Below are 56,428 nucleotides of genomic sequence, written 5' to 3'. Positions count from 1 at the left end.
CTCCCGTCTTGCAAAGCTCATGTCCGGCTCGAGCGAGCCGTTACCCGAAACCGACTTCTACCGGCATCGGCTCGCGATCTATGAAAGCGAGCTTGGCGAGCCCGAGCACAGCTTCACCGACAGCGCGGAGCGCCGCATCGACATCCACGCCTTTGGCCGCGATTTCGTGCCGGTGTGCGAAGAGGGATCTGACGAAGGTTATGTGCTTCTGACCAACGGCATGAGCGAACAGCGAATGCCGGGGGTGCATGGCGACGCAAAGCCACGTGCCGAGCTGATGTGGTATGTCCGGGAGCCGACAGAGGAGGTTTGCGCCAATCTGCGCTGGCTCGCCAATCTGCCGTTCATCGACACGACCTGGTTCGGTTTTGGTCATCGCGTCGCGCTGCCGTGTCCGCCGGTTGCAGGAACGGACTTCCAGACGTTCCTGTTTCTCACACCGATCATCGGCCCCGATAAGCAGATCGCCGAGGCGCTGGAGATCGCGAGCGATCCCGTGGAGATCCTGACCGTGAACCTGATCTCGCATCAGGAGCTCGGGCTGATCAAGTCCAGGGGGCTCGATCCGTTTCTCGATCTACTCGACGAGAACGACTATCCGCCGATCTTCGATCCAACGCGGAAATCGTATGTCTAGGGTGCGCCAAAAACACCGCTGCCCTTCCCTTCTCCCCTTGTGGGAGAAGGTGGCGCGAAGCGCCGGATGAGGGGTTCTCTCCGCGAAGAAAAAAATCTCGGACGAGAGGCCCGTCTCTGCGGAGACAGACCCCTCACCCGTCTCGCCGCTACGCGGCGAGCCACCCTCTCCCACAAGGGGAGAGGGGAAGATCTGCCGCCTCAATCCACCATATCCGCGACCGCCTTGCCGCAGGCGGTGGTGTCGGCGTTGCCGCCGAGGTCCTTCGTCCGCAGCGTGCGTTCGGCTAGCGTGCGCTCGATCGCATCGACGATCGACTTGCCGGCCTCCTTCTCGCCGAGATGCTCGAGCATCATCGCGCCGGACCAGATCGCGCCGATCGGGTTGGCGATGCCCTGCCCCGCAATATCGGGCGCCGAGCCGTGCACCGGCTCGAACACCGAGGGGAAACCGCCCTCGGGATTGATGTTGCCGGATGGCGCGATGCCGATGGTGCCGGTGCAGGCCGGGCCGAGATCGGAGAGGATGTCGCCGAACAGATTCGAGCCGACCACGACGTCGAACCAGTCGGGATGCAGCACGAAGTTCGCGGTCAGAATGTCGATGTGGTACTTGTCCCACTTCACGCCCGGAAACTTCTTCGCCATCGCCTCCACGCGCTCGTCCCAATAGGGCATGGTGATGGAGATGCCGTTCGACTTGGTCGCCGAGGTCAGGTGCTTCTTCGGCCGCGACTGCGCGAGCTCGAAAGCGAATTTCAGGATGCGGTCGACGCCGATGCGGGTCATCACCGTCTGCTGCGTCACGAACTCGCGGTCGGTGTCCGGGAACATGCGGCCGCCGACGGAGGAATATTCACCTTCGGTGTTCTCTCGCACCACCCAGAAATCGATGTCGCCGGGCTTGCGGTTCGCCAGCGGCGACGGCACGCCGGGCATCAGCCGCACCGGGCGCAAATTCACATACTGGTCGAACTCGCGGCGAAACTTGATCAGCGACCCCCACAGCGAGACGTGATCCGGAATCTTGGCCGGCCAGCCGACGGCGCCGAAATAGATCGCGTCATGCTTGCCGATCTTTTCTTTCCAGTCGTCCGGCATCATCTGGCCGTGCTTCTCGTAATAGTCCCAGGACGAGAAGTCGAAATGGTCGAAATGCAGGGACACCCCGTGCTTCTTCGCCGCTGCCTCCAGAACGCGCAGGCCCTCTGGCATCACTTCCTTGCCGATGCCGTCGCCGGGAATGACTGCAATCCGGTATTGTTTCTTGCTCATCGAGAACGTCCTTGGTTGGTCCGGCAGCCGCCGCCTTTTTGACCGCACTGCAATGGACCAAACTCGGCAGCAGTGCAACGCTGCACTGCAATGTTGACCGTGGCGCGGCCGAGCGCCTACTGGTTTGATCCTGATGTTCCCACCGAGCGAGTACCCTTCATGGATCTGCATCTGCGTGGCAAGCGCGTCCTGATCACGGGCGCGTCCAAAGGCATTGGCGCAGCCGCCGCCGAGGCGTTTGCCGAGGAAGGCGCAAACCTCCTGCTCGCCGCCCGCAGCGGCGACCAGCTCAAGGCGCTGGCGGACCGCCTGCGCTCCGCGCACCAGATCGATGCCGCGACGAGCATCGTGGACCTGCGCAAGGCCGAGGATTTGGCGCGGCTCGCGAGGGAAGCCGCCGACATCGACGTGCTCGTCAATAATGCCGGCGACATTCCCGGCGGCTCGATCGACAAGATCGACGAGGCGACCTGGCGGCACGCCTGGGAATTGAAAGTGTTCGGCTACATCAACCTGACGCGGCAGATCTACGCGCAGATGAAGGCGAAGGGCGGCGGCGTCATCGTCAATGACATCGGCGCGGCCGGCGAAAAATTCGACGCCAATTACATCTGCGGCAGCGCCGGCAACGCCGCATTGATGGCCTTCACCCGCGCGCTCGGCGGCAAGAGCCTCGCCGACAACATCCGCGTGGTCGGCATCAATCCCGGCCCGGTCGGCACCGATCGCCACGTCACCCTGCTCAAGACGCGGGCAAAGCACCAGTTCGGCGACGAGAGCCGCTACAAGGAATTCCAGAAGAGTCTGCCGCTCGGCCGTCCGGCGCATGCGCGCGAGATCGGCGATCTCATGGCGTTCCTGGCGTCTGATCGCGCCGGATATACGTCGGGGGTCATCTATACCGTGGATGGCGGCATCAGCGCGGGCTGGGGTTAGTTTTTCCCGTCATTGCGAGCGCAGCGAAGCAATCCAGGAATGCATCCGCTGTGGCAGTTCGGATTGCTTCGCTGCGCTCGCAATGACGACACAATAAGCACAGGAGTAAAATAGTTGTCTCAAGACCTGATCCGCGAAACCGCACGCGACGTCGTCGACAAGCTGCGATCCGGCGACGTCTCGCCGCTCGWGCTTCTGGATGTGCTGGAGAAGCGCATCGGTGAGGTCGACGGCAAGGTCAACGCGCTGCCGACGCTATGCTTCGAACGCGCGCGGGACAACGCCAAGGCGCTGATGCAGAAGCCGGCCGGAGCCCGCGGGCTGCTTGCCGGCCTGCCGGTACCGATCAAGGACCTGACCGATGTCGCGGGCGTGCTGAACACACAGGGTTCGCCGATCTTCAGGGACAATGTGCCTAAGCAGTCCGATCTCATGGTCGAGAACCTCGAAGGCAATGGCGCGGTCGTCTACGCCAAGTCGAACACACCGGAATTCGGCGCCGGCGCCAACACCTTCAACGAAGTATTCGGCGCGACCCTCAATCCCTGGGATACGACGAAGTCTGCGGCCGGCTCCTCCGGCGGCGCGGCCGTGGCGCTGGCCACCGGCATGGCCTGGCTCGCCCAGGGCTCCGACATGGGCGGCAGCTTGCGCAGCCCCGCGGCGTTCTGCGGCGTCGTCGGCATGCGGCCGAGCATCGGGCGCGTCGCACATACGCCCAAATCGGCGATCGACCGCAATCTCGGCGTGGTGGGGCCGATGGCGCGCAACGTCGAGGATCTTGCGCTGCTGTTGGATGCCATGAGCGGCGACTATGCGGACGACCCGCTGTCGCTGCCGGCGCCTGCGACCTCGTTCCTGTCGGCGGCGCAGTCAGGCAAGAAGCCGAAGCGCATCGCCTATTCGCCCGATCTCGGCATCACGCCGGTCGATCCAGAGGTCAAGGCGATCACGCGCAAGGCCGCGGAACGCTTTGCGGAGGCCGGCGCGATCGTGGAGGAAGCGCATCCGGACTGGCGCGAGGCGCATGAATGCTTCCACGTCCTGCGCGCCTTCGATTTCGCGATCACCAAGGCCAATCTGCTGCGGACCAAGCGCGACCTCCTGAAGCCCGAGGTGATCTGGAACATCGAGGAAGGCCTCAAGCTCACCGTCGAGCAGCTCGCGCGCGCCGAGGCGCAGCGCGTCGGCATGACCGCGCGCGCGATCGAGTTCTTCAAGAACTACGACCTGCTGTTGACGCCAACCACGATCGTGCCGCCCTTCCCGATCGAGCACCGCTATGTCGCCGAATGCGCCGGCAAGAAGTTCGAGAACTATGTCGAATGGCTCGGCATCGTCTACGCCATCACGCTCGCCTGCTGCCCGTCGCTGTCGCTGCCCTGCGGCTTCACGGCGTCGGGCCTCCCGGTCGGTGTGCAGGTCGTCGGCGCCCCGCGCGCGGATGCACAGGTGATCGCCGGCGCGAAGGTTTTGGAGGACATTCTGGGTCTGCGCGGCTCCACGCCGATCGATCCCAAGGTGAAGGCCTGACGCGGGCCGCACGGCGGAGGCTTGGCCGTCCCCGCCGTGCGCCGGTCAGACCTTAGTCGTTCGCTTTCGGCCCGCCGTGATACCGATGCGCATCGTATCCGGCCTCATCCGTTGGAGCGGCGAAGGCGAAGGAGTTCGGATGCGTTTCCGACATCTGGGCGGTGGCCGCCGAAGCCATGTGCGAGTGATTCATTGCCTCGTGGGCAGAGGCGGCGGAGCAAAGCGCGACCAGCATGGCCGACGCTGCGAGAACTGATTTCATCATGATGTGACGTGCCTCTTGTGAGTGCCACCAGCAAATTGCAGATGGATCTCGCCGCGTAGGATTGCCAGTTTGAATCCCGGCACGCGATATAGGCGCGGCATAAGCATTTCGCGCTCCAGTATAGGCTTCCAGCGCTTCTGGCCCGCTCCCGCGGCGGGGAAAGCCCGCTCACCTCGAGGCGGTATTCGCCTCCAGGCCGCGACTGTACCGCGACATCGCAAAGCAAAAGACAAAGTAGATCGCGGCAACGAAGATGTAGACCTCGACCGAGAACTGCTGCCAGGCCGGATCGATGATCGCGGTCTTGGCCGTCGTCAGCAGGTCGAAGATGCCGATGATCAGGACCAGGCTGGTGTCCTTGAAGAACGCGATGAAGGTGTTGACCAGCGGCGGGATGACATGGCGGATCGCCTGCGGCAGGACGATCAGGCGATGCTTGCGCCAGTAGGACAGCCCCAGCGCATCGGCGGCCTCATATTGCCCGCGCGGCACGGCCTGGAGGCCGCCACGGATGACTTCGGCAAGGTAGGCGCCCGCGAACAGGATGATGGCGATCTGCGCACGCAACAGCTTGTCGATGTTGAAGCCGCTCGGCATGAACAGCGGAAACATCACGCTCGCCATGAAGAGCAGGCTCACCAGCGGCACGCCGCGGATCAGCTCGACATAGAGCACCGAGAGCGAGCGGATCGCCGGCAGCTTTGAGCGCCGGCCGAGTGCGACCAGGATGCCGAGCGGAAATCCAAAGGCCAATCCAAACGTCGCCAGGATCAGCGTCACCGGCAATCCGCCCCAACGGTCCTGCGAGACGAACGAGAGGCCGAACACCCCGCCCCACATCAGCACGCTGATCAGTGCCAGCGCGCCGATCCAGATATAGGCCAGTTCGCGTCGCCACAGGGCGCGGCGGGTGGAGAGATAGAACAGCGCGATGAACAGCACGACCGACAGCGCCGGCCGCCACTGCTCGTCGAACGGATAGGTGCCGAACAGGATGAAGCGATATTTTTCGGGGATGATCGCCCAGCAGGCACCGAGGCCGCGCGCGACGCGGCAGGCACTGGAGTCGTTTGCCGGCGTGAGCCAGACCGCGTTCGCGATGCCCCACTGCACGAAGCTGAAGATACCCTTGGCGAGGATCGCCAGCAGCACCACCGAAAGAATGGCGTTGGGAATCGACGAGAACAAGTTGGTGCGCAGCCAGCGCAGCACCGGGTTGCCTATCTGCGGTCGGCGGGCAGCGCGCGGGGCGTCCGGAATGTCGGTGATCGCCGTCATGATCAGCGCTCCACCAGCGCGATGCGCGAATTGTACCAGTTCATGAAGAAGCTGATGCCGAGGCTGATGGTCAGGAACACCGCCATGATCAGCGCGATCGCCTCGATCGCCTGCCCGGTCTGGTTCAACGTGGTGTTGGCGACTGAGACCACGTCCTGGTAGCCGATCGCGACCGCGAGCGAGGAGTTCTTTGTCAGGTTGAGATACTGGCTCGTCATCGGCGGTACGATGACGCGCAACGCCTGCGGCAGGATGATCTGCCGCAGCATGAAGCTGCGGCGCAAGCCGAGCGCATTGGCGGCATCCCATTGTCCGCGCGGCACGGACTGGATGCCGCTGCGCACGATCTCGGCAATGAAGGCCGAGGTGTAGGTCACGAGCGCGATCAGCAGCGCGAAATACTCCGGCGCGAGCGTCAGCCCGCCGACGAAGTTGAAGCCGCGCAGCTCCGGCCATTCGATCTTCCAGGACACACCAAGCGCCACGGACATTGCCGCCGGCAGCGCGACGATGAGGCCAACCGCAAAGGGCCACGCCGGCCGCGGCTTGCCGTCGCGCATCTGCTGCGCGATCAGCCATCGCCTGATGAGATAGAACACGGCAAGCCCGAGCACGGCTGTACCGAGCGCCCAGAGCTGCGGCGAGCCGACCGGAATCGCCGGCAGGATCAGGCCGCGATTGGACAGAAATACGCCCTCGACCGGCCGCCAGGCCGCGCGCGCGGCCGGCAGCGCCTGCATCAACACGTACCAGAACAGGAGCTGAAGCAGCAGCGGGATGTCGCGGAGCGTTTCGACATAGACGGCGGCGAGCCGCGACAACAGCCAGTTGGCGGAGAGACGCGAAATGCCGATCAGCGTGCCCAGGATCGTCGCGAGCACGATGCCGATCACGGCGACGCGCAAGGTGTTGGCGATGCCGACGACGAAGGCCCACAGGTACGTGTCTCTCGGATTATAAGAGAGCAGGCTGTCGGCGATCGGCATGCCGGCTTCGCGGCCGAGGAAAGCGAAGCCGGTGGTGATGCGGCGGGCCGAGAGATTGGTGACGGTGTTGGACCAGAGGAAGGCGACAACCCCAAGCACGATTCCGACGACGAGCACCTGCCAGAACAGGCCTTGCAGCTCTCGGCGGCCAAATCCGCCGAAGAAGCGACGGCGGGGCGGCGGTCTTGGACTGTCTGAAGTCACAGCACAAAAATCCTTCTGGCGAGCAACGATTTCCGGCGGCGCACGTCAACTGTTGCACCAATCTGAAAAGCGTGCAACAAATGTTTCATGGCCGAGCCCGCGAAATCCTCGCCCTTGAACGAACTGCGCATTGCGTTGCCATCGCTCCCCCTGCGCCTGCAGGAGGTCGGCCGCTTCGTTGCCGCCAATGACTACGACGCCACCACCCGTTCGATGCGCGATCTCGCCGCCGAGGCCGGCGCCGACCCGGCCGCATTCACGCGGCTTGCCAAGGCCATCGGCTATTCCGGCTGGGACCAATTGCGCGCGGCACTCACCGAAGCGCGGCGGCCGTCGCAGATCTCACCTTTCTCCGGACGCGCCAAGAGCCGCCGTCACGGCCCGAACGCCGATGTCGCGCTCGTCACCGACAAGCTCGAGGCCGAGGGCGCCGGCCTTCTGCGCATTCCGGCCCAGCCGATTGCGGATGCAGCCCGCGCGCTGCACGACGCCAAGCGTATCTGGATTGCCGGTTACCGAAGCTGCCGGAGCGTCGCGGAGCTCTTGAACTACGAGCTCCGGCTGTTCCGTCCCGAACAGGTGCAACTCGTCGGTGCATCCGGCCCCGACGATCTCGATCTCGGCGCCTTTCGTCCCGGCGAAGCCGTCATCGTCATCGGCTTCCTGCCCTACACGCATGCGAGCGTCCGTGTTGCGCAGGCCGCCCATCGTGCCGGCGCAGCGCTGATCGCGATCGCGGACAGCCTCTCAGCGCCGATGGCAGAAGGCGCCGACCACGTGCTGCTGTTCGAGGCGGCCTCGTCCCCCGGCTTCTTCCCGAGTCTCACGGGCGCCATCGCGATTGCGCAATCGCTCGCGGCGGTAACATTCTCGCTCGGCGGCACGGCCGCGAAGAAGCGCCTGGAAACCACCGAGGCGCGGCTCGCCGCGGCCTCCACATACGTTTCAGAGAAAGGTTGACCCATGGCCGCTCGCACCAGCCGCGTGCTGCACCGTTCGTTGCGCGAAACGCCGCCCAAGGCGATCGGCGGCGAAGGCGTCTATCTTTTCGCCGAGGACGGGCGGCGCGTGATCGACGCCTCCGGCGGCGCAGCCGTCTCCTGCCTCGGCCATCAGCATCCGCGCGTGATCGCGGCGATGGCAAAACAAGCCTCGACGCTGGCCTATGCGCACACCGCCTTCTTCTCCTCCGAGCCGGCCGAGGCGCTGGCCGAGACGCTTGTCGGGCACGAACCCGGCGGTCTCGCCTACGCCTATTTCGTCAGTGGCGGATCGGAGGCGATCGAAGCCAGCATCAAGCTGGCGCGGCAATATTTCATCGAGCGCGGCGAGCCGCAGCGGCAGCACTTCATTGCGCGGCGGCAGAGCTATCACGGCAACACGCTCGGCGCGCTCGCCGCCGGTGGCAATGCCTGGCGGCGCGCGCCCTATGCGCCCCTGCTGTCCGGTGCCTTCAGCCACGTGACGCCGGCCTTTGCCTATCACGAGAAGCACGAGGGCGAATCCGATGCGCAGTTCGTGGCGCGACTGGCCGCGGAGCTCGAAGCCGAGTTTCAGCGGCTTGGACCGGACACCGTCGCGGCGTTCCTCGCAGAGCCTGTTGTCGGCGCCACCGCCGGTGCGGTGACGGCACCGGACGGCTACTTCAAGGCGGTGCGTGGGATCTGTGACCGGCATGGCGCCCTCCTCATCCTCGACGAAGTCATGAGCGGCATGGGCCGCACCGGCACGACGCACGCCTGGGAGCAGGAGGGCGTTGCTCCTGATATCCAGGCGATCGCAAAGGGCCTCGGCGGCGGCTACCAGCCGATCGGCGCGATGCTCGCGAGCGGCAAGATCATCGACACCATCCGCGCGGGCTCCGGCGCGTTCCAGCATGGCCACACCTATCTGGCGCATCCCCTCGCCTGCGCGGCCGCGCTCGCGGTGCAGGATGTGATCCGCGAGGACCGCCTGCTCGACCGCGTCAAGGAGCGCGGCAAACAGCTCGAGCAGCGGCTGACCGAGCGCTTCGGCAATCACCGCCATGTCGGCGATATCAGGGGCCGCGGCCTGTTCTGGGCGATCGAGCTCGTCGCCGACCGCGCCGGCCGCACCTCGTTCGATCCCGCGCTCAAGCTGAACCAGAAGATCAAGGCGGAAGCCTTGGCCAATGGGCTCGGCTGCTATCCCGGCGGCGGTACCGTGGACGGCGTCCGTGGCGACCATGTGCTGCTGGCGCCGCCCTATATCGCTTCGGCTGACGAGATCAATCTGATCGTCGACAAGCTCGGCACCGCCGTCGACAACGTGTTGCGTAGTGTCAATCACTGAGGGGAGAGTCATATGATGAGGAAAGTGGTTATCGTAGCCGGCATGCTCGCGGCATCGACGGTTGCCGCGTCGGCGGCGACGCTCGACACGGTGAAGAGCCGCGGCACGCTGATCTGCGGCGTCAGCGCCGGCTTTGCCGGTTTCTCCGCGCCGGACTCGCAGGGCAATTACAAGGGTCTCGACGTCGATTATTGCCGCGCGCTCGCGGCCGGCGTGCTCGGCGACGCCAGCAAGGTGCGCTACGTCTCGCTGACCGCGCAGAATCGCTTCACCGCGCTGCAATCGGGCGAGATCGACGTACTCTACCGCAACTCGACGCAGACCTATCTGCGCGGCGTGACGCTGGGCCTCCGCCAGGGGCCGGTCAACTTCTATGACGGCCAGGGTTTTGTCGTGAAGAAGGACCTCGGCGTGAAGGAGATCAAGGACCTCAAGGGCGCTACCGTCTGCGTCGCGCAAGGAACCACACACGAAGTCACGCTCGGCGATTACGGCCGCGCCAACGGCATCGACTGGAAGCCGCTGGTGTTCGATCGCGTCGACACCATGTACCAGACCTTCTTCGGCGGCCGTTGCGATGCCATGACCCAGGATGCCTCCGCGCTCGCCGGCGCGGTAACGACCGCGGCGCCAAATCCGGCCGACTACGTCGTGCTGCCGCAGACCATCAGCAAGGAGCCGCTCGGGCCCTTCACCCGCAATGGCGACGAGGTCTGGAGCGACATCATCACCTGGTTGCATTACGGCCTGATCGAGGCCGAGGAACTCGGTGTCACGCAAGGCAATGTCGACGAGATGGCGAAGTCACAGACGCCGGCGGTCCAGCGCCTGCTGGGTGCCTCCGGCGACCTCGGCTCGCGGCTCGGTCTCGACAACAAATGGCTGGTGACGGTGATCAAGGCCACCGGCAATTACGGCGAGATCTACGAGCGCAATGTCGGCAAGGCGAGCCCGCTCAAGCTCGACCGCGGCCTCAACGGCCTCTGGACCAAGGGCGGCTTGATGTACGCGGTGCCGTTCAAGTAAACGGTGCTTCACCTCTCCCCGCCTGCGGGGAGAGGCCGACCGCGCAGCGGTCGGGTGAGGGGAAGCCTCCGCGAATTCATCCCTCACTTTCAACGTGGATAGAGCCCCTCACCCCGACCCTCTCCCCGTAAGAACGGGGAGAAGGAGAAGAGACACCGATGCGCATCGCCCTCATCCACGCCCTCAAGCATTCCATCGCGCCGATCGAGGCTGCGTTCGCGAAGGCGTGGCCAGAGGCGCGGCTGATGAACCTGCTCGACGACAGCCTGTCGGCGGATCTGGCCCGCGACGGCGTGCTCAACGATGCCATGACCGAGCGCTTCCTCGCGCTCGGCGACTATGCGGCAGCTACGGGAGCGAACGGAATCCTGTTCACCTGCTCGGCGTTCGGCCCCTGCATCGAGGCCGTCGCGCGCGCACATGCGCCAATGCCCGTGCTGAAGCCGAACGAGGCGATGATCGAGCAGGCCGTGACCATGGGCAAGCGAATTGGCCTGCTCTCGACCTTCCCGCCGACACTGGCCTCGATGCCACCGGAGTTTCCGGCCTCGGCCCAGGTCGTGCCGAAACTCGCCGAGGGCGCGCTGGCGGCGCTCGATCGCGGCGATCGCGCCACGCACGACAGGCTGATTGTCGAGGCTTCAAAGGACTTGCGCGATTGCGACGTCATTGCGCTCGCGCAATTCAGCATCGCGGCAACCGCGCCGCTGGTCGCCGAAGCCACCGGCCGCCCGGTCGTGACGACCCCGGACAGCGCGGTCGACAAGTTGATGAGGCTGCTGAAAGCGAAGGCCTAGGCGCCGGCCTTTTTCCGACGACGCGCATCCTTGATCGCAGCAGCAAGCGCGGCCTTCGTTTCGTTCACAAAGTCCTCGACCAGTTCCTCGCGCGTGGCATGCGCGGCCTCGCCGGTGAACAGGCCCTGCTCGGCCAGCATCACGACGCCATGCAACGCCGCCCAGATCTTGAGGGCTTGCCGTTCGCGCAAGAAGCCGACCGCCGGTGCCTCGAGGGCTTCGACCACCAGCGCGAAAGTCTCGCGCGTGGCGTCGTGCAGCTCGCTGCCCTTCGCCGCGCATGACACGGTGCGGGAAGCGAACATCAGGCGATAGATGCCGTTGCGGCGCAGACCGAAATCGAGCGTCGCCTGCGCCAGCCGCGACAGTTTCGATTGCTTCGACGGCTTCGCCATCGCCTCGCGCAGAAGTGCACTGAGCTGCCGGAACGCCTCCGCCGTCACCGCCGTTAGCAGCGCATCACGGTCGGCAAAATGCCGATACGGCGCCGGCTGCGAGACGCCGAGCTGTTTGGCAAGCGCCTTGATGCTGATCGCCTCGGCGCCGCCCTGCTCCGCCTCGCGCAGCGCGGCCTTGATCAGGGCGTCACGGAGATCGCCATGGTGGTAGGTATTCTCCGGCTTACGGACGAGTTGTGAACGCATGTTACGGCGAAGCCTATAAGTTTGCGCTTGACAGGGGAAGCCTGTCGCGAATGTAATAGCATATAACTTAGAATAGGCGGCAAATGCCGCCGACAACATTGACATGAGGAACGCGCCAGCCTTCGGGCTCCGCGCACACGACCGAGGAAGCCGCCATGACAGAGCGACTGAGGGTTCACGTCGATCCCGACAAATGCCAGGGCCACGCACGCTGCAAGGCGCTCGCACCGGAGCTGTTCGAGCTGGACGAATACGGCAACGCCCATGAGGCCGGGGACGGCACCGTGCCGCCCGGACTCGAAGACAAGGCCTGGCTTGCCAAATCCAACTGCCCGGAAATTGCGATCGATGTGATCGAGGAGTAGCGCGGCCCCTGCCCGCTTGCGTGCTTTTAGCGAACACGAGCCCCGAGGGATTTCCTGCCATGTCCGACGTCAGCCAGCCTGTCGCCCACCCGCCCGTCACCGACTGGGTCAACGATTTCGACCACACCGATCCGCAATGGACGGAGGATCCGTTCTCGATCTGGGAGGAGCTTCGCTCCGCGAGCCCGGTGGTGCATACAAAGCGCTTCCTCGGCTGCTACATGCCGACGACTTATGAGGCGGTGCGCGAGATCGCCAACGACACCGAGCATTTCTCCTCGCGCCGCATCATCGTCCGTGACGTTCGGCCCGAAGTCGCCAGGAACGCCGCTCCGCCGATCACCTCCGACCCGCCCGTGCACAAGCCAGCCAAGCAATTGCTGTTGCCGCCTTTCACGCCGGACGCGATGAAGAAGCTGGAACCGCGGATGCGCGCGATCTGCAACGAGCTGATCGACGGGTTCATCGCCGATGGCAAGGTCGATGCCGCAGCGCGCTACAGCAAATATATCCCGGTTCAGGCCATCGCCCATATGCTCGGCATTCCCGAGAGCGACAGCGATCTGTTCATCGACTGGATCCACATGATCCTCGAGCTCGGCATCAAGGACGAGAACAAGCTGCTCCAGGCCGTGCAGGAGATGAGCGCCTATTTCAGGACGCATATCGAGGAGCGCAGATCGAAGCCGACCGACGACCTGATTTCCTATTTGATGAACGCCAAGGACAAGGAAGGCCAGCCGCTGGAAGAGTCCCATGTGCTGGGTTCGCTGCGGCTGCTCCTGATCGCCGGCATCGACACCACCTGGAGTGCGATCGGCTCCTCGCTCTGGCATCTCGCCCGGACGCCGGCCGACCGCGAACGGCTGATCGCCGAGCCCGGGCTGATCCCGATCGCCGTGGAGGAGCTGCTGCGGGCCTATTCGCCGGTGACCATGGCCCGCGAGGTGGTCAAGGAGACCACGATCTCGGGCTGCCCGGTCAAGGCGGGCAACATGGTGCTGCTGTCGTTCCCGGCCGCCAACCGCGACCCCAAGATGTTTCCGGACGCTGACAAAGTCGTGATCGACCGCCGGGAGAACCGCCATGCCGCCTTCGGCCTCGGCATCCACCGCTGCGTCGGTTCCAACCTTGCACGCATGGAGATGCAGGTTGCGCTGGAGGAATGGCTGAAGCGGATCCCGGACTTCTCCCTCGATCCGGCAGGCACGGTGACCTGGTCACAGGGCACGGTGAGAGGCCCCCGCCAGTTGCCATTTCTGTTCGGAAAGGCGATGTAGGCCTTTCCAAGACCAACGGAGAGAGGCCGGACGTGACAGAGCAAGCAACCCTACCGGCCTCTGATCACATCGATATCGACATCGCCGACGCCAAACGGCGGATCAAGGCGATCTTCATCGGCTCGATCGGCAATCTCGTCGAGTGGTACGATTTTTACGCCTATACGGCGTTCGCGCTCTATTTCGCTCCGGCCTTCTTCCCTGGCAACGACCCCGTCGTCCAGCAATTGAACGTCGCCGTGGTGTTCGCGGCGACCTTCCTGATGCGCCCCTTGGGCGGCTGGCTGTTCGGCTACATCGCGGATCATTTCGGCCGGCGTATCTCGCTGACGTTATCCGTCGTCTTCATGTGCTTCGGCTCGCTGATCATCGCGCTGACGCCGACCTATGCGACCATCGGTTTCGCCGCGCCGGTGATCCTGGCGCTCGCCCGCGTCATCGAAGGCCTGAGCCTCGGCGGCGAATATGGTGCCAGCGCGACCTATCTCAGCGAGGTTGCCGATCCCAAGCATCGCGGCTTCTATTCGAGCTTTCAATACGTCACGTTGATCGGCGGCCAGCTCACCGCGATCATCGTGCTGCTGCTCCTGCAAAAAGTCTTCCTCACGCCGGAGGAGCTCAAGGCCTGGGGCTGGCGCATCCCGTTTGCGATCGGCGCGGCGCTGGCGATCTTTGCCGCGGTGATGCGGCGCAATCTGCACGAGACCGATGCCTTCGAGGAAGCCAAGAAGGTGGTGAAGCCGACCGGCTCGATCACCAATTTGCTGCGCTACCCCCGCGAGCTGCTGCTGGTCGTCGGCCTCACGGCCGGCGGTACCGCGGCGTTCTACACCTTCACCACCTACATGCAGACCTTCGTCAAGCTCTCGGTCGGCCTGACCGAGGACCAGACCACTTTCGTGATCTTCGGCACGCTGATCTTTGCAACGATCCTGCAACCTATCTACGGCGCGATCTCCGACAAGATCGGGCGCAAGCCGTTGCTGATCTTCTTCGGCGTCGCGGGTACGCTCGCGACCGTGCCGCTGCTGATGACGCTGAAGGAGACCAAGTCGCCTTTCATGGCCTTCATTCTGATCTGCTGCGCCTGGCTGTTCGTCGCCGGTTACACCTCGATCAACGCGGTGGTGAAGGCCGAGCTGTTCCCGACCAATGTCCGCGCCCTCGGGGTCGGCCTGCCCTACGCCATCACGGTCTCGATCTTCGGCGGCACGGCACCGGCGATCGCGCTCTATTTCAAGAGCATCGGGCATGAGGAGTGGTTCTATTACTATCTCGCCGGCGTCATCTGCCTGTCGCTGATCATCTATTCCACCATGCGTGACACCAAGCACGCCTCTGCGATGCATCGCCACGAGTAGCTCATGGCCGACGACAACGAGCCGCCCGACAGCAAGCTGACGCGCACCAAGGAGAAATGGGCGCGCGAAGGCCGCTTCCTCACCGGCCGCGTTACGCGACCGGAGGATCAGCGGCTACCGCCGGGCCAGCATCTCACCAAGGACTGGCCGGTGCTCGATCTCGGAGTCGTGCCGCCGGTTTCGCGCGAGCGCTGGCGGCTCGACGTTTACGGTGCGATCGAGACCCCCGTGTTCTGGACCTTTGCCGAGTTCGCGGCGCAGAAGCAGGCGCAGATCACCTCCGACATTCACTGTGTGACCACCTGGTCGCGCTACGACAATGAGTGGGAAGGCCTCGCCACGCGCGAGCTGCTTGCGGCTTGCCAGCCGCGCGAGGACGCGCGCTTCGTGGTCCTGCATTCCCATGACGGCTACACCACCAACCTCACGCTGGAAGACTTTGCCGCCGAGGACGCGCTGCTCGCCCACAGCTGGTCGGGTCAGCCGCTGACCGAAGAGCACGGCGGCCCGGTACGGCTCGTCGTGCCGCATCTGTATTTCTGGAAGAGCGCCAAATGGCTTCAGGCCATCGAATTCCTGACCGAGGACGCGCCGGGCTTCTGGGAAGTCCGCGGCTATCATAACCGCGGCGATCCCTGGGCCGAGCAGCGTTATTCAAGCGATTAAGTTCAAGCAAGGACGGGGGAAACCCATGCCGACCGAACGCTTTCAATTCACCGGCGAAGGTGGCCATCAACTAGCCGCCGCGCTGGAACTGCCCGATGGCGAGCCCGCGGCCTACGCGCTGTTCGCGCACTGCTTCACCTGCGGCAAGGACACGCTGGCAGCAAAACGCATCTCGGTCGCGCTCGCCGCCACGGGCATTGCGGTGCTGCGCTTCGACTTCACCGGGCTCGGCTCCAGCGAAGGCGATTTTGCCAATTCGACGTTCACCTCCAACGTCGCCGACCTCGTGCGCGCCGCCGATCATCTGCGCCAGCTCCGCACGGCGCCAACGATCTTGATCGGCCACAGCCTCGGCGGTGCCGCGATCCTCGCCGCGGCCGGAAGGATTCCGGAAGCCAAGGCTGTCGTGACCATCGCGGCACCGTCCGATCCCGCTCACGTCACCGGTCTGTTCAGCGAGCATCTCGACAGCATCCGCGCGCAGGGCGAAGTCGAGGTCTCGCTCGCGGGGCGCCCGTTCCGCATCAAGCGCGAATTCCTCGACGACATCGCCGAGCAAGAACTGATGAAGGACATCACCGGCCTGCACAAGGCCCTGCTGGTGATGCAGTCCCCTGTCGACGACACCGTCGGCATCGACAATGCGACCAAGATTTTCGTTGCGGCAAGACACCCCAAGAGCTTCGTCTCGCTCGACCACGCCGATCATCTCCTGACCAAGCCGGCCGACGCCCTCTACGCGGCCGACGTGATCGCGGCCTGGGCCAGCCGCTACATCGACACCGCGAAGCCCGCGAAGGCGATGGATCTCGCGGAAGAGCCGCGCAAAGTGGTGGTGCAGGAAACCCGCAAGAGCAAGTTCAACCAGGCCATCACCGTCGGCCCGCATCACTTGGTGGCTGACGAGCCGATTGCGGCCGGCGGCGAGGATGCCGGCCCCGGCCCTTATGACTTCCTGCTCGCCGGGCTGGGTGCCTGCACCTCCATGACCATGCGCCTCTATGCCGATCGCAAATCGCTGCCGCTCGATCGCGTCACGGTCACGCTGAAGCATTCGAAAATCTACGCCAAGGACTGCGCGGAGTGCGAGACGCGCGATGGCATGCTCGACCAGATCGAGCGCGACATCGCGATCGACGGCGCGCTCGATGCGGAGCAACGCAAGAAGCTGATGGAGATCGCCGACAAGTGCCCGGTGCACCGGACGCTGACCTCGGAGATCCGCATCGTGACGAAGGCCGTGGACTAGCGCGTTGTTGTTTAAGCATGATCTTTTCGGAAAACCGCTTCACACTTTTCCGGATCATGCTCTAGAAGCACGACGCCATCGTCCGCACCGCCGCGCTGATCTCATTCTCGCGCCAGGCCGCGAAGCCGAGCAGCAGGCCATGGTCGCGTGGACGGCCGAGCGCCAGGCTGGACAAGGCCCGCGTTTCAACGCCTGCCTCGACCAGCCTTTGCACCGCCGCCTGATCGGTGCGACCGCGCTTGAGGCGGGCGACCAGCTGGATGCCGCCCGAGGGCACTTCGGCAGAGAGAACTTCGCCCAGATGACGCTCCAGTCCCTCGACGAGGTGATCGCGGCGCGCGTGATAGAGCCGTCGCATCCGGCGCAGATGCGCGAGAAAATGCCCGTCTGCGATGAACTCCGCCAGCGCTTCCTGGATGTGGCTGGAGGCGATCAGCCCGATGTGCCGCTGTGCGATCTCGAGGGTGCCGACCAGCCCTGGTGGCGCGACGACATAGCCGAGCCGGATATCCGACGTCATCGCTTTCGAAAACGTGCCGACATAGAACACGCGGCCATGGGCGTCTAACCCCTGCAAGGCCGGCACCGGCCGGCTGTCATAATGGAATTCGCCATCGTAATCGTCTTCGACGATCCAGGTCTCGCCTGGCCTGCTCATGCCCAGGAATTCGGTGCGGCGCGCGAGCGACATCAGCCGCCCGGTCGGATGCTGATGCGAGGGCGTCATGAAGATGAGCTTTGGCGCGGCCAGTCCCGGCATCCGCTGCATGCCCTGCTCATCCAGCTTCATCCCCATCACGCGCGCGCCGGAGGCAAGGAAGGCCGCCGCTGCGCCGGGATAGCCGGGGTCCTCGACCCAGACGTCGTCGCCGGGCGTGATGAGCGCAGCCGCAATCAGGGTCAGCGCGGCCTGCGCGCTCGGCAGGATCAGGATCTGGTCTGCGGTGGCGCGGACGCCCCTGCTGGCGGCCAGATAATGCGCCAGCGCCTGGCGCAGGCGCGTCCGGTTGACCGGTCCAAGCTCGCGCTTGGCTGCGCGCACCGCGCTGCGGCGCAGGCACCGGGCCCACACTTCGTGCGGAAACTCCCGCGCATCTCCATGCCCCGGACGCAGGGGTTTCAGTGGCGCCTGATAGGACATCGGCCAGTCGGTCTGCTTGAGCTTCGACGCCCAGGGCGAGAGCCGCGGCTTACCCGAGCGGACGCTCGGTGCGACGGCACCTGTCCCTTCGTTACGGCCGCCGTCGACCGTGACCATGGGACGACGACCGTGCGACGCCTCGAGATATCCCTCGGCGGCGAGCTGCTCGAAGGCATAAGTGACGGTGTTGCGCGAGACGCCGAGATCGCTCGCAAGCCGGCGGCTCGACGGCAACGCGCGGCCTTTGCCGAGTCGACCGGTCGCGATCAGGTTTCGCAGCTGACTCGTCAGTTGCGCCGTCAGCCCCTCGTCGTCGGTCCGCTTCAGCTCGATCAGGGCGGAGATCACACCTTCCGAAACTGGCACCTTATTCCTTTCCGATCTGGCACTTTTTCAGGTGCCAATCCGGATGCTATGCGCCGGACTGGACTGCTTCAAGGATTTTGCGATGAACTCCCTCTCCTCCCGCGCGGCCGTCGGCCTGTTCCTGATCGTCGTGCTGGCCTGGGGCGTGAACTGGTCGGTGACGAAGCAACTCGTCCAGTTCCTTCCGCCACTATGGACTTCGGCGATCCGGAGCTGGATCGCGCTGGCCGGATTGTTCGTGATCCTCGGGCTGAGCAACAATCTGATGATCCCGGAGCGGCGCGACATTCCGGTGATCCTCAGCGTCGCGCTGCTGCACATGACGGTGTTCTCGGTTCTAGTTGCGGCCGGTGTGCGCTTCCTGCCCGCAAGCAAGGCGATCGTGCTCGGCTACACCACGCCGCTCTGGGTCGCGATCGCCGCGCCCTTGCTGGGGAAGGATACGCTGACGGCGCCCAAGCTCGCCGGCGCCTTGCTCGGGCTGATCGGCCTTGCCGTCATCCTGAACCCCACGTCGATCGATTGGACCAATACCAACGTCCTGCTCGGGGCCGGCATGGTCGTCCTGGCCGCGATGTCCTGGGCCGCGAACATCATCTATATGAGCGCGCATCGCTGGATTGCATCGCCGCTCCAGCTCCTGCTCTGGCAGGTGCTCGTGGCGACGATCGTACTGACGGGATCGGCTGTTATCACGGAAGGCCCGCCGCACGCGGAATGGTCGTGGAAGCTCGTGCTGCTTTTCCTGTATTCCGGCCTGATCGGAACGGCGCTGGCCTATTGGGCGATGTCGATGGTCAACAAGAGCATCTCGGCCCTGACGACGTCGCTCGGCACCACCGGGACGCCGCTCGTCGGTATCGCCAGTGCTGCGATCCTGCTGGGTGAGCCGATCGACATGAGCCTTGCCGTCGCGGCCGGACTGATCGTCACCGGCATCGGTCTTGCGACGCTGGGCGACCGGCTGCTGCGCGGTCAGGCCACCGCGAGCGGCTGAACCCGCAGTGCACCGCGCAGGCCGACCGTCGTGCCGAGCAGGATGCCGGCGACCGCGACGAACGAGCCCAGAGCGAGTGTCGATACGCCGGTGAGGCCCTGCCCGATCGAGCAGCCGAACGCCATCACGCCGCCGATCCCCATCAGCGCGGCGCCACCGGCAGACCGCAGCATGTGGCGCGGCGAGGAATAACCTTCGAGGTGAAAGCGGCCCGTGGCGAGTGCGGTGACGAGACTGCCGGCGAGAACGCCGGCCACGGTGGCGATGCCGAAATTGAGCGTCAGACCGGTCGAGAGCATGGCGTATTGCAGGCTATCGGCGATCGGCGCGACGAAGGTGAGCGACGTCACCGGGACCGGATTGAAATCGTCGGCGCCGAGATAGCCAGTGACGAACCAGCCGCTGGCGACCAGGAGGCCGACGACGACACCGGCTGCAATCTGGCCGGGCGAACGCCGGAACGCCGGGTGTGCGAACGCAAACAGGATCAGCGCAACGGCGATTGCAGCAGCGCTCAGCGCGCGCGAGACCCCTTCACCGGGACCGAGCGTCGCCAGCAGTGACGGCAGCGAATTGGCGTTGACGGTCGTTTGCGAGGCCTGAACCAGCGCAATGCGCGCCGGCGCGATCAGGCCCTTGAGCGTCATCTGCGCGGCGATGGCGAGCACGATCACGACGACGAAGGAGCGGAGATTGCCGCGGCCGAGCAGCACCAGCGCCCGCGAGCCGCAGCCGTTCGACAACACCATGCCGTAGCCGAACAACAGGCCGCCGAGGAACAGCACCGGCACTGAAAAGGATTGTTGCAGATAGATCGACTTGCCGAGATCGACCATGCCGCTACCGGCAAGGAATTGGCTCGCAGCAACCGCAACAGCAATCGCCATCGCAAAGGTCCGCACCAGCCGCCCGTCTCCTTCGGCCAGCCAGCCGCGCATGCTGCTCATCAGGCAGAAGCCGCTGAGCAGGCCCACGGCGCCATAGATGAGTCCGATGATGAGGCCGGCGAGGATGACGAGTTGAGTGGACGAGTCCATGGTCAAGGCTTCAGGATCACGCGATCCCGCGACGAACCGGCGACCGCGACATAGGCCTCCTTGGCGCGCTCCAGCGGATAGACGGCATTCGCGTTGATCGGGAACGGCTTCAGGTGACCGCTCGCAAAGCCGGGGCCGAGGTCGTGCAGCACCGCGCCGGTTGCGGCCGAGGACAGCCCGAGCGTGTCGATGCCGACATAGGTGTGTTGCCCGCGGTAGAATTCGAGAATGTTGAACTGCACGATGCGGTCGATCGCGGCGATCAGGATCTGGCGGCCGCGCAATCCGAGCGATTTGTGCGCGGCCTGGAAATAGGGATCGCCGACGGTGTTGAAGACGATGTCGACCCCCTTGCCGCCGGTCAGTTCGCGCACGCGCGTGGCGACATCGGTCGCCGAGGCGTCAATCACCTCGATGGCTGCGTTGGCATGGCCCTCGTAGGCTTCCGCCTTACGCACCACGCCGATGACGCGCGCGCCCTGCCAGGTCGCGATCTGGACCGCGGCCTGACCGACCTTGCCGTTGACGCCGAACACCAGCACGGTTTCGCCGGGCTTCGGAATGCCGGCGCGGCGAAAGCCTTCCATTGCGGTGACGAAGGGCACGCCGATGCCGGCTGCCTCCTCCCAGGACACCGTCTTCGGCTTCTCCACCACGGCGTCGGCTTCGACGACGAGATGGCTGGCATGGGTGCCGTCACGGCGGATGCCGAGATCGCCGGAAGAGCCGAACACCTCGCGGCCGATCGTATCGGCCGGCCCGTCAATCACCACGCCGGCATAATCGCGGCCGGGCGTGCGGGGGAAGACCGCGTAGGGCATCAGCCCGGTCGCAGCCTTCACATCGGACGGGTTGACGGCGGCGGCCCTTATCTCGATCAGGAGATCCTTCGGACCGCGCGCGAGCATATGATGCTCGATCAGCGGCGCGATCGCCGCAGCATTATCGGCCTTGGCATTGAGGCGGACGCAGCGCGCTTCGACGGTTTCGCGATCGGCTGGTGACATCGAAAGACCCACGATTTCTCGCGGGCCTTGTCGCCTTTGGGACCGGTCAAGTCAACCGCCTCCCCTCATCCTGAGGAGCCGCGCGAGCGGCGTTTCGAAGGATGCAGGCCCGCGCTGCAACATCCGGGCCTTCATGGTTCGAGACGGCGCTACGCGCCTCCTCACCATGAGGAGCGACAGCTAGTCCTTCGGCCGCTTGTCGTAGAGGCGCTTGGCCTTGCCCAGCGAGCGCTCCAGCGTGGCGGGGGCGACCACCCGCACGTTTGAGCTGATTCCGATGGTGTTCTTGATGTGGGTCGAAATGCGGTCGGCGTGATCGACGAGCCCCCGGCCGTCCCAGCTCTCCGGGCGCGCCTCGGCAATGATGGTCAGCTCGTCCATGCGGCCTTCGCGGGTGAGTTCAAGAATGAAATGCCCGCCGCACCAGTCGGTCGCGAGCAGCACCTCCTCGATCTGGGTCGGGAACAGATTGACACCGCGCAGGATGATCATGTCGTCCGAGCGGCCCGTCACCTTCTCCATCCGCCGCATGCCCGGCCGCGCCGTGCCCGGCAGCAGCCGCGTCAGATCGCGGGTGCGATAGCGGATCACCGGGAAGGCTTCCTTGGTCAGCGAGGTGAAGACCAGCTCGCCCTTCGCGCCATCCGGCAGCACCGCGCCGGTCTCCGGGTCGATCACCTCGGGATAAAAATGGTCCTCCCAGATGTGCAGACCGTCCTTGGTCTCGATGCATTCCTGCGCGACGCCGGGGCCGATCACTTCAGAGAGGCCATAGATGTCGGTCGCATCCATGTCGAAGGCGTCCTCGATCTCGCCGCGCATCGCATTGGTCCAGGGCTCGGCGCCGAAGATGCCGACCTTGAGCGAGCACTGGCGCGGGTCGAGCTTCTGGCGTTTGAATTCGTCGAGGATCGCCAGCATGTAGCTCGGCGTCACCGTGATGATGTCGGGTCGGAAGTCGTTGATGAGTTGCACCTGCCGCTCGGTCATGCCGCCGGAGATCGGCACCACGGTGCAGCCGAGTTTTTCGGCGCCGTAGTGCACGCCCAATCCGCCGGTAAACAGGCCGTAGCCATAGGCGTTGTGGATGATCATGCCGGTGCGGCCGCCGGCGGCGCGAATCGAGCGCGCCATCACCTCCGACCAGGTGTCGATGTCGCGCTGCGTATAGCCCACCACGATCGGCTTACCCGTGGTGCCGGAGGAGGCATGCACGCGCACCAGCTTTTCACGGGGCACGGCGAACATGTTGAAGGGATAATTGTCGCGCAGATCCGTCTTCACCGTGAACGGGAATTTCGAGAGATCAGAGAGTTCGCGAAAGTCGGACGGATGCGCGCCGGCCTTGTCGAAGGCCTGGCGATAATGCGCGACGTTGTCGTAGGCATGCTTCAGCGACCAGGCCAGCCGCTGCTTTTGCAGCGCCATGATCTCGTCACGTGAGGCGCGCTCATGCGCGTCCATCTCGGCACGATAGGCGTTGCCACCTTCCTTGAGCCTCGTCAGAGCCATCCTCGTTTCCCCACATTGGTTGGTTCTTTTTATTGGACTCTTACTGTTCTTGCGTCGGCAGCCACGTGCCGGGAATGACACGCGAATGCCCCCGGAATTCCGCGATGACGGTGTCGCCGGCTGTCACGCGCACGTCGTAGATGCCTGAGCGTCCGCTACGGCTGACCTCGCGCGCTTTTGCAACGAGGCGGTCGCCAAGCTTGCCCGGCTTGATGAAGGTGATCTGGCCCTGTGCCGCCACGACACGTTCATTGTGCGAATTGCAGGCAAAGGCGAAGGCGGAATCGGCCAGCGTGAAGATGAAGCCGCCATGGGCGATGCGCTGGCCGTTGACCATGTCCGGCCGCACATTCATCGCCAACGTCGCGAAGCCCGGACCGATCTCGACGATCTCCATGCCGAGCCCCTTGGAGGCATCATCCTCCGCCCACATCGCGTCGGCGCAGGCGCGGGCAATATCCTCGGGCGACAGGTTGGCTTTGACGTTCACGCGCTTCTCCCGGCCAAATGTTTGGCCATAATGCTCTGCTGCCCGGCCATAACTGTCAAACGTGATCGTAATCGACGACAACCCGCTCCGACGACGGCTTTGCCTGGCAGGTCAGGACGAAGCCGGCCTTCAATTCCCAGGGCTCCAGCGAATAGTTGATGTCCATCGGCGCCTCGCCCTCGACCAGCTTGGCGCGGCAGGTCGAGCACATGCCGCCCTTGCAGGCGAAGGGCAGATCGACGCCGGCGCGCAGCGCGGCATCGAGGATCGCCTCGTCCTCGGCAACCGGCACGTCGCGGCGCTTGCCGTCGATGATCAGCGAGGCGATCGCCCTCGGCGGCGCGTCGGGTGCAACGATCGTCTTCGGTCGCGGTTTGCCGCCGAATTCGGAGACGAAGCGCTCCACGTGGATGCGCCCCTCCGCGATGCCGAGATCCCTGCAAGTCGCCTCGATATCCTCGCTCATGCCAAGGGGGCCACAGATGAAGACATGGTCGACGCTGGCGGCCGGCACCAGCGAGCGCAGCAGCACCCGCACCTTGTCGCCGTCGAGCCGGCCATGCAGGATCGGGATGTCCTGCTCCTCGCCAGAGATGACGTGGAAGATCGAGAGGCGATCGACGAAGCGATCCTTGAGCTCCTCGAGTGCCTCCAGGAACATGATGTTGTCGGTGGCGCGGTTGCCGTAGAACAGGAAGAAGCGGCTGTCCGGCTCGCGCGCGAGCACGCCCTTGACGATCGACAGGATCGGCGTGATGCCGGAGCCTGCGGCAAAGCCGACATGGATGCGTCCGCTATCTGCCGGCGGGATCACGCCGAAGCGTCCGGTCGGCGTCATGACGTCGAGCTCGTCGCCGCATTTGAGTTCATCCGCCGCCCAGTTCGAAAATGCTCCGCCGTCGATCTTCTTCACGGCAATGCGGATCTCGCCATCGTCAGGACCCGAGCAGATCGAATAGGAGCGCCGGACTTCCTCGCCATCCAGCATGGTGCGGAGCGTGAGGTATTGGCCGGGCGCGAAAGCGTAGTCGCCCGCGAGTTCGCCGGGGACCGCAAAGGTGATCGACACCGCGTCGGCCGCCTCGCGGCGGAGGTCGTTGACGGTCAGGCGATGAAAGCGCGGTGCGGCTGCGGACATAATCAATGACACTTGAAATAATCGAAGGGTTCGCGGCAGGCCTTGCAGCGCCACAGCGCCTTGCAGGAGGTCGAGCCGAATTCGGACAGCAGCTCGGTCTTGTCAGAGCCGCATTGCGGGCACGCGATGGCCTGCTCGCCGAACAGCGCGCGGCGGGAGCTTGACGCCTGCGGTGGCGCGATGCCGTAGGCGTGCAGCTTGCGGCGGCCCTCCTCGCTCATCCAGTCGGTGGTCCAGGCCGGCGACAGCACGGTGCGGACTTTTGGCTGGCGAAAACCGGCGCGCTCCAACGCAAGCTCGATTTCGAACGCAATCATGTTCATGGCCGGGCAGCCCGAATAGGTCGGGGTGATCGCGACCTCGACATGATCGCCGTCGAGCACGACATCGCGCAGCACGCCGAGATCGGCGATGGTCAGCACCGGGATTTCGGGGTCAACGACGCCCGCCGCGGCGTCCCAGGCGCGCCGGCGCAGCTCACTGTCGCGGTCCAGCACTGTCACCATGTCAGCCCCGGAAAAGTACGCTGCATCGACTGAAGCTCGGACAGGACATGACCGAGATGCTCGCTGTGGCGGCCCACGCGGCCGCCCTGCTGCATCCAGACATTCTGCGGCAGTGTGAGTGTTGCTTCGCTGACGACATCGGAGAGCGTCTTCAGCCAGCGACCGCGCAAGGTCCCGGGATCAATCGCGATACCGGCATGGATCAGGGCGCGCTCTCCGTCATCGACGGCGAACATCTCACCGGTGAAGGCCCAGAGGTGATCGATCGCGGCCTGCGCCCTGGCGTGACTCTCACCGGTGCCATCGCCGAGCCGAATGATCCATTCGGAGGCGTGGCGCAGATGATAAGCGGTCTCCTTCTCGGACTTGGCGGCAATGGCCGCGAGCGTCGTATCGCGCGAATTCATCATCGCGCGCCAATAGAGGTCGGCGAAGGCAGAATAGAAGAACTGCCGCACCAGGGTCTGGGCAAAGTCGCCATTCGGCTGTTCGACCAGCAGCAGGTTGCGGTACTGCCTGACGTCGCGCAAATAGGCGAGCTTGTCCTCGTTGTTGTCCTTGCCTTCGGCCTTGGCTGCGTAGGTGTAGAGTTCTCGCGCCTGGCCGATCAGGTCGAGTGCGATATTGGAGAGCGCCATATCCTCTTCCAGCATCGGCGCATGTCCGCACCATTCCGACAACCGATGCCCGAGGATCAGCGCATCATCGGCGCGGCGCAACGCGTAGAGCACCAGCGGCGTTTCGGAGACCTGGATGTTGGCGACAAGCATCACATGTGCCCCACTTCCTCAGGCACCTCATAGAAGGTCGGATGCCGGTAGATCTTCGATTCCGCCGGCTCGAACATCATGCCCTTCTCGGCGGGATCGCTCGCGGTGATCGCGGTCGACGGGACGACCCAGATCGACAGGCCCTCGCCGCGGCGGGTGTAGATGTCGCGGGCGGCCTGCAGGGCCATGGTGACGTCGTTCGCATGCAGCGAGCCGACATGCTTGTGCGCGAGCCCGTTGCGGCTGCGAATGAAGACTTCCCACAGCGGCGTGTTCGGCGTGGCCATCTTGATCTCCTTATTCTGCGGCTTGTGCGGTCTGACGCTGCGCCCGCTTTGCGGCATAGCTAGCTGCCGCCTCACGCACCCAGGCGCCCTCATCGTGCGCCTTGCGACGCGCGGCGAGCCGATCGCGGTTGCACGGGCCGTTGCCGGCGAGCACCTGCTTGAATTCGGTCCAGTCGATCTCGCTGTAGCGCCAGTGCCCTTCGGCATCCTGCGTCATGCCGGGATCGGGAATCGCGAGGCCGAGATATTGCGCCTGCGGCACGGTGGCATCGACGAACTTCTGGCGCAGCTCGTCATTGGAGAAGCGCTTGATCTTCCACTTGGTCGAGGTATCGCTGTGCTGGCTGGTGGCATCCGGCGGGCCAAACATCATCAACACCGGCCACCACCACCTGTTCAGCGCATCCTGCGCCATCGCCTTCTGCTCATCCGAGCCCCGGCATAGCGTCAGCATGATCTCGTAGCCCTGGCGCTGGTGGAAGGACTCCTCCTTGCAGACGCGGATCATCGCGCGCGCGTAGGGACCATAGGAGCAGCGACACAGCGGGATCTGGTTCATGATCGCAGCACCGTCGACCAGCCAGCCGATGGTGCCGATATCGGCCCAGGTCAGCGTCGGATAGTTGAAGATCGAGGAATATTTGGCCTTGCCGGCAAGCATGGCGTCGACCAGCTCTTCGCGCGAGGTGCCGAGCGTTTCGGCGGCGGCGTAGAGATAGAGTCCGTGGCCGCACTCGTCCTGCACCTTGGCGAGCAGCGCCGCCTTGCGGCGCAAGGTCGGCGCGCGCGTGATCCAGTTGCCCTCAGGCAGCATGCCAACGATTTCGGAATGGGCGTGCTGGGAGATCTGGCGAGTGAGCGTCTTGCGATAGGCCGCCGGCATCCAGTCGTTCGGCTCGATGCGCTCCTCGGCATCAATGCGGGCCTGGAACTGCGCAGCCTTCGCCGCATCCTCGAGACCGCGATCGTCGGTCTCGGCCGTATTCAGCGCCTGGGTATACATGCGCATCCTCCCGTTTATTGGGAGGCAATATATAACAGAAATTACTTCATGCAAGATATTTCTGTAACATATAAATCAGGCCTCGAACCTCCGCTCCAGGAGCTTTCGAGCCGGCGGCAGTGGCCCCTTCTCGTTGGTTCCATGGCTATCAAGCCATTGTTCCGACGGCGCAAGCAGCGCGCGATAGACCTCGCCGCAGAGTTCACGTGCTGCCCTGCCAGGCCAGTCGCCCGGCAGCAGGCTCTCGGGCAGCAGCGGATCGCGCAACACAACGCGGCGATAGTAGTGGATCAGCAGGATGCGCGCGGTGAAGGCGTCCGCCTCGGACAGATCCGCACCGCGCGCGATAGCGGCACGGAGCGGCTCGAACGTCTTCATGAATTTCAGATAGGCGTCGGCGGTGCGGTCCAGCGGCCAGCTCGCGCTGAGCAGACGGCGCCCGCTGTCATCCTCAGCCGAGACTTCAAGACGGATCGCTCCGGCAGCCTCGTCCGGCACCGGCACACCTGATGGCGCGACCCACACGCCGGGCAGCGGACTGCCGAAGCCCGCGTTGCGCAGCGCTTCGCGCGAGACGTCGCGATCCTCGCCGTTGCCGATCAGGAGCAGCTCGAAGCGCCCGGTCCAGTCCGACGATGGCGGATCGTAGATGTGGCGCGTGGCGGCCTCGAAGGTCTGACTTCCTTTATCGGCCAGGCGATAAAAACTGTTACGGCCAACCTTTTCGCGTGTCAGCCAGCCATCGGCAGCAAGGCGTGACATCGCGGTGCGCACCACGCCGCTATCGATGTCCACACTCTCGAAGAACTCCAACAGCGTGCCGAGCCACACCGAGCCGCCGCGCGGCACGATGGCGTCGCCGAACACGGTGATGACGATGGAGCCCGTGCGTGACGGCTCACGCTTGAGCTGGTCGATGATGCGGGACAATGGATGCGCCATGCGCGAGGCATAGCGCGTTTGGTGCGGCTGCGACAATGGACGGGGGCGACAATCAAAGCGAGAGCCGGGCTCGATCCTTCGAGACGGCGCTTCGCGCCTCCTCAGGATGAGGTCTGATCGCTTTCGCGCGGCGTCACTAGTCCTCATGGTGAGGAGCGCGGCAAAGCCGCGCGTCTCGAACCATGCAGGCCCCGCTTACCGATGCGGATCGGGATAGATCATGCTGCGCCAGCCGCTGCGGTCGAACGGCCGCCACTGGCCTTCCTTCTGCGCGAGGCGGTCGGCGACCGCATAGACGGCGGCGGGATGATGGCCCATGCCGCAATGGCTGCTCTCGACCTCGATGCTCTCGGTCTGTGCGCCCGTCTTCTCCATACAGCCCTGCCAGGCGCAGACGCCGTCGGTGCGGCTGAAGATGGCGGTGGTCGGCACCGGCGGCGGGACGGCGAGCTCGCCGCCGAATTGCGGATCGACCTCGTCGGACTTCCGCCCGCTCGCCCATTCATAGACGCGCCAGGCATTGGTCGAACGGGGATCGCCCGCGAAGGGGCTGCCGAGCGTGATCACCTGGCGCACGCGCGCCGGCATCATCTTGGCGAGCTGGCGCGCATAGAGGCCGCCGAGGCTCCAGCCGACAAGGCTGATCTTGCAGCCATGCTTGTCGCTGAGCTCCTGCACGAGATCGACCATCGCATGCTGCACGCCCTCGCGCAGGCCGTAGTTGCGGCCCTGGCGCCAGCCGCTTGCCGCGTAGCCCTTGCTGGTCAGAAACGAGCGCAGCGCGCGCGTCGACGCGTCGGAGGCCACGAGGCCCGGGAACACCAGCACCGGATGCCCATCGCCGCGGGGCGCGAGGCTCAGCAGCGGCAGCGCGCCGAGGAATGCACCGAACTCGTGGATCGCGCGCCCTTCCAGGAACATCAAGGTACGGGACGGCGGACGCAGCGTCTGGGCAGTAGCGGTCATCAATGGTCCCCTGGGCAGAATTGCTGAAAAGGCTACCGGTTGCGATGCCGGCAAATGGGTACGAATTCCAACAGTCCGGCTTCTCGAACGTTCCGCAACGCAGCATGAATCAGCTAGGCGGCCGGTTCCAGACATTCAAGCGGGTGAAGCCCAAGGCGACAATAGGCCCGCAGGTGAATGCCAGCGTCAGTGACGCAAAAGTCACAACCATCGAAGCAGGAATTCTACGGAGTAGAGCGCAAGACCTGCGAGCCCGCCGATCAACGAACCGTTGAAGCGGATGTATTGCAGGTCGCGGCCGATGTTGATTTCAATCAGCGAAATCAGCTGCGCCATATCCCACGCCTTGACCTGGTCGGAAATAAAGGTCGAGACGCCGCTCTTCTGATCCGCAACGAAGCTGCGCAGCACCGCCACCAGGCCCTTGTTGATCTCGCCGCGGAGCTCGGCATCGCCGGCGAGCGCCTCGCCCGCGGCGACGAACATGCCGGCGAGATGATGCTGCAGTACCTGCGTCTCGCCGCTTGCGCTGCGCTCGATGAAGGAGCGCATGTTGGTCCAGACGGTCCGGGCGAGATCGGCAAGCTCGGGCCGGGCGAGCAGATCGCGCTTCAATCCGTCGATACGATCGATATAGGCTTGATCGGTGCCGAGCCGATCGACGAAGCCCAGCACCATGCGATCGAATTCACCGCGAAACGGATGTTTGGGATCGCTGCGCACCTCATTGAAGAACGCGGTGGCGGACGCCACGATCTTGTTCACCAGAAACTTGTCGGCGCGATAGAGCCTGAGCAGGGTCGGCAACTCCGCGCGCACCTTCTCGCGGATCATCGCCATCGTCTCGGTCTGGTTCAGCGTCTCGTGCATCACGCGCAGGAGATCGTCGAACAGGATCTGATGCCGCCCTTCCGCGACGAAGCCGCGCAGCGTGCCGGCCGCGAGCGGCGCAAGGTCGATCGCCTGGAGCTGCGAGGACATGCGGCGAATGATGAAGGTCATCAGACCCGAGCTTTCCGTCGCAGAGACGGCCTCCGGCAGCAGGCGCAGCGCGAAACGCGCGAGATCATCGCTGCGCTTGCGGTCGCGCAGCCAGTCGGCGACGAAGGAGCCGAAATCGATCTCCCTCAGCTTGGCCTCGACCGGGCGGGCCTCGAGGAAATGCACCTGGATGAACTCGCCGAGCTTGTCGGCGATGCGGGCCTGATTGCTCTGGATGATCGCGGTGTGCGGGATCGGAAGGCCGAGCGGCCGCTTGAACAGCGCGACCACCGCGTACCAGTCGGCGAGCCCGCCGATGGTCGCCGCTTCCGCGAAGGCCGCGATGAAGCCGAACATTGGATGCACGGGCACGAGCCATTTCGCGACGACGAAAAGGGCGAGCGTCGAGACCAGCACCAGCGTCGCCAGTGCCTTGACGCGGCGAAGCTCCGCCGCGCGTTCGGCGTCACCGGGGGTGTCGAAGGAGAAGGTAGCGGGCGGGGTCATCACTGCATCACCCTACTCGTCATTGCGAGCGAAGCGAAGCAATCCAGAGTCTTTCCACGGAGACGGACTGGATTGCTTCGCTTCGCTCGCAATGACGGCAGCGCAAAAACAAAGGCCCGCCGAAGCGGGCCTCAAATTTCAGTTTGTACTCAGGGTGCCGTATCAAGCGGTCTTGGTGTAGACCTTGGCAAAGTTGTCCTGAGCGGACTTCGCACCATTGGCAGCGAGCTTGCCGACATAGTCGGCGGTCGCCTTGGCGCGCGAGACGAAAACTTCGCCGCGGGCGCGGAGCAGGCTCGACTGGATCTCGACGGCTTCGCTGATCGACTTGGCGGACGCGAGCTTGTCGATGCCCGAGAAGAACGCCTCGGCGTCCTCGTAGATCGCCTGCTGGATGTTGCGGCTGATCTTGCCGGCCTCGGTGACGGACTCGGTCACCGCGTTCTCGACGGCGGCGGTCACGCGCTCGGAGCCAGCGAACACCTCGGCAGCACGGTCCTTGGCGGTGTTGGCGGACTTCTTGACGAACTCGCGGGCGGCCTCGGGAACTTCCAGGTTCTGGATGTTCTTGAAAGCGTCCTTGAAGCCCTCGAAGGCAGTGTTGGTTTCGGTGGTCATGGGGTTCTCTCCATCCTCATTGGGTTGAGCTATGGGCTCACCCCGTCCTCATTGGCCCGGGGCACGGCTTATATGACATAATTAATGGTGCGATGCAATATTCGTATTGCACTGCGATATCACGAAATAGTGAAAAGCCTTAATGTCAGGCAATCTGGCGCCCCTGTAGCCAATCGTTTCCCGGAAGACGGCAAGGCGCCTTACTGGACGGCACCCGGCAGCCCATAGGCCTCCATCTGGGCCTGTACCTGCGCAATATTGTGCCCGAGCACGACGATGTCGTGGGTCTTGCCGTCGACGTCCCGGACATGGTCCCGCAGCAGCGCCTCGGCCTTGAAGCCGAGGCTCTCGAACAGCGCGATCGCCGCCTGCTGGTCGACCGTCATCTGGACCGAAAGCTTTTCCAGGCCGGCGCCGAGCGCGAGCGCAAAGGTCTCCTGCGACAGCGCCCGCCCCACCCCCTTCCCGCGCACGTCGAGGGAAACAACCATCCGGATCTCGCCGACATGGGGCGACCAGGAGTGCGGGTCGCGCACCAGCGTGCCGCAGCCGACGACCTTGCCGTCCCTGACCGCGAGCAGGCTGGTAATCGCGCCGCGCTCGATCTCCTTGACCCAGGCCGAGAGCACCTTCGGCTCGCTGATATTGCGCGGCAGGAACAACAGGTCGTGGGTCGGCAGGCCCTTGCCGAAGGCAAGCACCGCGGCCTCGTCCGCAGGCGACATCAGGCGGATCTCGATATCGCCAGCGTCGGTCTTGACCTGACGCGGATAGGAACGCTGCTCACTCATGTCGATCTCTTCCCCAGCCAGGAATCCAGTTTCGGCCACAGCCGTTTCACAGCGTTGGCGCCGGCAACAAGCGAGACGTGACCGCCCTTCAGCATCACCTCTTCCTTGTCATCGGATCCGATCTTCGCGATCAGGTGCTTTGCGGCGTCATACGGCACGATGTGATCGTGCTCGGCGACCGCATGCAGGAACGGCACCTTGATGTCTTCGAGCTTCGCCGCGCGGCCGCCGACCGACATAGTGTCGTTGAACAGCTTGTTGTCCCACATCAGATCCTTGGTGATCGTGCGGAAATACTCGCCCGCAAGCGGCAGCGTGTCGGTCGCCCAGYGGTCGAACATGCGGTACGATTTCACGAACTCATCGTTCCAGATGTTTTCCCAAAGCTGGATCTGGCTCACCGTGCGCGAGGCCGGGCGCAGCATCTCGAACGAGGACAGGATCATCTCCGGCGGCACGTTGCCGACGCTGTCGACGAGGCGGTCGACGTCGAAATAGCGGCGGTCGGAGAAATTGGAGAACAGCTTCATCTCGCGGAAGTCGATCGGCGTGGTGAAGCAGATCAAATTCTTCATCGGCCCGTCCTTGTGGATCGAGCCGTAGAGCAGCGACAGCACGCCGCCGAAGCAATAGCCGATCACCGAGACGTCCTGCTCGCCGGAATCCGCCTGCACGCGGCGGACGCAATCCGGGATGAAGTCGAGGACGTAGTCCTCCATGCGCAGGCTCTTCTCCTCCGGCCGCGGCGCGCTCCAGTCCAGCATGTAGACGTCGTAGCCGCGCTTGAGCAGGAACTCGATGAAGCTCTGACCAGGCACGAGATCGAGGATGTAGCCGCGATTGGTGGTCGCCATCACGATCAAGACCGGCACGCGGTAGATCTCGTCGGACATCGGCCGGTAGTGATAGAGGCTCATGGTGCCGCGCGAATGCAGCACGTCCTTCGGCGTCGAGCCGAGCGAAGGGCCCGAAGTCGAGAAATATTCGACGCCCTTGATGCTGCGCTGGATGGCGCGCTGCACCTCGGACTGGATGCGATCCGGGAGCGATGCGAGATCTAGTCCGGTGGCTGCATTCATGTCTGCTCTCCGCCCTCGGACGGCGGGCGCCTGGTGCGCGGCGGTCGCAATGCCGTATCGGAGCCCTGAGATACGCCGGAACGTGCCGCCATCTCGCTCAGCATCCACTTGATCTCACCGATCTGGCCTTCGATGGCTTGCAACCTTTCGGCAAGGCCAGTGACCTGATCGCGGCTGGGCAGGTTCATGGAGACCAGATATTTTTCCATGAGCTCGCCGAGTTGCTTCTGAGCACTTGCAGCAACCCCTCCCGCGCGGTTCATCGCCTGTGAAAACTCGGGCGACGACATGGCCTGGTTGGCGAAGGAGTTGAACCCCTTCTCCATCTCACCAACCATCTTCTGCCACATGGCGACGGGGTCATTGGTCTTGTCGGTCATCGGCGTCCTCCTGAGATCGAGAGCTGCGATGCCCTTCTTTTTTCGCCATACCACACCGTTGCGAGGGAGCGGTCAACCGGCAGGTCGCGCGGTGCGGCGCACACGGCTTCATTGCGGCGGCAAACCGTGCGATACAGCATCGATCAGCAGGAGGGAACGCGCCCGTGACCACCCATCAGCCGCCTCAGACCATCCGCGCCAACGGAATCGACATCTGCTACGAGATCTTTGGCAACGACAATGCCGAGCCGCTGCTGCTGATCATGGGGCTCGGGGCGCAGATGATCCATTGGGACGATGCGTTCTGCGAGCAGCTCGCCGTGCACGGCTTTCGCGTGATCCGCTTCGACAATCGCGACATCGGCAAGTCGAGCCACCTGACGGGCGGCAAGCGCCTGACGCCGCTCGAGCTGCTGAAGCTGCGCTTCCTCAGGATTCCCGTGGCCGCAACCTACAAGCTGATCGACATGGCGAAGGACACGGTCGGCCTGATGGATGCGCTCGGCATCAAGTCCGCGCATCTGGTCGGCGCCTCCATGGGCGGCATGATCGCGCAGGAGGTGACGCTGTCGTTTCCCGAGCGCGTGCGCTCGCTGACCTCGATCATGTCGACGACGGGCAATCCGCGCGTGCCGCCGCCGACGCGCGAGGCCGCCGCGATGCTGATGGCGCCGCCGCCGCAAAGCAAGGAAGAGTTCATCGTCCGCTTCGGCCAGACCTGGAAGATCTTGCGTGTCGGGTCTTTTCCGGAAGAGGAAGCCCTCGACCTCGGCCGTGCCGAGCGCGTGTTCGCGCGCGGGCTCAATCCGGCCGGCGTCGGACGGCAGCTCCGCGCCGTGCTCGCCTCCGGTAGCCGCAAGGAGCGGCTGCGCGGCGTAAAAACGCCGACGCTGGTGATCCATGGCACGGTCGATCCGCTAGTCCGTCCGGAGGGCGGCAAGGACACAGCGGAGTCAATTCCGGGTGCAAAGTTGCTGATGATCGACGGGATGGGCCACGCACTGCCGATGCGCTTCTGGCCCGAGATCGTCGGCGCCATCGACAAGCACGCGCGAGGCGCGGCAGCGCAGGCGGCGTAGAGCGACGCGGGCAGTCTCCTCGCGGTGACCATGTGAGCCGCCGGTTACTCTCTTAACGCGAGCCGGTGCGAAAGCTATACAGGCCTTCCTCAATCGCAAGACAGAGGCTGCGGCCTCTCGGAGCTCACATGCATCTCGTCGTCCGGTCCGTCGCAATGATTGCGGCTTCCATTCTCATGCTGTCTGTCGGCAACGGCGCTGCGCTGGCCGCCAGCGCGCAGGAAGAAGCCAACCGCGCCGCCGTGCTGGGCTTCTACGAGAAGGGCCTCAATCAGAAGGACGCCGATGCGGCCCTCGCCTATGTCGGCAACCGCTATGTCCAGCACAATCCGAATGCACCCGATGGTCCGGACGGTTTTCGCAAGTTCATCAGCTTCCTGCGCGAAAAATTTCCGAACTCGCACAGCGAGATCAAGCGCTCATTCGCCGATGGCGACTTTGTCATCCTGCACGTTCACTCCGTTCGCGAGCCCGGCAGCAGGGGCCGCGCGATCGTGGATATCTTCAAGCTGGAGAACGGCAAGATCGTCGAACACTGGGACGTCGTTCAGGACATCCCGGAAAATCCGGCGAACAACAATACGATGTTCTAGAGCCGTAGCCCGGATGGAGCGCAGCGTAATCCGGGACCACTCTTTGCGGATCGACCGCCCCGGATTTCGCTTCGCTCCATCCGGGCTACAAATCGCCGCCTAGCTCTTCCGCGCAATCCAGATCACATGGCGCGCGCCGCCGCCTCGTCCGGTGGCCCGGACATTGACTTCGTTCACATCGAAGCCGGCGCTACCGAGGCGCTTGGTGAAGGCCGGGTTGGGTCCCGACGACCAGACGGCGAGCACGCCGCCCGGCCGCAGCGCCACCTTCGCCGCTTTCAACCCGCTCGCATTGTAGAGTGCGTTATTGCCCTTCCGGGTCAGCCCCTCCGGCCCGTTGTCGACGTCGAGCAGAATGGCGTCGAAGGCCGACCGCTGCGCGCGGATGATCTCGCCGACATCGGTTTCCCGGATCTTCACCCTGACATCATCGAGACTGTCGCCAAAGACCTCGGCCATCGGGCCGCGCGCCCAGGCGACCACCGCCGGCACGAGCTCGGAGACCACGATCTTCGCCTTGCTCCCGAGCACAGTCAGCGCTGCGCGCAGCGTAAAGCCCATCCCGAGGCCTCCGATGAGGACAACGGGCTTTGCGACCTTCTCGATCTGCTTCGCCGCCAGTGTCGCGAGCGCGGCCTCAGAGCCCGACAGGCGGTTGTTCATCAGCTCGTTGGTGCCGAGCTTGATGGAGAACTCCTTGCCGCGCCGCATCAGGCGGAGCTCTTCGTCGGAGCCGGGGATTTTTGCGGTGTCGATCTTTTCCCAGGGAATCATGCGAGAGCTTTAGCACGATCGGACGAACAATCACCCTCCCGCCCAGACATCCAGCACATACCGGTTCTTCGCACCCATCTCCTCGATCCAGCGCGCAGCCGCGGCGGCATCGCTGCCGCTCTTCTCGCGATGGATCGCGACGAGCGCGGCCTTCACATCGGGCTCCATCTTGCCGCCATCGCCGCAGACATAGATGATCGCGCCCTGCTCGATCAGCGGCCAGACCCTGTCCTTCTGCGCGGCAAGCATGTGCTGCACATAGGTCTTCGGTCCATCTGCACGCGAGAATGCCGTGAAGAGCTCGGTGATGCCGCTTGCCGCCAGCCCCTTCAGCTCCTCCGCGTAGAGAAAATCCTGGTCGGGATGGCGGCAGCCGAAGAACAGCATGGCCGGACCGAGCGCGGCGCCCTTCGCCTTGCGCGCAGCGCGCTCCTGGAGGAAGCCGCGGAACGGCGCAAGCCCGGTGCCCGGGCCGATCATGATGATCGGGACCGATGACTCATCCGGGAGCCGGAAGCCGGCCTTGGTCTCGCGCACGGTGGCATAGATCGCATCGCCCGCACGCCGGTTGGAGAGATAATTCGAGCAGATGCCTTTGTAGACACCGCGCCCGGAGGCGGCCGGCCCTTCGACCACGCCGACCGTGACGCTGCATCGCGCCGGGTCCACCGACGGCGAGGACGAAATCGAATAGTAGCGCGGCGCCAGCAGCGAGAGCATTTCCAGGTAAACGTGGAACGGCAACTCGCAGGCCGGATATTCGAGCAGCATGTCGAACACCGATTTGCGCCTGGCCAGAATCTCGGTGCGATAACGCTCGAGCGGCTCGGCCTCCTCGCCAACGAAGGCCAGCAGCTTCGGCTTGGTGACCGGGCAGCGGGTGTGCTCGGCCATGATCTGGATCTGCTTCCGTGTCGCCACCTGCTGCAGCTCGACGAACTCGCTGAGCAGGCGTCCGACCGAGACGGCATTGCCGACCGGCAGCTGCGCGCGCCGGCCTTCGGCGACCTGAAGCCTGATCTGGTCCGCCGGCAGGAAGCCGAAGCGACGGGCAACCGAATCCACCAGCGTCGGATCATTGCGCGGGACGACGCTTAAGTGATCGCCGACGCGATAGATGATGTTGGACGGCAGCTGCACCTCGATATGGCGCGTCGAACGCTCCGACGGATTGGCGCCGGACTTGTTCTGAAGCTCGTCATTGACCAGCACCTTCATCGCGACAGCACCGCCCTGCGCGACGATGGTGTTGACGGCGGTTACTGCGACAGGCTCGATCGTATAGAGCGGATCGTCCTCCGCGGTGCGGGTGAAATTCCAGTCGATGCCGAATTCCTTGGTGGCGACCTGCGCGGCCGCAGGGAACCATTTCTGGAACTGGCCGTCGAGATCGCTGCGCGCATCGCCTTCGCCGCGCGGATAGACCGGGCGCGCACCATGCTTCGACAATTGCTCGTCGATGAAGCGCGGCACCGATTGATAGGTCGCCGCCCAATCGCTGTTGCCGCAGCCGAACACAGCGTAGCGCACATTGGCAAAGGCATCCTTCGGCAGATCGTCGCCGAGCCATTTGACGAATTGCGTCGCATTGTCAGGGGGCGCGCCGTTATAGGAGGCGCAGATGATCAGCACGCCACCCTCCTGCGGCAGCTTGCCGACGTAATCGTCGAGCGGCCCGAGATGCACGGCAAAGCCGTTGATCTCGGCAAGGTCGGCCATGCGCGTTGCGAGCTCCTCGGCCGTGCCGAGGTTGGAGCCGTACAGCACCAGCATCGGCGTATTGTGGCCGGGCCGCGTCGTCGGCTGACGCGGTGCTCTCGGCGCTGAAACTGCAGCTGCGATCGGCCCGCCATAAGCGCCGCGCTCGCGATCGGCGCGCGGACGTACCTTGATCTTGAAGCCCTCCGGCTTCATCGTCAGCGTTTCCTTCAGATGCATCTGATAGCGCTGGTGGTCGATCAGCTTGAAACGCTGGAGGACCATGCCGAGCGCGAGCGCGGCCTCGTGCATGGCGAAGCCGCGTCCGATGCAGGCGCGCTGGCCGTTGCCGAACGGCTTCCAGGCATTGATCGGCCGCTTGGCCTCCGCCTCGCGGCTGAAATTCTCGGGATCGAACGCATCCGGATTCGGCCCCCAGACCGAGGGATCGCGATGCAGCGCCGTCACCAGGATGGTGATGAAGGTGCCCTTCCTGAGCCTGTAGTTGCCGCCGCCGATGGTCTCGTCGTTCAGCGGCGAGATGCCATAGGCCGGCGCCGGCGGCCACAGCCGCAGAGCTTCCTTGAGGATCTGCGTGATGTAGGTGAGCTGCGTCACCTGCTGGTAGGTCGGCTTCGCGTTGACGTCGGGGCCGAAGACGCGGTCGACCTCGTCATAGGCCTTCTTGAGAATGTCCGGATGCTTGAGCAGAGCATAGAGCGTGTAGGACAGCAGGCCGCTGGTGGTCTCGTGCCCCGCGATCAGGAACGTGTTGATCTGGTAGCGGATGTTGATGTCGTCGAGCTGCTCGCCGGTCGAGCGGTCGACGCCGGTCATCATCGCGGCGAGCATGTCCTTCTTGTCGTCGATCCCTTCCGCGCTCTTGCGGCGCTCGGCGATGATCTCGTCGACCATCTTGTTCATGAAGGCGACGTCTTCGGCGAGCGTCTTCCGGCGCTTCTGCATCCACAGCTGCTCGAACGGCAGGCCGCGCGTCATCATGATGGTTTCGAGCGAGCGCACCAGCGACTCGACGAAGGGATGGTAGTCGCGCCGGTAGAAGGAATTGAAGCGGTACTCGAAGCCGCACAGGCCGATCGTGTCCAGCGTCAGCGCGGTCATGTCATGGACGACGTCGATCTCGTCGTCGGCGTTGAGCCGTTCCCATTTGTTGACGAGCTGCTCGGCGATATCGACCATGCTCGGGTGATAGGACTGCATGGCGCGGTTGCCGAACGGCTGCAGCAGGATGTTGTGCGCCTTGCTCCAGTTCGGTTCGCGGGTGTCGGCCGTGAAAAGGCCGTCACCGCCGACCGCTCGCACGCGGCGCAGCGCACCACGCACCGTCTTGTCGAAGCGCTTCTCGTCGGACAGCTCGTCGACGAGATCGTGGCCGGAGACGACGACGATCGGCGAACCCATCATGTCGAGCCAGAAGATCGGCCCAAGCTCCTTGGCAAGCCGGGTCAGGTGCTGCACCGGCGCAGCCGAATCCAGCGACAGCATGTTGCCGACCACCGGCTTGGTCGGCGGCTGCGGAATCGGGTCCAGACGGTTCTTGGATGACATCGAAATGTAGTCCCCCTGCCTCAATGTTCGTCATTGCGAGCGAAGCGAAGCAATCCAGAATATATCCGCGGAGGCAGTCTGGATTGCTTCGTCGCTTCGCTCCTCGCAATGACGAGTTCGCAACGACGAGCGCTAACCAAACCGCCTTCTACGCCATTCGATCAACTTGGCGCTGACCTCTTCCGGCTTCTCCTGCTGCGTCCAATGGCCGCTATCGCGGACCAGATATTTTTCGAGATCGGGAATTAGCTTGTCCATGCCATCGGCGGAAGACGGCGGCAACACCGCGTCGTTCTCGGCCATGATCATCAGCGACGGTACCCGCACCGTGTGATCGAGCCCTTCGGCGCGAATCCAGTTGCGCGACATGTTGCGGTACCAGTTGATGCCGCCGGTGAAGCCCGTTCTGGTGAAATTGTCGACGAACACCTTTTTCTCTTCCGGCGACAGGATCGGCGTGCGCGGATCGTGCTTCGCGTCGTAAGCCGCAATCATCTGCGGAAACGCCAGATTGACCCGCGGCGAAGCGCCCACGCCGGCAATCACTTCCTCAGCCGGCGCATCGGGCGGGCGCGGCGCCGGCTTGCGCATGAACGCATCGAATGTTTGCTCGACGCGACTGCCGAAGATCCTGTCGGGTTCACGCGCCGGATCCTGGAACTGCACGATGTACATCTTGTCGCCGAAGCGAGCGCGCAGCAGCTCGATCGGATCGGCCCAGGCACGGTTGGTATGAGGCGTGTTGATGCCGACCACCCCCGCAACCCGGTCGATGTGCCGCAGCGGCATCTGCCAGACGATGAAGCCGCCCCAGTCGTGACCGACGAAGATAGCCTGGTCGATCTGGAGATGATCGAGGAGCCCAACGAGGTCGCCGATCAGATGTTCGATGTCGTAGGCCTCGACCGGCTCGGGCCGGTCGGTCGCGCCATAGCCGCGCTGGTCCGGCGCGATCACCCGGATGCCGGCCTCGCTTAGCGCCTTGATCTGGTGACGCCAGGAGAAGGCGAGTTCCGGCCAACCGTGGCACAGCACCATCGGGGGCTTGTCGCTGACCGGGCCCGCCTCGTAGTAGCCCATGCGGATTCCGTTCGTCTGCACGAACTTGAGCGGTGGCATCTCAATCATCGCAATATTCCTACTCTGCGGCGCCCTTGACATCGGCCGCCGGCGGCGCGTAGGCCGCCTCCAGCGCGGCGAACTCCTCCGGCAGCATGTCGCACATCACCTGCACGTGCGGAATGATGTTGGCGCCGACGATGAAGCCGAAGTCGAGCTGGTCGCGATAGCTCTGCACGGTGATGTTGAGCGCCTGTCCATGCGTCGAGATCGACACCGGGAAGATGTGCAACAGCTCCGCGCCGGCGGCATAGAGCGTCTGCCGCGGGCCCGGCACGTTGGACACCGTGATGTTGGCGGCCGGCGGCAGCACGTCCGACAGGTTCGAGCGGCTGTAGAGCAGCGCCAGAACCTGCACCATCATCGGCGCACCCAGCATCGAGATGTTGGAAATCTGCGGCATCAGGGCCCGCAACGGATGCGACATCTCCTTGGACTTGGTCGACTGCGCGATGATCGCCTCCAGCCGCGCCTTGGGATCGTCGATATTGGTCGCGATCGAGCAGATCATGCCGAACACCTGGTTGTTGGCCTCGGTGTTGCCTTCCTCGCGCAGCGAGATCGGCACGGCGGCAGTCAGCGATTTCGCCGGCAGCGTGCCATATTGCTGGAGGTAGCGCCGGACCACGCCGGAGGCGAGCGCCAGCACCACGTCGTTGAGCTTGCCGCCGGCCTGCTTGGCGAGCGCCTTTGAACGCGACAGCGAGATCGAGACGCCGGCAAAGCTGCGTTCCGAGGAAATCGTCTTGTTCAGCATGGTCGGCGGCGACACCATGCTGGCGAGGCTTTCCCGGGATTTCGGATCGGAGATTTTGCCGAGCACGTCGGAGACGCTCTTCACCATGGTCGGGATGTTGCCGGCGAAGCGCACCGCGCTCTCGATCTGGTACATCGCATTGTCGAACAGGATCGAACCGATGTCGCTCTTGCCCGTGCGCGGCAATTGCAGGTTCTTCGCGGCGGCCGAGGCATCGAGCGGCTGGGTGAAGAGCTGCTGATAGGAATCGAGCAGGTTGGCGGCGATGTCGCGCGGCTCCTGTCCGGGCTTGCTGCCCGCCGTCGGCGGATCGACCTTCCGGGGGGTGGGCGAGATATCGTAGATCATGTTGGTCAGCGCCGCCCCGGCGCCGCCGTCGATGGCGGCATGGTGCATCTTGGAATAGAGCCCGACCTCGTTGTCCTTCATGCCCTCGAACACGTAGAACTCCCAGAGCGGCCGGGCGCGGTTCAAGAGCTTGGCGTGCATCCAGCCGACGATGCGTTCGAGCGTGGCGCGGTCGCGCGGCTGCGGCAGGCTGGCGCGGAAGATGTGGCGATCGATGTCGAACTGGTCGTCCTCGACCCAGGAGGGATGATCGATATCGAGCGGCGCCTTCTCCAGCCGCGCCTTCAGAATCGGCGCGATGTGCAGGCGCGAGACGATCATCGCCTTGAAGTCTTCGAAGAAGTCGCCCTTGTAGTCGTCAGGCAGGCGAAAGATCGCCATGCTGCCGACATGCATCGGCATCTCCGGCGTTTCCAGATAGAGAAATGATGCGTCCAGCGACGACAGCTTCTTACCGTCAGCCATAGTTCCCTCCGCTCGTTTTGACGGGCGCCTTTGCCGGCGCTTCTCGTCAGGCCGATACTGCCCGTTCCGGCGGGGCATATGCAATGGCAAACGGCCCTGCCCGGTCAAAGGGCCAGAATTCCCCCTCCGGTTGCGCCAGGCGGTCCGCCACGGCCCACAGCGCCGCGGGGTTCACACCGAGCCCGATATGGCTCGCCAGATGCACCTCGATGTTCTCGGCACGGTCGGAGGGACGCAACAAGCAGGTTCGCCAGTTCACGATACCGTCGGCGCGCGAATAGATCGACGTCGCCGGCACCGGCAGATCGCCGGCGATCGCCTCGCGCAGTTCGGCAAAGTCCTCGACACGGTCGCCGGTCAGCGCTTCGTACAGCCGCGTGGCGTTGGTCGCCCGCACGTCGTTGGCAAACGGGCTGCCGAGCGTGACGACATAACGGACCATCTCGGGCGCCTGGAGCGCGAGATCGCGTGCATAGACGCCGCCGAGACTCCAACCGACCAGGCTGACCTTGCGTCCGCTCGTGGCGTGGATTTCGGCGAGGCGCGTGCGCAAGACTTCCCTCGTCCGCCCCAGCCCACCGAGATTGCGCCCCATCCGCCAGGCATGCGCCTCATAGCCGAGCTCGCTAAGATAGCGCCGCATCGGTGCCATCGAGAGATCGCTGGCAAGAAAGCCCGGCAGTGCCAGCACCGGATGGCCGTCGCCCCTGGGCGCGCGCATCAGGAGCGGCGACAGCATCAGGCTGGCGTTGAATTCGAACAGTCCACGCGCTTCGGCCAGCAGCATGCCGAGGCTCGGCGGACGAAGCCGGCCCGACACCTGCGGCTCGTCCGGCCCGGGCGGCATTTATTTCTTCTTGTCGCCGCTGCGCGGGCTGCCGAGGCCGGCCATGGTGACGAACATGTCCTGAAACCGCTCGGCGATCTTGGGATCGAAGGTGAACCAGCTCTGGATCAGCGATTCCGGCGAGACCTTGTCGATGTTGGACATCATCTGCTGTTGCAACTTGTCCATCACGGCGGTCTGCATCGGCATCACGTCGGGTAGCCCGAAGAACTGGCGGGCTTCAAGGGGGGTGCAGTCAATTTCGATGTTAACTTTCATGTCCCCTCCAGATGAGATTCGAGCGGCCTGTCGCAGTATCGCCGCGAGATGGTGTGCAACGCAAGCGACCTGAGGCTGGCGGCCGGCCTTGCTTCCGCGATCGGCGGATATGGTCAATGAAATCGCGCCCGCCATGAGCCCGCTTCCTCGGCGCCCGGCGGGGCACGAGGGCCCCGCGGCCGGGGACTTCACCGATCGAAAGTCGAATATCGCCCGCGAACCCCTCGCCGCCAGATTGTCGGCCAGCATTGCTGCACAGCGGCGCAACTTGGCGCGTTCCTTGCTGGAATGGCGCTTGCACGGGTCGTGAACTCTGGGCAACATGGATTGGGACGCCCGCCGAACAATCAAAAATCACGGCGCGGCAGAGTGGAGAGGGTCAAGAATGTCAGTCGGTCGAACTCTGTTTGCGGCGACGCTCGCCGGTACGCTTGCGTTGACGGTCTCGTCGGCGTCGAGCCAGACGCTACGTTATGCCAACCAGGGTGACCTGAAGTCGCTCGATCCCTATACGCTCAACGAGAGCACCACCCACGCCCATCTCGGTCACGTCTATCAAGGCCTCACCGCGCGCGACAAGGACCTCAAGATCATTCCGGCGCTGGCGGAAAGCTGGGAAACCCCGGAGCCGACCCGCTGGCGCTTCCATTTGCGCAAAGGCGTGAAATTCCACAACGGCGATCCCTTCACCGCCGACGACGTGCTGTTCTCGGCCGATCGCGTCCGCAAGAAGGGGTCCAACATGCAGACCCGCCTTGCTCCGGACGTCAAGGTGATCAAGGTCGACGACTACACCGTCGATTTCGTCCTGCCGTCGCCCAATCCCATCCTGCATAACGCGTGGGATGTCTGGTACATCATGGACAAGAAATGGGCCGAGGAGAACAACGTCGTCGACCCGACGCCGGTGGCGGCGACCACGCCGAGCTACGCCTCGCTCCACGAAAACGGCACCGGTCCCTTCATCATCGAGAGCCACCAGCCCGGCGTGAAGACGGTGTTCAAGGCCAATCCCAATTACTGGGGCAAGGTCGAAGGCAATTTGAAGGAGATCATCTTCACCCCGATCGCCTCCGACGCCACCCGCGTCGCCGCGCTGCTGTCGGGCGAAGTCGACGTCATCGAGCCGGTGCCGATCCAGGACATCTCCCGCGTCGATTCGAGCCCGAACGCCCAGGTGCTGAAGGGGGCGGAGCTGCGCACCATCTTCATCGGCTTCGATCAAGTCCGCGACGAGTTGCTCTATTCCAGCATCAAGGGCAAGAACCCATTCAAGGACATCCGCGTCCGCGAGGCCTTCTACAAGGCGATCGACATCGAGCTGATCAAGACGCGCGTGATGCGCGGGCTGTCGACGCCGTCGGCGTTGATGATCGCTCCGGAATTGTTCCTGCTGTCCAAGGAGTTCACCCGGCCGAAATTCGACCCTGAAGGCGCCAAGAAGCTCCTGACCGAGGCCGGCTACCCCGACGGCTTCGAGGTCACCATGGATTGCCCGAACGATCGCTACGTCAACGACGCCGCGATCTGCCAGGCCGTCGTCGGCATGCTCGCCCGCATCGGCGTCAAGATCAATCTGCTGGCGCAGCCCAAGGCGCAATACTTCGCCAAGGTGTTGAAGCAAGGCGGCTACCAGACCTCGTTCTACATGCTGGGCTGGACGCCGAGCACGATGGATTCCCACAACGTGCTCTTTGACATCATGGGCTGCCGCGACGATGCCAAATCCTCGCGCGGCGAAGCCAATCTCGGCGGTTACTGCAACAAGGAGTTCGACGCCATCACCGACAAGGTGCTGGTCGAAACCGACACCGCCAAGCGCAACCAGCTGATCAAGCAGGCCTACGAAATCGGCAACAAGGACTGGTCCTACATCCCGCTGCACCAGCAGGCGCTGGCCTGGGGCGTATCAAAGAAGGTCAACCTGCCGCAGCGCGCCGACAATCTGGTCATGTTCCACTGGGCGACCAAGAAGGAATAGCGACAGTTGAACACGAGGTCCCGGCAGCGTCAGGCTTCCGGGACCTTTCCTTTTCCGGCTGACAAAGACGTCAGCCAAACGCACACCCAAGGACAGTGGAAGGCATGCTCGCTTTCACTCTTCGCCGCGCCCTTCAGGCCATCGGCGTCATGTTCGCCGTCGGCATCATCGCGTTCTCGATGTTCCGCTTCGCCGGCGACCCGGTCAACCAGATCGTCTCGATCGATACGTCGGCGGCCGAACGCGAAGCCGTGCGCAAATCGCTCGGCCTCGATGATCCCGTGCCGGTGCAGTTCGTCCGCTATTTCGGCAACGCCGCGCAGTTCAAATTCGGCGTCTCCTATCAGTTCCGCCAGCCGGTCTCTACGCTGTTGATGGAGCGCATGCCCGCGACGCTGGAACTGGCGATCTGCGCGACCGTATTCGCAATGGTGTTCGGCATCCTGATGGGCGTCTATTCGGCGCTCAAACGCGACACCGTGCTCGCCAAATTATTCCAGGCGATTTCGCTGATCGGCATCTCGTTGCCGACTTTCCTGATCGGCATTCTCCTGATCTATCTGTTCGCGGTGACATTGGGCTGGTTGCCCTCGTTCGGTCGCGGCGAGGTGGTCAAGCTCGGCTGGTGGACGACGGGGCTGCTCACGCTGTCGGGCCTGAAGGCGCTGATCATGCCCTCGATCACGCTCGGCCTGTTCCAGATGACCCTGATCATGCGGCTGGTGCGCGCGGAAATGCTGGAAGTGCTTCGGACCGACTATATTCGCTTCGCTCGGGCCCGCGGGCTGACCACCCGTGCCATCCATTTCGGCCACGCACTGAAGAACACGCTCATTCCCGTCATCACGGTGGCCGGACTGCAGTTTGGCTCGGTTATTGCATTTTCGATCATCACCGAAACCGTATTCCAATGGCCCGGCATGGGACTTCTGTTCGTGCAGGCCGTGCAAAACGTCGATATCCCGATTATGGCCGCCTACCTGCTGATGGTCTCTCTGATTTTCGTCACCATCAATCTGGTGGTCGACATCCTCTACACCGTGGTCGATCCGCGCCTGCGCTCGACCATCGGCCGCGCGGCATAAGGCAGCCTCCATGTCCGACGTAGTCGCCTCAAATTCCGACAAGCCGAGCACGCTGCCGACGCATGCCGCMCGCGGCTGGCTCAGCCGCGCGCTCGACAGCGACATCTTCTATTCGTTCCGCCGCTCCAAGCTGACCATGGTGGCGGCGGCCATTACCGTGCTGTTCTTCCTGCTCGCGATCTTTGCATCGGCACTCGCGGTGCAGAACCCGTTCGATCCGGCGCAGCTGCAATTGATGAACTCGCGGATCTCACCGCTCTGGACCGCCGACGGCCAGAGCCCGTTCCTGCTCGGCACCGACGAGCAGGGCCGCGACGTGTTCTCCGCCATCCTGTATGGCTTGCGCATCTCGCTCGCCGTCGGTGTCGCCGGCGTGGTCTTCGCCGGCGCGCTCGGAATCGCACTCGGCCTGACCGCCGGCTATTTTGGGGGCGCGGTCGACGGCGTGATCATGCGGATCGCCGACGTGCAGCTGACCTTCCCCGCCATCCTGATCGCGCTGCTGGTCAACGGCATCGCGAAATCGATCCTCGGCAACCGGCTGGATGCCAACAGCATGCTGGTGGTGCTGGTGATCTCGATCGGGCTTAGTTTCTGGGTCGGATATGCCCGGACCGTGCGCGGTTCCGTGATGGTCGAGAAGAACAAGGACTACGTGGCCGCAGCGCAACTGATCGGCCTGCCCGCGCCAAAGATCATGCTGCGGCACGTACTGCCCAACACGATGGGACCGATCCTGGTCATCGCCACCATCAACCTCGCGCTTGCCATTATCACCGAGGCGACCCTGTCCTTCCTCGGTGTCGGCCTGCCCGACACCATGCCGTCGCTCGGTACGCTGATCCGCATCGGCAACAATTATCTGTTCGCGGGTGAATGGTGGATCGTCGCCTTCCCCGGCATCGCGCTGGCCGCGCTGATCTTGTCCATCAACCTGCTCGGCGACTGGCTGCGCGACGCGTTGAACCCGAAGCTTCGATGAGTATGCGTCGCCCATGACCGAACCCGTTCTCTCCGTGCGCAATCTCCAGGTCGAGTTCGCCTCCCGCCGCGGCACGCTGCGCGCGATCGACGGCGTCTCGTTCGACATCGCCAAGGGCGAGGTGCTCGGCGTGGTCGGAGAATCCGGCGCCGGCAAGTCCGTCACCGGCCTGGCGGTGATCGGCCTGATCGATCCGCCCGGCCGCATCGCCGGCGGCGAGATTCGTCTCGCCGGCCAGCGCATCGACAATCTGCCGGCCGAGCAGATACGCCGCATCCGGGGAAAACGGATCGGCATGATCTTCCAGGATCCCCTCACCTCGCTCAATCCGCTTTACCGCGTCGGCGACCAGATCATCGAGACGATCAAAACCCACCTGAGCCTGTCCGAGACGGCCGCCCGCCGCCGCGCCATCGACCTGCTCGCCGAGGTCGGCATTCCCGCGCCGGAAAAGCGCATCGACGGCTATCCCCACGAATTCTCCGGCGGCATGCGCCAGCGCGTTGTGATTGCGCTGGCGATCTGCGCCGAGCCCGAGTTGATCATCGCGGACGAGCCGACCACCGCGCTCGACGTCTCCGTGCAGGCGCAGATCATCTCGCTGATCAAGCGGCTCGGCCGCGACCACGGCACCGCCGTGATGCTGGTGACCCACGACATGGGCGTGATCGCGGAGACCTCCGACCGCGTCGCGGTGATGTACGCCGGCCGCGTCGCCGAGATCGGCCCGGTACAGGACGTCGTCAAGAATCCGCTGCACCCTTACGCCAAGGGCCTGATGGGCGCGATTCCGACGCTTGCCGGGGACGACAAGCGCCTGGTGCAGATCCCCGGCTCCATGCCGCGCCTGTCGGCGATCCCGCGCGGCTGCTCGTTCAATCCGCGCTGCGCCTTCGCCTTCGATCGCTGCCGGGTTGAACGGCCGGAGCCACTATCGCGCGGCACCCAATCCGTTGCCTGCCATCTCTACGACACCGTGCCTGCGGAGAGCGCGGCATGAGCACGCCTTTCGTCCAGGCCACAAATCTGCGCCGCGTCTTCGACGTCTCAAAACCCTGGCTCAACCGCGTGCTCGAAGGCGGGCATCTCGAATATCTCAAGGCTGTCGATCACGTTAGCTTCGACATCAGGAAGGGCGAGACCTTTGCGCTGGTCGGCGAGTCCGGCTCGGGCAAGACCACGGTGGCGCGAATGGTGGTCGGCCTGTTGCCGCCGAGTTCCGGCAACGTGCTGATCGACGGCATCTCGATGACCGATCCACGGCAGGCGCCGGCGCGGCGAAAACTGCGCCGCCGCATCCAGATGATCTTCCAGGACCCCTATGCGAGCCTGAACCCGCGCTTCCGGGTCGATGCCATCATCTCCGAGCCGATCCGCGCTTTCGACCTGATCCAGGGCGAGCGCGATATCCAGGCGCGCGTCGGCGAACTGCTCAGCCTTGTTGGCCTGCATCCCGACGACCGGTTGAAGTTTCCACACGAATTCTCCGGCGGCCAGCGCCAGCGTATCGCGATCGCGCGAGCGCTCGCCTCCGATGCGGAGTTCATCGTTTGCGACGAGCCGACCTCGGCGCTCGACGTCTCCGTGCAGGCGCAGATCCTGAACCTGATGCGCGACCTCCAGGACAAGTTCGGCCTGACCTACATGTTCATCAGCCACAACCTCGCCGTGGTCCGCCACATGGCGAGCCGCGTCGGCGTGATGTATCTCGGCCGCATCGTCGAGATCGCGGAGGGACGCGAGCTGTTCGCCCGACCGCGCATGCCCTACACCAAGATGCTGCTGGGCGCCGTGCCCGATCTCGCAATGTCGGGCCGCCAGCGTATTCCAGTGAAGGGCGAGATCCCGAATCCGATCAATCCGCCGCCCGGCTGCGCCTTCAATCCGCGCTGCCCGCTGGCATTCGATCTCTGCCGCAAGGAAGCCCCGGAACTGATCGACGGCGTCGCCTGCCACGCGGTGAACACCGCGCCGGTCCCGGCGTGACGCGCGCGTGCCATGCGGTCCACGCATTGGCGGCATGGCATCGCCTGTGATCAATTGCGCGCGCGACAAATAAGGTAGCGAAATCCCATGGCCAGCAACGTCAATCCCGATCCGTTCACGACGCGCCCCGAGATCGAGGGCACATTCGGCGTCGTCGCGACCACGCATTGGATCGCGACCGCCGTCGGCATGGCCGTCCTGGAAAAGGGCGGCAACGCCTTCGATGCCGGCGTCGCCACGGCGTTCACGCTCCAGGTCGTCGAGCCGCATTTGAACGGCCCGGGCGGAGACGTGCCCATCATCGTGCATGACGTCAAACGCGCACGCACCGAGGTGATCTGCGGCCAGGGCCCGGCGCCGGCGCGCGCCACCATCGCCCACTACAAGAGCGAAGGCCTCGACATGGTGCCCGGCACCGGCCTGCTCGCGGCCTGCGTCCCCGGCACGTTCGAATCCTGGATGATGCTGCTGCGCGACTACGGCACGATGCGCGTGCGCGACGTGCTGGAGCCTGCGATCTCCTACGCGCGCGACGGCTATCCGCTGGTCGAGCGCGCCTGCGCCACGATCCAGACCGTCGAGCAACTGTTCCGCAAGCATTGGCCGACGTCGGCCGCGGTCTATCTGCCCAATGGCGAAGTGCCGAGGCCCGGCACGCTCTTCACCAACAAGACGCTGGCTGCGACCTACGCCCGCATTCTCAGCGAAGCCGAGAGCGGCGGCGGTGACCGCGACGCCGAGATCGAGCGCGCGCGAAAGGCCTGGTCGCAAGGTTTCGTTGCGGAAGCCATCGACAAGTTCTGCCGCACCCAGGAAGTGATGGATGTCAGCGGCTCGCCGCATCGCGGCGTGCTCTCGGCCGACGACATGGCGCGTTGGCAGCCGACGATCGAGGCACCGCTCACCTACGACTATGGCCGCTACACCGTCTGCAAGGCCGGCGTCTGGAGCCAGGGTCCGGTGACGCTCCAGCAGCTCGCGCTGCTCAAGGGCTTTGCGCTCGACGGGCTCGATCCCACCGGGCCGGAATTCATCCACCTCCAGATCGAATGCGCCAAGCTTGCGTTTGCCGACCGCGAGAAATTCTACGGCGACCCCAAATTCAGCGAGATCCCGATCGCGACGCTGCTGTCGGATGCCTATAACGACGAACGCCGCAAACTGATCTCAGAGAAGGCATCGCTCGACTTCCTCCCCGGTTCGGTCGAAGGTTTTGGCGGCGTGGTCAAGCTGCGCCGCGCCGAGGGGCAGCGCGAGGCGGTCGGCGCGCTTGGCGCGGGCGAGCCGACAGTCGGGCGTTTCGGCGAAGTGCGCGGAGACACCGTGCATTTCGACATCATCGACAAGGCCGGCAACATGGTGTCCTCGACGCCATCGGGCGGCTGGCTGCAATCCTCACCGATCATTCCGGAGCTCGGCTTCTGCCTCGGCAGCCGCGCGCAGATGTTCTGGCTGGAGGAAGACCATCCTGCCGCGTTGGCGCCGGGCAAGCGGCCGCGCACGACGCTGTCGCCGACCATGGCGCTACGCGACGGCGAGCCGTATCTGGCCTGGGGCTCGCCCGGCGGCGACCAGCAGGATCAGTGGATCACGCAGTTTTTCCTGCGCCATGTCCATTGCAACCTCAATCTGCAGGAAGCGATCGACGCGCCGGCCTGGCACTCCGAGCATTTTCCGATCTCGTTCTGGCCGCGCACCGCGCGCCCCGGCGTGCTCGTGGTCGAGAACCGCGTGCCGAAGTCGACGATCGAGAACCTTCGCGAGCGCGGACACATTGTCGAGGTCGGCCCCGACTGGTCGGAAGGTCGCCTCACTGCGGCCTCGCGCGTCGGGGTGCGCCGCCGCGCCGCCGCCAACCCGCGCGGCATGCAGGGCTACGCCGCAGGGCGCTGAAGGCAGCACATGACCTGGTCGATCATCGCGCGCGATCCTGCCACCGGCCAGTTCGGCATCGCGGTAGCGACCCGCTTCTTCGCCGTCGGCGCGCGCGTGCCCTATGTCGCGGCCGGCCTCGGCGCCATCGCGACCCAGGCCTTCGTCAATCCCTATTACGGCATCGACGGCGTCAAGCTGCTGCGCGAGGGCCTGAATGCGCATGACGTTCTCGCCACCCAGCTCGCGACCGACGACGGCCGCGAGAGCCGCCAGATCCACATCATGGACGCCAGCGGCGCGATCGCCGCGCATACCGGGCGCGACTGCGTCGACTGGTGCGGGCACATCGCCGGCAGCGGCTTCTCGATCGCCGGCAACATGCTTGCCGGCGCCGACGTGCTCGACGAGACCGCGAAGACCTATATCGCCAATGACAGCCTGCCCTTCCCGCGCCGCCTGCTCGCCGCCATGCGCGCGGGCGAGGCCGCCGGCGGCGACAAGCGCGGCAAGCAATCCGCTGCGCTCCTGATCCACGGCGAGGAGGAATGGCCGGCGCTGGACATTCGCGCCGACGATCATCTCGATCCGCTGGGCGAACTCGAACGGCTGGAGCGCGTCAGTCAGGAACTCTGGGTGCATTTCCGCTCTTCCATGCCGACGCGGCAGAACCCGGCAGGCAACACCGATCGCAGCGTCATCGACGCCAGCATTGCTGCGAGCCGAGCAAGGCAATCATGAGCGCAAGTCCTCTCATCGAGATCAAGGATCTGCGCATCCGCTTCCACGGCGACGACGGCCGCGTGACCCACGCCGTCGACAGCGTCGATCTCAGCGTCGCCAATGGCGCGACGCTCGGCCTCGTCGGCGAATCCGGTTGCGGCAAGAGCGTGACGTCGCTGGCGATCATGGGTTTGCTGCCGAAGCAAAGCGCGGAGATCTCGGGCGCAATCCGCTTCGACGGCTTCGACCTGCTGAAGACTCCTGACCAGACATTGCGCGACCTCCGCGGCAACCGGCTGGCGATGATTTTTCAGGAGCCGATGACGTCGCTCAATCCGAGCTTCACCATCGGCGACCAGATCATCGAGACCATTCTGCGCCACCGCGGCGGCTCTCGGCGCAGCGCGCGCGAACGGGCCATCGAGCTGCTGCGCCGCGTCCACATCCCCTCGCCGGAGCGGCGGATCGACGAATATCCGCACAAGCTCTCCGGCGGCATGCGCCAGCGCGTGATGATCGCGATGGCGCTGGCCTGCGACCCGCGGCTCCTGATCGCGGACGAGCCGACCACCGCGCTCGACGTCACCCTGCAGGCGCAGATTTTGGAGCTGATGCGCGAACTGAAGGCGGCGAGCGGCGCCGCCATCATCCTCATCACTCACGATCTCGGTGTCGTCGCCGAAGTCTGCGACGAGGTCGCGGTGATGTATGCCGGCGAGATCGTCGAGCGCGCGCCGGTCGACGAGCTGTTCGCGATGCCGCAGCATCCCTACACCGTCGGCCTGCTGGGCTCGATCCCGCGGCTCGATCATCGCGCCGAGCAGCTTGCCACGATCGAGGGCATGGTGCCGAACATGGCGCAGCCACCCGCCGGCTGCCGCTTCGCCGCGCGCTGCCCCTTTGTGCTGGATGCCTGCACCGAGGTGCCGCCACCGCTGGTCGAGGTCAGCCCCGGCCACCTCTCGCGCTGCATCCGCGCGCCGCTCGAACTTCTGGTGTCGTGATGGCGCTTCTCGAGGTCGAAGGCCTGGTCAAGCATTTTGTCGCCGGGCGCTCGCTGTTCGGCCGGGCACTGGGGCATGTCAAAGCGGTCGATGGCGTCAGCTTCTCTCTCGACGCCGGCAAGACGCTGGCCCTGGTCGGCGAATCCGGTTGCGGCAAATCCACCGTCAGTCGCCTGGTGCTGCGGCTGATCGAGCCGGATGCAGGCACGGTGCGTTTCGCCGGCCGTGACCTGCTCTCGCTGGACGCCGGGGCGCTCCGCGCCTTCCGCCGCGAGGCGCAGATCATCTTCCAGGACCCCTACGCCTCGCTCAATCCGCGCATGACGGTCGGCCAGATTCTCACCGAGCCGCTGGCGCTGCACAATCTGGTACCGCCGGCGCAACGGCGCGAGCGCGTTGCGGAAATCCTGCGGCTGGTCGGCCTCGAGCCGCGGCTCGAGCGGCGTTATCCGCACGAATTCTCCGGCGGCCAGCGCCAGCGCATCGCCATTGCCCGCGCGCTCGCGGTCGAACCAAAACTGATCATCTGCGATGAGCCGGTCTCAGCGCTGGACGTCTCGATCCGCTCGCAGATCCTCAACCTCCTGCGCGAGCTGCAGGACCGGCTTGGGCTGGCCTACATCTTCGTCTCGCACGATCTGGCTGTGGTCAAGCACATCGCCGACCATGTCGCCGTGATGAATCTCGGCCAGATCGTCGAGACAGCCGAGGCGGACGCCCTGTTCGCGGCACCCCGCCATCCCTACAGCCGTGCGCTGCTGTCCGCGATCCCCATGCCTAAACCGCGGGCAAAGCGCAGCCGGATTGTGCTGCAGGGAGAGATCCCGAGCGCGCTCAATCCGCCGCCGGGATGCCGCTTCCACACCCGCTGCCCCTACGTCGTCGACCGCTGCCGCAGTGAAATGCCGCAGCTGGTGCCGGATGGCATCGGACATGCAACGGCCTGTCACCGAACGTCGGAACTGCCGTCCTCCGCGGCGATCGTCCCGTCCGACGGCGGCTTTTCGCCGGTCCTTGAAAAATTGGTCGCCGCCTTCAGCGGCGGCCCGGAAGCAGTCCGCGGCAGCGGGGTTAGTTCATTGGGAACGGACCCGGCATAGCCGCAAAACAGAGGTTGAGAGCGATGAGTTTCATGCGTTTGACAATCCTGGCGTCGGCTGTGCTGACGTCGCTCGCGGGCGCAGCCCAGGCTCAGACCACGCTTCGCATCGGCATCGCCGAAGACCCCGATATCCTCGATCCCAGCATCGGCCGCACCTATGTCGGACGCATCGTCTTCTCCGCCTTCTGCGACAAGCTGTTCGACATCGACGAGAAGCTCAACATCGTGCCGCAGCTCGCGCTGTCCTACGAGACTTCGGCCGACGGCAAGGAGATGACGATCAAGCTCCGGCCCAACGTCAAATTCCATGACGGTGAGCCGCTGGACGCCGAAGCCGCAAAGTTCTCGATCGAGCGTCACATGACGCTGCCGACCTCGTTCCGGAAGTCGGAGCTTGCCAGCGTCGACCATGTCGAGGTGGTCGATCCCCTGACCATCAAGCTGGTGCTCAAGACGCCCTACTCGCCCTTGATCGCCCAGCTCACCGACCGCTCCGGCATGATGGTCTCGCCGAAGGCAGCGAAGGAGGCGGGCGACAAGTTCGGCCTGCATCCGGTCTGCGCCGGCCCCTACAAATTCGTCGAGCGCGTCCAGCAGGACCGCATGGTGTTCGAGAGGTTTGCCGACTATTGGAACAAGGACAACATCCATATCGACCGCGTCGTGTTCCTGCCGATTGTCGACGCCACTGTGCGCCTTGCCAACCTCAAGTCCGGTGGGCTCGATTTGATCGAGCGCGTGCTGGCCACCGACATCAAGGACGTGCGCGCCGATCCCAAGCTGGTGCTGTCGACGGCGCCCGAGCTCGGTTATCAGGGCCTGACGATCAACATCGGCAACGACAAGACCAAGGGGCCACTCAGCCAATCCGCGAAGGTACGCCAGGCACTCAGCCTGTCGATCGATCGCGAGGCCATCAACCAGGTCGTCTTCAACGGCGAGTTCACGCCGGGCAATCAATGGGTCAGCCCGACACATCCATACTATCAGAAGGCTTTCCCCATTCCGGGTCGCGACATCGCCAAGGCCAAGGCGCTGTTGAAGGAAGCCGGTGTCAGCCTGCCTGTCACCGTCGACTACATGGTACCAAAGGGCACCGAGTACGAGGCCGTCGCCCAGGTCGTGCAGTCCATGGCCGCCGAAGCAGGCTTCGACATCAAGGTCCGCGTCGTCGAATTCGCGACCACCTTCAAGCAGGCGCAGGCCGGCGAGTTCCAGGTGTTCCAGATCAACTGGAGCGGACGCATCGACCCGGACGGCAATTCCTACATCTTCATGCGCAGCAAGGCGCCGCAGAACGACGGCGTGTATTCGAACCCCGAAGCCGACAAGCTGATGGAAGACGGACGGGCGACGTCCAATGTCGAGGAGCGCAAGGCGATCTACGGGAAGCTGACCAAGATCCTGCTCGACGACCTGCCGATCATCTACATCTATCATCGTACGCTCCTGATTGCGCATACGAAGAAGCTCGAGGGCTACCGGCAGATGCCTGATGGCCTCGTGCGCGTGGTCGGGCTGAAGTTCAAGTGATCGCGGCATCACTCGGGAAACGCGTGGAGCCATGCTGAACTTCCTCGCCCGCCGCATCGCGCAGATCGTGCCGACACTGTTCTTCGTGTCGGTGCTGATCTTCTCGCTCCAGCAATTGCTGCCGGGCGATCCCGCGCTGGTGATGGCCGGCGAGGAGCGCGATCCCGCCGCGATCGAGCAGATCCGCCAGCAGTACAAGCTCGATCAGCCGATCCCCGTGCAATATGTCTACTGGCTCAAGGGAGTCCTCACCGGCAATTTCGGTGAGTCGCTGCGCAACAAGATGCCGGTGCGCGAGCTGATCGCACAGAAACTGCCGGTGACGCTCCAGCTCGGCTCGATGGCGATCCTGATCGCGTTCCTCATCGGCATTCCCGCCGGCATCATCTCCGCGGTGAAGAAGGGCACGGTTTGGGACTATGGTGCCAACCTGTTCGCGCTGTGGGGTATCTCGACGCCGAATTTCTGGCTCGGAATCCTCATGATCTTCCTGTTCTCGATTCACCTGGGCTGGCTGCCGGCCTCAGGCTATGTGCCGCTGACCGAGGACTGGCGCGCGAGCCTGGCAGCCACCATCATGCCGGCCTTCGTGCTCGGCAACGCGATTTCGGCGGTCCTGATGCGGCACACGCGCAGCGCCATGCTCCAGGTTCTGGAGAGCGACTATGTCCGCACCGCGCGCGCGAAAGGTCTCTCCGAGCGCTCGGTGATCCTCAAGCATGCAATGCGCAACGCGCTGACGCCGATCATCACCCTCGGAGCGCTCGAACTCGGCACGCTGTTGTCGGGCGCGGTGCTGACCGAGCAGATCTTTTCCATTCCCGGCTTCGGCAAGCTGATCGTGGATGCCGTCTTCAACCGTGACTATGCGGTGGTGCAGGGCGTGGTGCTGGTGACGGCCACAGTCTACATCACGCTGAATCTCGTTGCCGACGTCGCCTATGTCCTCGTCAATCCGCGGCTGCGAGGTTAGACGATGACCGACGCCGCACTGCCAGCCAGTCCCGCCACCCAGGCCTACGAGCTGGACAGCCCGGCCCGCCGTGCGCAGCGGCGCCTGTTCAAGCGCAAAGCCGCGGTCTTCGGGCTTGTCGTGATCACGGCCTTCATCCTGCTTGCGGCCCTTGCGCCGCTGGTCGTGCCCTATGATCCCATTGCAACGAGCTGGAGCCTGGTGCGCAAGCCGCCCACCGCCGCCCACTGGTTCGGCACCGACGATCTCGGCCGCGACATCCTCAGCCGCGTCATCTACGGCGCGCGAGCCTCGCTGATGGCGGGCCTGATCTCGGTCGCGATCGCGCTCGGAATCGGTGTCCCTCTT

General features: G+C 64.5%; 55 protein-coding genes (2 of these 55 running past the window's edge). 27 read left to right on the top strand and 28 right to left on the bottom strand.

The window, feature by feature from the left end:
* Positions 1-637, top strand: the 3' portion of a protein-coding gene (locus AC1DW2_RS17830; protein WP_477006770.1) for a suppressor of fused domain protein. 5 nt of this gene lie to the left of the window's left edge; the window shows 637 of its 642 coding nt (coding positions 6-642); its start codon lies beyond the left edge, outside the window; its stop codon occupies positions 635-637.
* Between the two features lie 200 nt (positions 638-837).
* Here AC1DW2_RS17830 and AC1DW2_RS17825 read toward each other — a convergent pair whose 3' ends face one another.
* Complete coding sequence (locus tag AC1DW2_RS17825; protein WP_477006769.1) at positions 838-1,911, bottom strand: tartrate dehydrogenase; 1,074 nt, start codon at positions 1,909-1,911, stop codon at positions 838-840.
* Between the two features lie 159 nt (positions 1,912-2,070).
* On the opposite strand from AC1DW2_RS17825, the gene AC1DW2_RS17820 reads away from it, so the two are divergent.
* Together AC1DW2_RS17820 and AC1DW2_RS17815 are read left to right on the top strand one after the other, a co-directional pair.
* Positions 2,071-2,847, top strand: a complete 777-nt coding sequence (locus tag AC1DW2_RS17820) for an SDR family oxidoreductase (protein WP_063984709.1) — start codon at positions 2,071-2,073, stop codon at positions 2,845-2,847.
* Between the two features lie 114 nt (positions 2,848-2,961).
* Positions 2,962-4,380 (top strand): amidase, encoded by a 1,419-nt coding sequence (locus AC1DW2_RS17815; RefSeq protein WP_477006768.1) that lies wholly within the window; start codon positions 2,962-2,964, stop codon positions 4,378-4,380.
* Between the two features lie 52 nt (positions 4,381-4,432).
* Here the strand turns inward: AC1DW2_RS17815 and AC1DW2_RS17810 are convergent, their stop codons facing one another.
* The 3 genes from AC1DW2_RS17810 to AC1DW2_RS17800 all read right to left on the bottom strand — a co-directional run bounded on the left by AC1DW2_RS17810 (position 4,433) and on the right by AC1DW2_RS17800 (position 7,113).
* On the bottom strand, positions 4,433-4,615 hold the full coding sequence (locus AC1DW2_RS17810) for a hypothetical protein (protein ID WP_135215961.1): 183 nt from the start codon (positions 4,613-4,615) through the stop codon (positions 4,433-4,435).
* Positions 4,616-4,813: 198 nt separating this feature from the next.
* The gene (locus AC1DW2_RS17805) at positions 4,814-5,923 is read right to left on the bottom strand and encodes an amino acid ABC transporter permease (RefSeq protein ID WP_477006767.1); all 1,110 of its coding nucleotides are present in this window, start codon (positions 5,921-5,923) and stop codon (positions 4,814-4,816) included.
* Between the two features lie 2 nt (positions 5,924-5,925).
* Positions 5,926-7,113: an amino acid ABC transporter permease gene (locus tag AC1DW2_RS17800; RefSeq protein ID WP_477006766.1), complete on the bottom strand. Its 1,188-nt coding sequence runs from the start codon at positions 7,111-7,113 to the stop codon at positions 5,926-5,928.
* An 87-nt stretch (positions 7,114-7,200) separates the two neighbouring features.
* On the opposite strand from AC1DW2_RS17800, the gene AC1DW2_RS17795 reads away from it, so the two are divergent.
* The 4 genes from AC1DW2_RS17795 to AC1DW2_RS17780 all read left to right on the top strand — a co-directional run bounded on the left by AC1DW2_RS17795 (position 7,201) and on the right by AC1DW2_RS17780 (position 11,249).
* Positions 7,201-8,073, top strand: a complete 873-nt coding sequence (locus AC1DW2_RS17795; protein ID WP_477006765.1) for a MurR/RpiR family transcriptional regulator — start codon at positions 7,201-7,203, stop codon at positions 8,071-8,073.
* 3 nt (positions 8,074-8,076) lie between these two features.
* Positions 8,077-9,426 carry an aspartate aminotransferase family protein gene (locus tag AC1DW2_RS17790; RefSeq protein ID WP_477006764.1) on the top strand — a complete coding sequence of 450 codons (1,350 nt, stop codon included), beginning with the start codon at positions 8,077-8,079 and terminating at the stop codon, positions 9,424-9,426.
* 12 nt (positions 9,427-9,438) lie between these two features.
* Entirely contained in the window at positions 9,439-10,452 is a 1,014-nt protein-coding gene (locus AC1DW2_RS17785) for an amino acid ABC transporter substrate-binding protein (RefSeq protein ID WP_477006763.1), read from the top strand.
* A 158-nt stretch (positions 10,453-10,610) separates the two neighbouring features.
* Positions 10,611-11,249: an aspartate/glutamate racemase family protein gene (locus AC1DW2_RS17780; RefSeq protein WP_166099135.1), complete on the top strand. Its 639-nt coding sequence runs from the start codon at positions 10,611-10,613 to the stop codon at positions 11,247-11,249.
* Here the strand turns inward: AC1DW2_RS17780 and AC1DW2_RS17775 are convergent.
* Positions 11,246-11,893, bottom strand: a complete 648-nt coding sequence (locus tag AC1DW2_RS17775; protein ID WP_071915774.1) for a TetR/AcrR family transcriptional regulator — start codon at positions 11,891-11,893, stop codon at positions 11,246-11,248. The two genes, AC1DW2_RS17780 and AC1DW2_RS17775, sit on opposite strands and share 4 nt — an antisense overlap.
* A gap of 155 nt (positions 11,894-12,048) precedes the next feature.
* On the opposite strand from AC1DW2_RS17775, the gene AC1DW2_RS17770 reads away from it, so the two are divergent.
* From AC1DW2_RS17770 to AC1DW2_RS17750, 5 genes are read left to right on the top strand one after another with little or no spacing between them, the layout of a single operon-like run.
* The gene (locus tag AC1DW2_RS17770; protein WP_007607931.1) at positions 12,049-12,258 is read left to right on the top strand and encodes a ferredoxin; all 210 of its coding nucleotides are present in this window, start codon (positions 12,049-12,051) and stop codon (positions 12,256-12,258) included.
* A 59-nt stretch (positions 12,259-12,317) separates the two neighbouring features.
* A complete protein-coding gene (locus tag AC1DW2_RS17765) occupies positions 12,318-13,538 on the top strand; it encodes a cytochrome P450 (protein ID WP_085403953.1) in 1,221 nt (406 codons plus the stop codon).
* Positions 13,539-13,570: 32 nt separating this feature from the next.
* A complete protein-coding gene (locus tag AC1DW2_RS17760) occupies positions 13,571-14,899 on the top strand; it encodes an MFS transporter (RefSeq protein WP_477006762.1) in 1,329 nt (442 codons plus the stop codon).
* A gap of 3 nt (positions 14,900-14,902) precedes the next feature.
* Positions 14,903-15,565, top strand: coding sequence for a sulfite oxidase-like oxidoreductase (locus AC1DW2_RS17755; protein ID WP_247308076.1), 663 nt, complete (start codon positions 14,903-14,905; stop codon positions 15,563-15,565).
* A gap of 25 nt (positions 15,566-15,590) precedes the next feature.
* Positions 15,591-16,814 carry a bifunctional alpha/beta hydrolase/OsmC family protein gene (locus AC1DW2_RS17750; RefSeq protein WP_477006761.1) on the top strand — a complete coding sequence of 408 codons (1,224 nt, stop codon included), beginning with the start codon at positions 15,591-15,593 and terminating at the stop codon, positions 16,812-16,814.
* Between the two features lie 61 nt (positions 16,815-16,875).
* Here AC1DW2_RS17750 and pdxR read toward each other — a convergent pair whose 3' ends face one another.
* Positions 16,876-18,321, bottom strand: a complete 1,446-nt coding sequence (gene pdxR, locus AC1DW2_RS17745) for a MocR-like pyridoxine biosynthesis transcription factor PdxR (protein ID WP_477006760.1) — start codon at positions 18,319-18,321, stop codon at positions 16,876-16,878.
* 82 nt (positions 18,322-18,403) lie between these two features.
* Between pdxR and AC1DW2_RS17740 the strand changes: the two genes are divergently transcribed.
* On the top strand, positions 18,404-19,318 hold the full coding sequence (locus AC1DW2_RS17740) for a DMT family transporter (RefSeq protein WP_071917623.1): 915 nt from the start codon (positions 18,404-18,406) through the stop codon (positions 19,316-19,318).
* Here AC1DW2_RS17740 and AC1DW2_RS17735 read toward each other — a convergent pair.
* The 16 genes from AC1DW2_RS17735 to AC1DW2_RS17660 all read right to left on the bottom strand — a co-directional run bounded on the left by AC1DW2_RS17735 (position 19,297) and on the right by AC1DW2_RS17660 (position 33,332).
* A complete protein-coding gene (locus AC1DW2_RS17735; RefSeq protein WP_477006759.1) occupies positions 19,297-20,355 on the bottom strand; it encodes a YeeE/YedE family protein in 1,059 nt (352 codons plus the stop codon). The two genes, AC1DW2_RS17740 and AC1DW2_RS17735, sit on opposite strands and share 22 nt — an antisense overlap.
* 2 nt (positions 20,356-20,357) lie before the next feature.
* Positions 20,358-21,362, bottom strand: coding sequence for a quinone oxidoreductase family protein (locus tag AC1DW2_RS17730; protein ID WP_208085640.1), 1,005 nt, complete (start codon positions 21,360-21,362; stop codon positions 20,358-20,360).
* 180 nt (positions 21,363-21,542) lie between these two features.
* Positions 21,543-22,874 (bottom strand): phenylacetate--CoA ligase PaaK, encoded by a 1,332-nt coding sequence (paaK, locus tag AC1DW2_RS17725; protein WP_477006758.1) that lies wholly within the window; start codon positions 22,872-22,874, stop codon positions 21,543-21,545.
* Between the two features lie 40 nt (positions 22,875-22,914).
* Positions 22,915-23,364 (bottom strand): hydroxyphenylacetyl-CoA thioesterase PaaI, encoded by a 450-nt coding sequence (gene paaI / locus AC1DW2_RS17720; protein ID WP_166350897.1) that lies wholly within the window; start codon positions 23,362-23,364, stop codon positions 22,915-22,917.
* A gap of 55 nt (positions 23,365-23,419) precedes the next feature.
* The gene (gene paaE / locus AC1DW2_RS17715; RefSeq protein WP_477006757.1) at positions 23,420-24,502 is read right to left on the bottom strand and encodes a 1,2-phenylacetyl-CoA epoxidase subunit PaaE; all 1,083 of its coding nucleotides are present in this window, start codon (positions 24,500-24,502) and stop codon (positions 23,420-23,422) included.
* Positions 24,503-24,504: 2 nt separating this feature from the next.
* Positions 24,505-25,008 carry a 1,2-phenylacetyl-CoA epoxidase subunit PaaD gene (gene paaD, locus AC1DW2_RS17710; protein WP_208073308.1) on the bottom strand — a complete coding sequence of 168 codons (504 nt, stop codon included), beginning with the start codon at positions 25,006-25,008 and terminating at the stop codon, positions 24,505-24,507.
* Positions 25,002-25,778 (bottom strand): 1,2-phenylacetyl-CoA epoxidase subunit PaaC, encoded by a 777-nt coding sequence (gene paaC, locus AC1DW2_RS17705; protein ID WP_477006756.1) that lies wholly within the window; start codon positions 25,776-25,778, stop codon positions 25,002-25,004. The genes paaD and paaC overlap by 7 nt, the downstream gene beginning before the upstream one ends.
* Positions 25,778-26,065 carry a 1,2-phenylacetyl-CoA epoxidase subunit PaaB gene (gene paaB, locus AC1DW2_RS17700; protein WP_477006755.1) on the bottom strand — a complete coding sequence of 96 codons (288 nt, stop codon included), beginning with the start codon at positions 26,063-26,065 and terminating at the stop codon, positions 25,778-25,780. The genes paaC and paaB overlap by 1 nt, the downstream gene beginning before the upstream one ends.
* Before the next feature lie 10 nt (positions 26,066-26,075).
* Positions 26,076-27,068, bottom strand: a complete 993-nt coding sequence (gene paaA / locus AC1DW2_RS17695; RefSeq protein ID WP_477006754.1) for a 1,2-phenylacetyl-CoA epoxidase subunit PaaA — start codon at positions 27,066-27,068, stop codon at positions 26,076-26,078.
* Between the two features lie 75 nt (positions 27,069-27,143).
* The gene (paaX, locus tag AC1DW2_RS17690) at positions 27,144-28,010 is read right to left on the bottom strand and encodes a phenylacetic acid degradation operon negative regulatory protein PaaX (RefSeq protein WP_166350890.1); all 867 of its coding nucleotides are present in this window, start codon (positions 28,008-28,010) and stop codon (positions 27,144-27,146) included.
* A 195-nt stretch (positions 28,011-28,205) separates the two neighbouring features.
* Positions 28,206-28,976: an esterase/lipase family protein gene (locus AC1DW2_RS17685; protein WP_477006753.1), complete on the bottom strand. Its 771-nt coding sequence runs from the start codon at positions 28,974-28,976 to the stop codon at positions 28,206-28,208.
* A gap of 201 nt (positions 28,977-29,177) precedes the next feature.
* A complete protein-coding gene (locus AC1DW2_RS17680; RefSeq protein ID WP_477006752.1) occupies positions 29,178-30,464 on the bottom strand; it encodes a DUF445 domain-containing protein in 1,287 nt (428 codons plus the stop codon).
* A 162-nt stretch (positions 30,465-30,626) separates the two neighbouring features.
* A complete protein-coding gene (locus AC1DW2_RS17675) occupies positions 30,627-31,082 on the bottom strand; it encodes a phasin (protein WP_071915875.1) in 456 nt (151 codons plus the stop codon).
* Between the two features lie 200 nt (positions 31,083-31,282).
* Complete coding sequence (locus AC1DW2_RS17670) at positions 31,283-31,873, bottom strand: N-acetyltransferase family protein (protein WP_477006751.1); 591 nt, start codon at positions 31,871-31,873, stop codon at positions 31,283-31,285.
* On the bottom strand, positions 31,870-32,952 hold the full coding sequence (locus AC1DW2_RS17665) for an alpha/beta fold hydrolase (RefSeq protein ID WP_477006750.1): 1,083 nt from the start codon (positions 32,950-32,952) through the stop codon (positions 31,870-31,872). Before AC1DW2_RS17665 ends, AC1DW2_RS17670 begins: the two co-directional genes overlap by 4 nt.
* The gene (locus AC1DW2_RS17660; protein WP_477006749.1) at positions 32,949-33,332 is read right to left on the bottom strand and encodes a hypothetical protein; all 384 of its coding nucleotides are present in this window, start codon (positions 33,330-33,332) and stop codon (positions 32,949-32,951) included. Before AC1DW2_RS17660 ends, AC1DW2_RS17665 begins: the two co-directional genes overlap by 4 nt.
* A 164-nt stretch (positions 33,333-33,496) precedes the next feature.
* On the opposite strand from AC1DW2_RS17660, the gene AC1DW2_RS17655 reads away from it, so the two are divergent.
* Both AC1DW2_RS17655 and AC1DW2_RS17650 read left to right on the top strand, forming a co-directional pair.
* On the top strand, positions 33,497-34,411 hold the full coding sequence (locus AC1DW2_RS17655) for an alpha/beta fold hydrolase (RefSeq protein ID WP_208085629.1): 915 nt from the start codon (positions 33,497-33,499) through the stop codon (positions 34,409-34,411).
* 128 nt (positions 34,412-34,539) lie between these two features.
* Complete coding sequence (locus AC1DW2_RS17650) at positions 34,540-35,004, top strand: nuclear transport factor 2 family protein (RefSeq protein WP_477006748.1); 465 nt, start codon at positions 34,540-34,542, stop codon at positions 35,002-35,004.
* A gap of 99 nt (positions 35,005-35,103) precedes the next feature.
* On the opposite strand, the gene AC1DW2_RS17645 is transcribed toward AC1DW2_RS17650, so the two are convergent.
* From AC1DW2_RS17645 to AC1DW2_RS17620, 6 genes are all read right to left on the bottom strand, one after another.
* Positions 35,104-35,778: a spermine/spermidine synthase domain-containing protein gene (locus AC1DW2_RS17645; RefSeq protein WP_085404381.1), complete on the bottom strand. Its 675-nt coding sequence runs from the start codon at positions 35,776-35,778 to the stop codon at positions 35,104-35,106.
* 30 nt (positions 35,779-35,808) lie between these two features.
* On the bottom strand, positions 35,809-39,045 hold the full coding sequence (locus AC1DW2_RS17640; RefSeq protein WP_477006747.1) for a bifunctional cytochrome P450/NADPH--P450 reductase: 3,237 nt from the start codon (positions 39,043-39,045) through the stop codon (positions 35,809-35,811).
* 132 nt (positions 39,046-39,177) lie between these two features.
* Positions 39,178-40,173, bottom strand: coding sequence for an alpha/beta fold hydrolase (locus AC1DW2_RS17635; protein ID WP_477006746.1), 996 nt, complete (start codon positions 40,171-40,173; stop codon positions 39,178-39,180).
* A 10-nt stretch (positions 40,174-40,183) separates the two neighbouring features.
* The gene (locus AC1DW2_RS17630) at positions 40,184-41,734 is read right to left on the bottom strand and encodes a WS/DGAT/MGAT family O-acyltransferase (RefSeq protein ID WP_028157105.1); all 1,551 of its coding nucleotides are present in this window, start codon (positions 41,732-41,734) and stop codon (positions 40,184-40,186) included.
* 46 nt (positions 41,735-41,780) lie between these two features.
* A complete protein-coding gene (locus AC1DW2_RS17625; protein ID WP_477006745.1) occupies positions 41,781-42,581 on the bottom strand; it encodes an esterase/lipase family protein in 801 nt (266 codons plus the stop codon).
* Positions 42,582-42,839 carry a DUF6489 family protein gene (locus AC1DW2_RS17620; protein WP_071915885.1) on the bottom strand — a complete coding sequence of 86 codons (258 nt, stop codon included), beginning with the start codon at positions 42,837-42,839 and terminating at the stop codon, positions 42,582-42,584.
* 385 nt (positions 42,840-43,224) lie between these two features.
* Here AC1DW2_RS17620 and AC1DW2_RS17615 point away from each other — a divergent pair, with 385 nt between their 5' ends.
* From AC1DW2_RS17615 to AC1DW2_RS17560, 12 genes are all read left to right on the top strand, one after another.
* Positions 43,225-44,820 carry an ABC transporter substrate-binding protein gene (locus AC1DW2_RS17615; protein ID WP_476076207.1) on the top strand — a complete coding sequence of 532 codons (1,596 nt, stop codon included), beginning with the start codon at positions 43,225-43,227 and terminating at the stop codon, positions 44,818-44,820.
* 104 nt (positions 44,821-44,924) lie between these two features.
* Positions 44,925-45,905 carry an ABC transporter permease gene (locus AC1DW2_RS17610; protein ID WP_477006744.1) on the top strand — a complete coding sequence of 327 codons (981 nt, stop codon included), beginning with the start codon at positions 44,925-44,927 and terminating at the stop codon, positions 45,903-45,905.
* Between the two features lie 10 nt (positions 45,906-45,915).
* Positions 45,916-46,887 carry an ABC transporter permease gene (locus AC1DW2_RS17605; protein ID WP_477006743.1) on the top strand — a complete coding sequence of 324 codons (972 nt, stop codon included), beginning with the start codon at positions 45,916-45,918 and terminating at the stop codon, positions 46,885-46,887.
* A 13-nt stretch (positions 46,888-46,900) separates the two neighbouring features.
* Complete coding sequence (locus tag AC1DW2_RS17600; RefSeq protein WP_477006742.1) at positions 46,901-47,887, top strand: ABC transporter ATP-binding protein; 987 nt, start codon at positions 46,901-46,903, stop codon at positions 47,885-47,887.
* Complete coding sequence (locus tag AC1DW2_RS17595) at positions 47,884-48,873, top strand: ABC transporter ATP-binding protein (protein WP_038957161.1); 990 nt, start codon at positions 47,884-47,886, stop codon at positions 48,871-48,873. Before AC1DW2_RS17600 ends, AC1DW2_RS17595 begins: the two co-directional genes overlap by 4 nt.
* An 87-nt stretch (positions 48,874-48,960) precedes the next feature.
* A complete protein-coding gene (locus AC1DW2_RS17590; protein WP_477006741.1) occupies positions 48,961-50,766 on the top strand; it encodes a gamma-glutamyltransferase family protein in 1,806 nt (601 codons plus the stop codon).
* Positions 50,767-50,775: 9 nt separating this feature from the next.
* The gene (locus AC1DW2_RS17585) at positions 50,776-51,486 is read left to right on the top strand and encodes a DUF1028 domain-containing protein (RefSeq protein WP_208085619.1); all 711 of its coding nucleotides are present in this window, start codon (positions 50,776-50,778) and stop codon (positions 51,484-51,486) included.
* Positions 51,483-52,472 carry an ABC transporter ATP-binding protein gene (locus AC1DW2_RS17580; protein ID WP_063984752.1) on the top strand — a complete coding sequence of 330 codons (990 nt, stop codon included), beginning with the start codon at positions 51,483-51,485 and terminating at the stop codon, positions 52,470-52,472. Before AC1DW2_RS17585 ends, AC1DW2_RS17580 begins: the two co-directional genes overlap by 4 nt.
* A complete protein-coding gene (locus AC1DW2_RS17575; RefSeq protein ID WP_477006740.1) occupies positions 52,472-53,572 on the top strand; it encodes an ABC transporter ATP-binding protein in 1,101 nt (366 codons plus the stop codon). The genes AC1DW2_RS17580 and AC1DW2_RS17575 overlap by 1 nt, the downstream gene beginning before the upstream one ends.
* 23 nt (positions 53,573-53,595) lie before the next feature.
* Positions 53,596-55,107 carry an ABC transporter substrate-binding protein gene (locus AC1DW2_RS17570; protein WP_354119741.1) on the top strand — a complete coding sequence of 504 codons (1,512 nt, stop codon included), beginning with the start codon at positions 53,596-53,598 and terminating at the stop codon, positions 55,105-55,107.
* 31 nt (positions 55,108-55,138) lie between these two features.
* A complete protein-coding gene (locus AC1DW2_RS17565) occupies positions 55,139-56,080 on the top strand; it encodes an ABC transporter permease (protein WP_208073330.1) in 942 nt (313 codons plus the stop codon).
* 3 nt (positions 56,081-56,083) lie between these two features.
* Positions 56,084-56,428, top strand: partial view of an ABC transporter permease gene (locus AC1DW2_RS17560; RefSeq protein WP_477006739.1) — the 5' portion only. It continues 543 nt past the right edge of the window; only the first 345 of its 888 coding nucleotides appear in the window; the start codon lies at positions 56,084-56,086; its stop codon lies off the right edge, out of view.

Source organism: Bradyrhizobium sp. P3_C3 (assembly GCF_056402655.1).
The sequence above is the reverse complement of the archived record's forward strand: the minus strand, read 5'-3'. Positions and strand labels throughout refer to the sequence as shown.

Bases quoted from the DNA above. Each gene is read 5' to 3' on its own strand.
- paaC (WP_477006756.1), bottom strand. From the start codon at position 25,778: ATGCTTGTCGCCAACATCCAGGTCTCCGAAACGCCGCTGGTGCTCTAC.
- AC1DW2_RS17750 (WP_477006761.1), top strand. From the start codon at position 15,591: ATGCCGACCGAACGCTTTCAATTCACCGGCGAAGGTGGCCATCAACTA.
- AC1DW2_RS17575 (WP_477006740.1), top strand. From the start codon at position 52,472: ATGGCGCTTCTCGAGGTCGAAGGCCTGGTCAAGCATTTTGTCGCCGGG.
- AC1DW2_RS17580 (WP_063984752.1), top strand. From the start codon at position 51,483: ATGAGCGCAAGTCCTCTCATCGAGATCAAGGATCTGCGCATCCGCTTC.
- paaX (WP_166350890.1), bottom strand. From the start codon at position 28,010: ATGGCGCATCCATTGTCCCGCATCATCGACCAGCTCAAGCGTGAGCCG.
- AC1DW2_RS17795 (WP_477006765.1), top strand. From the start codon at position 7,201: ATGGCCGAGCCCGCGAAATCCTCGCCCTTGAACGAACTGCGCATTGCG.
- AC1DW2_RS17595 (WP_038957161.1), top strand. From the start codon at position 47,884: ATGAGCACGCCTTTCGTCCAGGCCACAAATCTGCGCCGCGTCTTCGAC.
- AC1DW2_RS17730 (WP_208085640.1), bottom strand. From the start codon at position 21,362: ATGTCACCAGCCGATCGCGAAACCGTCGAAGCGCGCTGCGTCCGCCTC.
- AC1DW2_RS17765 (WP_085403953.1), top strand. From the start codon at position 12,318: ATGTCCGACGTCAGCCAGCCTGTCGCCCACCCGCCCGTCACCGACTGG.
- AC1DW2_RS17820 (WP_063984709.1), top strand. From the start codon at position 2,071: ATGGATCTGCATCTGCGTGGCAAGCGCGTCCTGATCACGGGCGCGTCC.
- AC1DW2_RS17675 (WP_071915875.1), bottom strand. From the start codon at position 31,082: ATGACCACCGAAACCAACACTGCCTTCGAGGGCTTCAAGGACGCTTTC.
- paaA (WP_477006754.1), bottom strand. From the start codon at position 27,068: ATGTATACCCAGGCGCTGAATACGGCCGAGACCGACGATCGCGGTCTC.
- AC1DW2_RS17610 (WP_477006744.1), top strand. From the start codon at position 44,925: ATGCTCGCTTTCACTCTTCGCCGCGCCCTTCAGGCCATCGGCGTCATG.
- AC1DW2_RS17660 (WP_477006749.1), bottom strand. From the start codon at position 33,332: ATGACCGACAAGACCAATGACCCCGTCGCCATGTGGCAGAAGATGGTT.
- paaK (WP_477006758.1), bottom strand. From the start codon at position 22,874: ATGGCTCTGACGAGGCTCAAGGAAGGTGGCAACGCCTATCGTGCCGAG.
- AC1DW2_RS17680 (WP_477006752.1), bottom strand. From the start codon at position 30,464: ATGACCCCGCCCGCTACCTTCTCCTTCGACACCCCCGGTGACGCCGAA.
- AC1DW2_RS17825 (WP_477006769.1), bottom strand. From the start codon at position 1,911: ATGAGCAAGAAACAATACCGGATTGCAGTCATTCCCGGCGACGGCATC.
- AC1DW2_RS17615 (WP_476076207.1), top strand. From the start codon at position 43,225: ATGTCAGTCGGTCGAACTCTGTTTGCGGCGACGCTCGCCGGTACGCTT.
- AC1DW2_RS17635 (WP_477006746.1), bottom strand. From the start codon at position 40,173: ATGATTGAGATGCCACCGCTCAAGTTCGTGCAGACGAACGGAATCCGC.
- AC1DW2_RS17810 (WP_135215961.1), bottom strand. From the start codon at position 4,615: ATGCTGGTCGCGCTTTGCTCCGCCGCCTCTGCCCACGAGGCAATGAAT.
- AC1DW2_RS17770 (WP_007607931.1), top strand. From the start codon at position 12,049: ATGACAGAGCGACTGAGGGTTCACGTCGATCCCGACAAATGCCAGGGC.
- paaB (WP_477006755.1), bottom strand. From the start codon at position 26,065: ATGGCCACGCCGAACACGCCGCTGTGGGAAGTCTTCATTCGCAGCCGC.
- AC1DW2_RS17630 (WP_028157105.1), bottom strand. From the start codon at position 41,734: ATGGCTGACGGTAAGAAGCTGTCGTCGCTGGACGCATCATTTCTCTAT.
- AC1DW2_RS17585 (WP_208085619.1), top strand. From the start codon at position 50,776: ATGACCTGGTCGATCATCGCGCGCGATCCTGCCACCGGCCAGTTCGGC.
- paaE (WP_477006757.1), bottom strand. From the start codon at position 24,502: ATGTCCGCAGCCGCACCGCGCTTTCATCGCCTGACCGTCAACGACCTC.
- AC1DW2_RS17780 (WP_166099135.1), top strand. From the start codon at position 10,611: ATGCGCATCGCCCTCATCCACGCCCTCAAGCATTCCATCGCGCCGATC.
- AC1DW2_RS17755 (WP_247308076.1), top strand. From the start codon at position 14,903: ATGGCCGACGACAACGAGCCGCCCGACAGCAAGCTGACGCGCACCAAG.
- AC1DW2_RS17570 (WP_354119741.1), top strand. From the start codon at position 53,596: ATGAGTTTCATGCGTTTGACAATCCTGGCGTCGGCTGTGCTGACGTCG.
- AC1DW2_RS17600 (WP_477006742.1), top strand. From the start codon at position 46,901: ATGACCGAACCCGTTCTCTCCGTGCGCAATCTCCAGGTCGAGTTCGCC.
- AC1DW2_RS17790 (WP_477006764.1), top strand. From the start codon at position 8,077: ATGGCCGCTCGCACCAGCCGCGTGCTGCACCGTTCGTTGCGCGAAACG.
- AC1DW2_RS17645 (WP_085404381.1), bottom strand. From the start codon at position 35,778: ATGATTCCCTGGGAAAAGATCGACACCGCAAAAATCCCCGGCTCCGAC.
- AC1DW2_RS17775 (WP_071915774.1), bottom strand. From the start codon at position 11,893: ATGCGTTCACAACTCGTCCGTAAGCCGGAGAATACCTACCACCATGGC.
- AC1DW2_RS17625 (WP_477006745.1), bottom strand. From the start codon at position 42,581: ATGCCGCCCGGGCCGGACGAGCCGCAGGTGTCGGGCCGGCTTCGTCCG.
- AC1DW2_RS17735 (WP_477006759.1), bottom strand. From the start codon at position 20,355: ATGGACTCGTCCACTCAACTCGTCATCCTCGCCGGCCTCATCATCGGA.
- AC1DW2_RS17565 (WP_208073330.1), top strand. From the start codon at position 55,139: ATGCTGAACTTCCTCGCCCGCCGCATCGCGCAGATCGTGCCGACACTG.
- AC1DW2_RS17620 (WP_071915885.1), bottom strand. From the start codon at position 42,839: ATGAAAGTTAACATCGAAATTGACTGCACCCCCCTTGAAGCCCGCCAG.
- AC1DW2_RS17590 (WP_477006741.1), top strand. From the start codon at position 48,961: ATGGCCAGCAACGTCAATCCCGATCCGTTCACGACGCGCCCCGAGATC.
- AC1DW2_RS17670 (WP_477006751.1), bottom strand. From the start codon at position 31,873: ATGAGTGAGCAGCGTTCCTATCCGCGTCAGGTCAAGACCGACGCTGGC.
- AC1DW2_RS17805 (WP_477006767.1), bottom strand. From the start codon at position 5,923: ATGACGGCGATCACCGACATTCCGGACGCCCCGCGCGCTGCCCGCCGA.
- AC1DW2_RS17685 (WP_477006753.1), bottom strand. From the start codon at position 28,976: ATGACCGCTACTGCCCAGACGCTGCGTCCGCCGTCCCGTACCTTGATG.
- AC1DW2_RS17740 (WP_071917623.1), top strand. From the start codon at position 18,404: ATGAACTCCCTCTCCTCCCGCGCGGCCGTCGGCCTGTTCCTGATCGTC.
- paaD (WP_208073308.1), bottom strand. From the start codon at position 25,008: ATGGTGACAGTGCTGGACCGCGACAGTGAGCTGCGCCGGCGCGCCTGG.
- AC1DW2_RS17650 (WP_477006748.1), top strand. From the start codon at position 34,540: ATGCATCTCGTCGTCCGGTCCGTCGCAATGATTGCGGCTTCCATTCTC.
- AC1DW2_RS17785 (WP_477006763.1), top strand. From the start codon at position 9,439: ATGATGAGGAAAGTGGTTATCGTAGCCGGCATGCTCGCGGCATCGACG.
- AC1DW2_RS17640 (WP_477006747.1), bottom strand. From the start codon at position 39,045: ATGTCATCCAAGAACCGTCTGGACCCGATTCCGCAGCCGCCGACCAAG.